Origin of the sequence: Photobacterium sp. TLY01, assembly GCF_021432065.1 — a bacterium.
GTDB classification, from domain to species: Bacteria; Pseudomonadota; Gammaproteobacteria; order Enterobacterales; family Vibrionaceae; genus Photobacterium; species Photobacterium halotolerans_A.
Window position 1 is genome coordinate 3,165,514 of record NZ_CP090364.1, and the last position, 57,671, is coordinate 3,223,184.

Annotated in this window: 43 protein-coding genes, 11 tRNA genes, 6 rRNA genes, 1 pseudogene and 1 riboswitch (1 of these 62 running past the window's edge); of the genes and pseudogenes, 15 read left to right on the forward strand and 46 right to left on the reverse strand. The window is 52.5% G+C overall.

Features of this window, described 5'->3' with window-relative positions; translation table 11 throughout:
* Window positions 1–15: 15 nt before the first annotated feature.
* The 7 genes from nusG to LN341_RS14695 form a co-directional block, all read right to left on the reverse strand.
* Window positions 16–561, reverse strand: a complete 546-nt coding sequence (gene nusG / locus LN341_RS14665) for a transcription termination/antitermination protein NusG (protein WP_027254132.1) — start codon at window positions 559–561, stop codon at window positions 16–18.
* A 12-nt stretch (window positions 562–573) separates the two neighbouring features.
* Entirely contained in the window at window positions 574–951 is a 378-nt protein-coding gene (gene secE, locus LN341_RS14670; protein WP_046222136.1) for a preprotein translocase subunit SecE, read from the reverse strand.
* A 210-nt stretch (window positions 952–1,161) separates the two neighbouring features.
* A complete protein-coding gene (gene tuf, locus LN341_RS14675; RefSeq protein WP_234203694.1) occupies window positions 1,162–2,346 on the reverse strand; it encodes an elongation factor Tu in 1,185 nt (394 codons plus the stop codon).
* Window positions 2,347–2,452: 106 nt separating this feature from the next.
* A tRNA-Thr gene (locus LN341_RS14680) sits at window positions 2,453–2,528 on the reverse strand.
* Between the two features lie 12 nt (window positions 2,529–2,540).
* Window positions 2,541–2,615: transfer RNA gene (locus tag LN341_RS14685), tRNA-Gly, on the reverse strand.
* A gap of 38 nt (window positions 2,616–2,653) precedes the next feature.
* A tRNA-Tyr gene (locus LN341_RS14690) sits at window positions 2,654–2,738 on the reverse strand.
* Window positions 2,739–2,744: 6 nt separating this feature from the next.
* Window positions 2,745–2,820, reverse strand: a tRNA-Thr gene (locus LN341_RS14695).
* A gap of 208 nt (window positions 2,821–3,028) precedes the next feature.
* On the opposite strand from LN341_RS14695, the gene coaA reads away from it, so the two are divergent.
* Window positions 3,029–3,967: a type I pantothenate kinase gene (coaA, locus tag LN341_RS14700; RefSeq protein ID WP_046222616.1), complete on the forward strand. Its 939-nt coding sequence runs from the start codon at window positions 3,029–3,031 to the stop codon at window positions 3,965–3,967.
* Between the two features lie 20 nt (window positions 3,968–3,987).
* Here the strand turns inward: coaA and birA are convergent, their stop codons facing one another.
* Window positions 3,988–4,959 (reverse strand): bifunctional biotin--[acetyl-CoA-carboxylase] ligase/biotin operon repressor BirA, encoded by a 972-nt coding sequence (birA, locus tag LN341_RS14705; protein ID WP_234203695.1) that lies wholly within the window; start codon window positions 4,957–4,959, stop codon window positions 3,988–3,990.
* On the reverse strand, window positions 4,956–5,996 hold the full coding sequence (gene murB / locus LN341_RS14710) for a UDP-N-acetylmuramate dehydrogenase (RefSeq protein WP_234203696.1): 1,041 nt from the start codon (window positions 5,994–5,996) through the stop codon (window positions 4,956–4,958). The genes birA and murB overlap by 4 nt, the downstream gene beginning before the upstream one ends.
* 73 nt (window positions 5,997–6,069) lie before the next feature.
* Between murB and LN341_RS14715 the strand changes: the two genes are divergently transcribed.
* From LN341_RS14715 to LN341_RS14725, 3 genes and pseudogenes are all read left to right on the forward strand, one after another.
* Complete coding sequence (locus tag LN341_RS14715; protein ID WP_046222619.1) at window positions 6,070–6,513, forward strand: N-acetyltransferase; 444 nt, start codon at window positions 6,070–6,072, stop codon at window positions 6,511–6,513.
* A 121-nt stretch (window positions 6,514–6,634) separates the two neighbouring features.
* Entirely contained in the window at window positions 6,635–7,984 is a 1,350-nt protein-coding gene (gene pssA, locus LN341_RS14720) for a CDP-diacylglycerol--serine O-phosphatidyltransferase (RefSeq protein WP_234203697.1), read from the forward strand.
* Between the two features lie 10 nt (window positions 7,985–7,994).
* Window positions 7,995–8,647, forward strand: a pseudogene (locus tag LN341_RS14725) (isochorismatase family protein).
* 269 nt (window positions 8,648–8,916) lie between these two features.
* Here the strand turns inward: LN341_RS14725 and LN341_RS14730 are convergent.
* The 13 genes from LN341_RS14730 to LN341_RS14790 form a co-directional block, all read right to left on the reverse strand.
* Window positions 8,917–8,993 (reverse strand) — tRNA-Asp (locus tag LN341_RS14730).
* A gap of 41 nt (window positions 8,994–9,034) precedes the next feature.
* Window positions 9,035–9,150, reverse strand: a 5S ribosomal RNA gene (rrf, locus tag LN341_RS14735).
* A 95-nt stretch (window positions 9,151–9,245) separates the two neighbouring features.
* Window positions 9,246–12,135 (reverse strand): 23S ribosomal RNA (locus LN341_RS14740).
* Between the two features lie 255 nt (window positions 12,136–12,390).
* A tRNA-Ala gene (locus tag LN341_RS14745) sits at window positions 12,391–12,466 on the reverse strand.
* A gap of 45 nt (window positions 12,467–12,511) precedes the next feature.
* Window positions 12,512–12,588 (reverse strand) — tRNA-Ile (locus tag LN341_RS14750).
* A gap of 71 nt (window positions 12,589–12,659) precedes the next feature.
* A 16S ribosomal RNA gene (locus tag LN341_RS14755) occupies window positions 12,660–14,211 on the reverse strand.
* A 397-nt stretch (window positions 14,212–14,608) separates the two neighbouring features.
* Window positions 14,609–14,724 (reverse strand): 5S ribosomal RNA (gene rrf / locus LN341_RS14760).
* A 94-nt stretch (window positions 14,725–14,818) separates the two neighbouring features.
* A 23S ribosomal RNA gene (locus LN341_RS14765) occupies window positions 14,819–17,708 on the reverse strand.
* A 267-nt stretch (window positions 17,709–17,975) separates the two neighbouring features.
* Window positions 17,976–18,051: transfer RNA gene (locus tag LN341_RS14770), tRNA-Ala, on the reverse strand.
* A 31-nt stretch (window positions 18,052–18,082) separates the two neighbouring features.
* Window positions 18,083–18,158 (reverse strand) — tRNA-Val (locus LN341_RS14775).
* 29 nt (window positions 18,159–18,187) lie between these two features.
* Window positions 18,188–18,263: transfer RNA gene (locus LN341_RS14780), tRNA-Lys, on the reverse strand.
* Between the two features lies 1 nt (window position 18,264).
* Window positions 18,265–18,340: transfer RNA gene (locus LN341_RS14785), tRNA-Glu, on the reverse strand.
* A gap of 124 nt (window positions 18,341–18,464) precedes the next feature.
* Window positions 18,465–20,016: ribosomal RNA gene (locus LN341_RS14790) — 16S ribosomal RNA — on the reverse strand.
* The 16S, 23S and 5S rRNA genes sit together here with 7 tRNA genes alongside, the layout of an rRNA operon.
* A 572-nt stretch (window positions 20,017–20,588) precedes the next feature.
* Between LN341_RS14790 and LN341_RS14795 the strand changes: the two genes are divergently transcribed.
* Window positions 20,589–21,038: an RNA-binding protein gene (locus LN341_RS14795; protein ID WP_046221888.1), complete on the forward strand. Its 450-nt coding sequence runs from the start codon at window positions 20,589–20,591 to the stop codon at window positions 21,036–21,038.
* On the opposite strand, the gene murI is transcribed toward LN341_RS14795, so the two are convergent.
* From murI to LN341_RS14810, 3 genes are all read right to left on the reverse strand, one after another.
* Window positions 21,013–21,807 (reverse strand): glutamate racemase, encoded by a 795-nt coding sequence (murI, locus tag LN341_RS14800; RefSeq protein WP_234203698.1) that lies wholly within the window; start codon window positions 21,805–21,807, stop codon window positions 21,013–21,015. The genes LN341_RS14795 and murI overlap by 26 nt on opposite strands.
* A gap of 84 nt (window positions 21,808–21,891) precedes the next feature.
* The gene (locus tag LN341_RS14805) at window positions 21,892–22,563 is read right to left on the reverse strand and encodes an adenine nucleotide alpha hydrolase (protein WP_234203699.1); all 672 of its coding nucleotides are present in this window, start codon (window positions 22,561–22,563) and stop codon (window positions 21,892–21,894) included.
* Window positions 22,564–22,602: 39 nt separating this feature from the next.
* Window positions 22,603–24,417, reverse strand: coding sequence for a TonB-dependent receptor domain-containing protein (locus LN341_RS14810; RefSeq protein ID WP_234203700.1), 1,815 nt, complete (start codon window positions 24,415–24,417; stop codon window positions 22,603–22,605).
* Between the two features lie 42 nt (window positions 24,418–24,459).
* A riboswitch (cobalamin riboswitch) is annotated at window positions 24,460–24,686 on the reverse strand.
* A gap of 147 nt (window positions 24,687–24,833) precedes the next feature.
* On the opposite strand from LN341_RS14810, the gene trmA reads away from it, so the two are divergent.
* A complete protein-coding gene (gene trmA, locus LN341_RS14815) occupies window positions 24,834–25,940 on the forward strand; it encodes a tRNA (uridine(54)-C5)-methyltransferase TrmA (protein WP_234203701.1) in 1,107 nt (368 codons plus the stop codon).
* Window positions 25,941–26,008: 68 nt separating this feature from the next.
* Here the strand turns inward: trmA and LN341_RS14820 are convergent, their stop codons facing one another.
* Together LN341_RS14820 and fabR are read right to left on the reverse strand one after the other, a co-directional pair.
* Window positions 26,009–26,386, reverse strand: coding sequence for a YijD family membrane protein (locus LN341_RS14820; RefSeq protein ID WP_046221884.1), 378 nt, complete (start codon window positions 26,384–26,386; stop codon window positions 26,009–26,011).
* A gap of 20 nt (window positions 26,387–26,406) precedes the next feature.
* Window positions 26,407–27,039 (reverse strand): HTH-type transcriptional repressor FabR, encoded by a 633-nt coding sequence (gene fabR, locus LN341_RS14825; RefSeq protein WP_234205067.1) that lies wholly within the window; start codon window positions 27,037–27,039, stop codon window positions 26,407–26,409.
* A 299-nt stretch (window positions 27,040–27,338) separates the two neighbouring features.
* Between fabR and sthA the strand changes: the two genes are divergently transcribed.
* Window positions 27,339–28,754, forward strand: coding sequence for a Si-specific NAD(P)(+) transhydrogenase (sthA, locus tag LN341_RS14830; RefSeq protein WP_046221883.1), 1,416 nt, complete (start codon window positions 27,339–27,341; stop codon window positions 28,752–28,754).
* Window positions 28,755–28,858: 104 nt separating this feature from the next.
* Here sthA and LN341_RS14835 read toward each other — a convergent pair whose 3' ends face one another.
* On the reverse strand, window positions 28,859–29,710 hold the full coding sequence (locus LN341_RS14835; protein WP_046221882.1) for a bifunctional allantoicase/(S)-ureidoglycine aminohydrolase: 852 nt from the start codon (window positions 29,708–29,710) through the stop codon (window positions 28,859–28,861).
* 168 nt (window positions 29,711–29,878) lie between these two features.
* Between LN341_RS14835 and LN341_RS14840 the strand changes: the two genes are divergently transcribed.
* Window positions 29,879–30,754 carry a LysR substrate-binding domain-containing protein gene (locus tag LN341_RS14840; protein ID WP_046221881.1) on the forward strand — a complete coding sequence of 292 codons (876 nt, stop codon included), beginning with the start codon at window positions 29,879–29,881 and terminating at the stop codon, window positions 30,752–30,754.
* 72 nt (window positions 30,755–30,826) lie between these two features.
* Here the strand turns inward: LN341_RS14840 and cysQ are convergent, their stop codons facing one another.
* From cysQ to gspC, 14 genes are all read right to left on the reverse strand, one after another.
* Complete coding sequence (cysQ, locus tag LN341_RS14845; protein WP_046221880.1) at window positions 30,827–31,660, reverse strand: 3'(2'),5'-bisphosphate nucleotidase CysQ; 834 nt, start codon at window positions 31,658–31,660, stop codon at window positions 30,827–30,829.
* A 12-nt stretch (window positions 31,661–31,672) separates the two neighbouring features.
* The gene (gene nudE / locus LN341_RS14850) at window positions 31,673–32,221 is read right to left on the reverse strand and encodes an ADP compounds hydrolase NudE (RefSeq protein ID WP_046221879.1); all 549 of its coding nucleotides are present in this window, start codon (window positions 32,219–32,221) and stop codon (window positions 31,673–31,675) included.
* Window positions 32,222–32,353: 132 nt separating this feature from the next.
* The gene (locus LN341_RS14855; RefSeq protein WP_370643662.1) at window positions 32,354–33,112 is read right to left on the reverse strand and encodes a type II secretion system protein N; all 759 of its coding nucleotides are present in this window, start codon (window positions 33,110–33,112) and stop codon (window positions 32,354–32,356) included.
* Between the two features lie 2 nt (window positions 33,113–33,114).
* The gene (locus LN341_RS14860) at window positions 33,115–33,591 is read right to left on the reverse strand and encodes a type II secretion system protein M (protein ID WP_234203702.1); all 477 of its coding nucleotides are present in this window, start codon (window positions 33,589–33,591) and stop codon (window positions 33,115–33,117) included.
* A complete protein-coding gene (gene gspL, locus LN341_RS14865) occupies window positions 33,588–34,886 on the reverse strand; it encodes a type II secretion system protein GspL (protein ID WP_234203703.1) in 1,299 nt (432 codons plus the stop codon). The genes LN341_RS14860 and gspL overlap by 4 nt, the downstream gene beginning before the upstream one ends.
* Window positions 34,855–35,874 carry a type II secretion system minor pseudopilin GspK gene (gspK, locus tag LN341_RS14870; protein WP_234203704.1) on the reverse strand — a complete coding sequence of 340 codons (1,020 nt, stop codon included), beginning with the start codon at window positions 35,872–35,874 and terminating at the stop codon, window positions 34,855–34,857. Before gspK ends, gspL begins: the two co-directional genes overlap by 32 nt.
* Window positions 35,871–36,536, reverse strand: a complete 666-nt coding sequence (gene gspJ / locus LN341_RS14875) for a type II secretion system minor pseudopilin GspJ (RefSeq protein ID WP_046221875.1) — start codon at window positions 36,534–36,536, stop codon at window positions 35,871–35,873. The genes gspK and gspJ overlap by 4 nt, the downstream gene beginning before the upstream one ends.
* Window positions 36,526–36,903 carry a type II secretion system minor pseudopilin GspI gene (gene gspI / locus LN341_RS14880; protein ID WP_234203705.1) on the reverse strand — a complete coding sequence of 126 codons (378 nt, stop codon included), beginning with the start codon at window positions 36,901–36,903 and terminating at the stop codon, window positions 36,526–36,528. The genes gspJ and gspI overlap by 11 nt, the downstream gene beginning before the upstream one ends.
* The gene (gene gspH / locus LN341_RS14885; RefSeq protein WP_234203706.1) at window positions 36,900–37,475 is read right to left on the reverse strand and encodes a type II secretion system minor pseudopilin GspH; all 576 of its coding nucleotides are present in this window, start codon (window positions 37,473–37,475) and stop codon (window positions 36,900–36,902) included. The genes gspI and gspH overlap by 4 nt, the downstream gene beginning before the upstream one ends.
* 8 nt (window positions 37,476–37,483) lie before the next feature.
* The gene (gene gspG / locus LN341_RS14890) at window positions 37,484–37,921 is read right to left on the reverse strand and encodes a type II secretion system major pseudopilin GspG (RefSeq protein ID WP_027251528.1); all 438 of its coding nucleotides are present in this window, start codon (window positions 37,919–37,921) and stop codon (window positions 37,484–37,486) included.
* Between the two features lie 23 nt (window positions 37,922–37,944).
* Complete coding sequence (gene gspF / locus LN341_RS14895) at window positions 37,945–39,165, reverse strand: type II secretion system inner membrane protein GspF (protein ID WP_046221872.1); 1,221 nt, start codon at window positions 39,163–39,165, stop codon at window positions 37,945–37,947.
* Window positions 39,165–40,661 carry a type II secretion system ATPase GspE gene (gspE, locus tag LN341_RS14900; RefSeq protein WP_234203707.1) on the reverse strand — a complete coding sequence of 499 codons (1,497 nt, stop codon included), beginning with the start codon at window positions 40,659–40,661 and terminating at the stop codon, window positions 39,165–39,167. Before gspE ends, gspF begins: the two co-directional genes overlap by 1 nt.
* Entirely contained in the window at window positions 40,661–42,679 is a 2,019-nt protein-coding gene (gene gspD / locus LN341_RS14905) for a type II secretion system secretin GspD (protein WP_046221870.1), read from the reverse strand. Before gspD ends, gspE begins: the two co-directional genes overlap by 1 nt.
* 38 nt (window positions 42,680–42,717) lie before the next feature.
* On the reverse strand, window positions 42,718–43,608 hold the full coding sequence (gspC, locus tag LN341_RS14910) for a type II secretion system protein GspC (protein WP_234203708.1): 891 nt from the start codon (window positions 43,606–43,608) through the stop codon (window positions 42,718–42,720).
* Window positions 43,609–44,200: 592 nt separating this feature from the next.
* Here gspC and hslR point away from each other — a divergent pair.
* The 4 genes from hslR to LN341_RS14930 all read left to right on the forward strand — a co-directional run bounded on the left by hslR (window position 44,201) and on the right by LN341_RS14930 (window position 49,724).
* On the forward strand, window positions 44,201–44,605 hold the full coding sequence (gene hslR, locus LN341_RS14915; protein ID WP_046221868.1) for a ribosome-associated heat shock protein Hsp15: 405 nt from the start codon (window positions 44,201–44,203) through the stop codon (window positions 44,603–44,605).
* Window positions 44,606–44,631: 26 nt separating this feature from the next.
* Entirely contained in the window at window positions 44,632–45,510 is an 879-nt protein-coding gene (hslO, locus tag LN341_RS14920) for an Hsp33 family molecular chaperone HslO (protein WP_046221894.1), read from the forward strand.
* Window positions 45,511–45,819: 309 nt separating this feature from the next.
* Window positions 45,820–47,454 (forward strand): phosphoenolpyruvate carboxykinase (ATP), encoded by a 1,635-nt coding sequence (pckA, locus tag LN341_RS14925; RefSeq protein ID WP_046221867.1) that lies wholly within the window; start codon window positions 45,820–45,822, stop codon window positions 47,452–47,454.
* A gap of 167 nt (window positions 47,455–47,621) precedes the next feature.
* The gene (locus LN341_RS14930) at window positions 47,622–49,724 is read left to right on the forward strand and encodes an AsmA family protein (protein WP_234203709.1); all 2,103 of its coding nucleotides are present in this window, start codon (window positions 47,622–47,624) and stop codon (window positions 49,722–49,724) included.
* Here the strand turns inward: LN341_RS14930 and LN341_RS14935 are convergent.
* From LN341_RS14935 to LN341_RS14945, 3 genes are all read right to left on the reverse strand, one after another.
* Window positions 49,679–50,599, reverse strand: a complete 921-nt coding sequence (locus LN341_RS14935; RefSeq protein ID WP_234203710.1) for a bifunctional GNAT family N-acetyltransferase/hotdog fold thioesterase — start codon at window positions 50,597–50,599, stop codon at window positions 49,679–49,681. The two genes, LN341_RS14930 and LN341_RS14935, sit on opposite strands and share 46 nt — an antisense overlap.
* Before the next feature lie 122 nt (window positions 50,600–50,721).
* A complete protein-coding gene (gene dtd / locus LN341_RS14940; RefSeq protein WP_234203711.1) occupies window positions 50,722–51,159 on the reverse strand; it encodes a D-aminoacyl-tRNA deacylase in 438 nt (145 codons plus the stop codon).
* A complete protein-coding gene (locus tag LN341_RS14945; protein ID WP_082095843.1) occupies window positions 51,156–52,148 on the reverse strand; it encodes a virulence factor BrkB family protein in 993 nt (330 codons plus the stop codon). The genes dtd and LN341_RS14945 overlap by 4 nt, the downstream gene beginning before the upstream one ends.
* Before the next feature lie 199 nt (window positions 52,149–52,347).
* On the opposite strand from LN341_RS14945, the gene LN341_RS14950 reads away from it, so the two are divergent.
* Window positions 52,348–52,989: a DUF2959 domain-containing protein gene (locus LN341_RS14950; protein ID WP_234203712.1), complete on the forward strand. Its 642-nt coding sequence runs from the start codon at window positions 52,348–52,350 to the stop codon at window positions 52,987–52,989.
* A 93-nt stretch (window positions 52,990–53,082) separates the two neighbouring features.
* Here LN341_RS14950 and typA read toward each other — a convergent pair whose 3' ends face one another.
* A complete protein-coding gene (typA, locus tag LN341_RS14955) occupies window positions 53,083–54,912 on the reverse strand; it encodes a translational GTPase TypA (protein ID WP_234203713.1) in 1,830 nt (609 codons plus the stop codon).
* A 555-nt stretch (window positions 54,913–55,467) separates the two neighbouring features.
* On the opposite strand from typA, the gene glnA reads away from it, so the two are divergent.
* Together glnA and glnL are read left to right on the forward strand one after the other, a co-directional pair.
* A complete protein-coding gene (gene glnA / locus LN341_RS14960) occupies window positions 55,468–56,877 on the forward strand; it encodes a glutamate--ammonia ligase (protein WP_046221862.1) in 1,410 nt (469 codons plus the stop codon).
* Between the two features lie 423 nt (window positions 56,878–57,300).
* A protein-coding gene (gene glnL, locus LN341_RS14965; protein ID WP_046221861.1) for a nitrogen regulation protein NR(II) crosses the window boundary here: on the forward strand, window positions 57,301–57,671 show its 5' end (the start). Its footprint extends 694 nt past the window's final position; the window shows 371 of its 1,065 coding nt (coding positions 1–371); it begins with the start codon at window positions 57,301–57,303; its stop codon lies beyond the right edge, outside the window.

Below are 57,671 nucleotides of genomic sequence, written 5' to 3' on the forward strand. Positions count from 1 at the left end.
TTGATTACTTATTGATCAGTTTTTCTCAACCTGACCAAACTCCAGTTCTACCGGAGTTGCACGGCCGAAGATAGAAACCGAGACTTTCACACGGCTCTTGTCATAGTCGACTTCTTCAACCACACCATTAAAGTCAGCAAACGGACCATCCGTCACGCGAACCACTTCACCCGGCTCAAACACAGTTTTGTGAACAGGCGACTCGCTCGCCTGCTGCAGACGATTCAAAATCGCTGCGGCTTCTTTGTCTGAAATCGGCGCCGGGCGGTCAGATGTTCCGCCAATGAACCCCATCACACGAGGAATACTACGTACCAGATGCCAGGTTTCATCATTCATCACCATTTGTACGAGAACGTAACCAGGGAAGAACTTACGCTCGCTTTTGCGGCGCTGGCCAGCACGCATTTCCACCACTTCTTCTGTTGGTACCAGGACCTCGTCGAAGTAGTCTTCCATGCCATGCATCTTGATATGTTCACGTAGTGACTGTGCAACTCGTCCTTCAAAACCAGAGAAGGCCTGCACAACATACCATCGTTTTTTTGGAGCTTCGCTCATGAACTCTTACCTCTATACACCGGTAACCAGGCGGACCAAACGGACCATAATGCCGTCGATGCCCCACAGGGCTAACGCCATAATGACAGTGACAGCTAAAACGATAAAGGTTGTCTGCGTAGCTTCCTGACGAGTTGGCCACACTACCTTGCGGACTTCCATGCGCGATTCACGGGCAAAAGTGATCGCTGTTTTACCTTTTGCTGTAAGCGCTGCAACACCACCAGCAGCGGCAACCAGGACCACTACAGCTGCGGCACGCAACACGACAGATACATCACTGTACAGGTAATTACCAACCACCGCGGCTGCCAGCAGGGCAAAAACAACAACCCATTTCAGGCTATCCATGCTACTAGAGCTGCTTTGGTTTTCGGCATTCGCTTTCATACAACCAACCTGTAACTTGTCTCAATATAGACGAAAATAACCTCGCCGGTAGCGAGGCTTTCTAAGGATTAAGTGAATCCCTTTCGAAACGCTCTGTACACCTTAACGCATTTTTTACTCGGCACACTGACCAAAAAATACGCTAATCTGAGGTGGAGCGTAGAAAAAGGGCATCAAATGATGCCCTTTTTCGTGCCTTGTCGTCAAATATTATTCAACGATCTTAGCAACAACACCAGCACCAACGGTACGGCCACCTTCACGGATTGCGAAGCGCAGACCTTCGTCCATTGCGATAGGTGCGATCAGAGTAACAACCATCTTGATGTTGTCACCTGGCATAACCATCTCAACGCCTTCTGGCAGTTCGATAGTACCGGTCACGTCAGTTGTACGGAAGTAGAACTGTGGACGGTAGCCTTTGAAGAACGGAGTATGACGGCCGCCTTCATCTTTAGACAGAACGTATACTTCAGACTCGAAAGTTGTGTGTGGAGTGATTGAACCAGGCTTAGCCAGTACTTGACCACGCTCAACTTCGTCACGCTTAGTACCACGCAGCAGAACACCAACGTTCTCACCAGCACGGCCTTCGTCCAGAAGCTTACGGAACATCTCAACACCAGTACAAGTCGTGGTGATGGTGTCTTTGATACCAACGATAGCAACTTCGTCACCTACGCGAACGATACCTTGCTCAACACGACCAGTAACTACAGTACCACGGCCTTGGATTGAGAATACGTCTTCGATTGGCAGGATGAACGGCTTGTCGATCGCACGCTCTGGCTCTGGGATGTAAGAATCCAGGGCTTCAGCCAGCTCAACAATTTTCGCTTCCCACTGAGCTTCGCCATTCAGCGCACCCAGAGCAGAACCTTGGATAACTGGGCAGTCGTCGCCTGGGAAGTCGTACTCAGACAGAAGTTCACGCACTTCCATCTCAACCAGCTCCAGCAGCTCTTCGTCATCAACCATGTCACACTTGTTCATGAAAACAAGAATGTAAGGGATACCAACCTGACGACCCAGCAGGATGTGCTCACGAGTCTGAGGCATAGGGCCATCAGTCGCAGCAACAACCAGGATACCACCGTCCATCTGAGCAGCACCGGTGATCATGTTCTTAACGTAGTCAGCGTGTCCTGGGCAGTCAACGTGCGCGTAGTGGCGAGTCGGAGTATCGTACTCTACGTGAGAAGTAGAGATAGTGATACCACGCTCACGCTCTTCTGGCGCATTATCGATCGATGCGAAGTCACGCGCTGCACCGCCGTAAGTTTTGGCCAGTACAGTACAGATAGCAGCAGTCAGAGTAGTTTTACCGTGGTCAACGTGGCCGATAGTACCAACGTTAACGTGCGGTTTCGTACGTTCAAATTTTTCTTTAGACATGGGTAGTCCCTCTAGGCACGGTATTTAGGTGGTATAACGACCACACAACCAATCATGGGTTTTGTAGAGTATATATCAAAAGGATTGAAGTGCTTCGGAGAGAGAGTGGTGCTGATAGGCGGATTTGAACCGCCGACCTCACCCTTACCAAGGGTGCGCTCTACCAACTGAGCTATATCAGCACACGAGAAATGTGGAGCGGGCAGCGGGAATCGAACCCGCATCATCAGCTTGGAAGGCTGAGGTAATAGCCATTATACGATGCCCGCAAACTCGTAACTCGTAGAGCTATTCAACCATTTGAATATGGTGGAGGGAGAAGGATTCGAACCTTCGAAGGCGGAGCCGTCAGATTTACAGTCTGATCCCTTTGGCCACTCGGGAATCCCTCCAAATTTTGGTGCCGACTACCGGAATCGAACTGGTGACCTACTGATTACAAGTCAGTTGCTCTACCTACTGAGCTAAGTCGGCTTAAGTGCTGCGCATTCTATGCGATGGTTTTTGGGGTTGCAATAGGTAAATACAAAAAAAATCATAATGGCGGCTTTAATGTACATTTCTTAATCAAACAAGGGGCTGCGCAGACATTATTCAGTAAAAGGAGAAATCACGGCCTCTTTTACTTCCGCGACTGATCCTGTATTGTCCCAATCCCTGTAAATGAGATTTTGGTTACAAGATGAACGAGATCCTAACCCCCTATCTGAGTTTTGACCGGCAATCCTGGGCTGATTTACGCAAGTCAGTACCCATGACGCTGGATGAAGCCGATCTCGAACGTCTGCGCGGTATTAATGAACATCTGTCGATGGATGAAGTCCGCGATATTTATTTACCTTTGTCGCGCTTACTCAACCTCTATGTTGGTGCGCGCAAAGGACGCAAACGCGTACTGGATGAATTTCTGTCTCAGCCCAAGCCAAGTACAGTCCCTTATATCATTGGTATTGCCGGCAGTGTTGCTGTTGGTAAAAGTACGACCGCTCGTCTGCTGAAAGCCTTGCTCACCCGATGGCCGGAACACCCTAAGGTAGAATTAATCACCACGGATGGCTTCCTGTATCCAAATAAAGTACTGCTGGAAAAAAACCTGATGAAAAAGAAAGGGTTTCCGCAGTCTTATGATATTCGGCGTTTGGTGGAGTTTTTGACTGATGTCAAGTCAGGCAAGCCACAGGTCGATGCCCCTGTGTACTCTCATTTATATTACGATATTACTGATGAAATTAAGACGGTAGAGCAGCCGGACATTCTGATCATTGAAGGGCTGAATGTGTTACAGAGCGGTATGGATTATCCTCATGAGCCGCATCGGGTGTTTATTTCTGATTTGCTCGACTTTTCAATTTATGTCGATGCCGAACCCGATTTACTGCAGACCTGGTATATCGAACGCTTCCTGAAATTCCGCCAGGGTGCCTTTAAAGATCCTTCTTCGTATTTTAATCATTACACCAAGCTAACCGAGTCAGAGGCCGTAAAAACGGCGACTAATATCTGGCAGGAAATTAACGGTAAAAACTTACTGGAAAATATTCTGCCAACACGCGAACGAGCCAGCCTGATTCTGCAAAAAGGGTCTAACCATGCGGTGCAGACCGTCAAACTGAGAAAATAACAGGCCAGCGCGTCCTTGTTTTATCGCGAATCATCTTTTCGCAAAGAGATTTCTCCGCCCAGATACGGAATTTTCCCCTGTTCGGTATCCAGCATCAGTGCGCCCTGAGCGTTAATACCGCGGGCAATACCACGGACCACTTTGTCCCCGATCAACAGCTTCACCGGCCGGCCAAGAAAATTATCATACTGGTCCCATTCATCGACAAAACCTGCCATGCCCACCTCTTCATAGCGCTGCAGGGTTTCTGTCACACCGTCGATAATTGCGGCAGCCAGCTGATTTCGGTCAGGCATAAGCTCACAAGCTTCAGCCAGATTCGACCAGGGCTGCCCCACCGTGTCGGTATCAGTATTCGCCATCGTTAAGTTCAGCCCCATCCCTATCACCAGGTGCGCAGCATCTCCGGCTTTACCGCTCATTTCAACGAGAATACCCGCTAACTTTTTGTCCTGAAAATAGAGGTCATTGGGCCATTTCACCTTTATCTCTGCCGCGCCCAGTTTCTGCAAGGTTTTTGCCACCGCCAGACCAACAACCAAGCTCAGTCCCATCGCAGCCGCAACACCAGCATCTAACCGCCAGTACATTGACAAATACAGGTTGCTGCCAAACGGAGAGAGCCATTGCCGCCCACGACGGCCTCGACCGGCCTGCTGGTATTCCGCCACGCAGACCGCGCCTTTCGGTAACTGACCGATGCGATCCAGCATATATTGATTGGTTGAATCAATCACCGGAATCAACGTCAGTGACGGACAATCGACCTGGGCCAGGATCATGGACTCATCTAATAAATCAAACCCGGCTGCCAGGCAGTAACCTTTGCCCTGGACCCGATGAATATCAAGGCCCCACTCCTGAATCCCTTTGATATGTTTGCTGATCGCTGCCCGGGATATCCCCAGCGCCTCGCCCAGCGCTTCGCCGGAATGAAACTGACCATCCGCCAGAAACCGGATCAACGCCAGCTTGGTTGTATGTTCTTTCATGGCATCACCTTATCCAGGGTGGTTTCTCCGCCAGACGCCATAAAGCGCACCTCATGCTCTAATGTGACACCAAAGCGCGCATTGACAGTGTCGACAATATAGCGCGCCAATCGCAGTATATCAGTAGGGACAGCTGAACCGAGGTTCACAATGACTAACGCCTGTTGTTGATGTATCGCCGCACCGCCAATCTGATGCCCTTTCAATCCACATTGATCGATCAGCCACCCGGCGGCCAATTTAAACTGGCCTTCTGCCACGGGATAGCAAGGGACAGACGGAAATTCAGCCGCCAGCTTCTGATAAGTACTTTCAGAGACCACTGGATTTTTAAAGAAGCTGCCAGCATTCCCAAGCACAGCCGGATCCGGCAACTTAGCTTGACGGGTCGCACACACCTGGGCCAGGATGTCGTGCGCTGTAACCGTGGCAGGATCCAGGTTCGCCAGTGGTCCATAGCTCGTGTTTGGCTGCCAGTCCTTACTCAGACGCAAGCCGACAGCCACTATGATATGGCTGTCTTTGAATTCGTGCTTAAAAATGGAATCACGATAACCAAAGCGGCACGCGTCTGCCGTTAAGCGAACGACATCACCGCTTTTTCGCTCCAGCACATCAACATATTCGCAGATATCCTGAAGCTCAACGCCATAGGCTCCTATATTCTGTATGGGCGCGGATCCTGTACAACCAGGGATCAGGGCCAGGTTTTCCAGGCCAGGCATCTCTTGCTCAACCGTCCAGCACACCAGCTGATGCCAGTTTTCACCCGCACCAATATGGAGATGATAAGCAACATCGGTTTCATAAACCTCAACCCCCATGATCCGATTCAGTATGACAGTTCCGTCATAGTCTTCACAAAACAGCAAGTTACTTCCTTGCCCCATCACAAGGGCAGGAGTAGTCCCTGTCACATCACTGGATAACAGCGTTTTCAGCTCGTCCACCGATCTAATGGTCACCACCTGAGAGGCTGTGACATTCAAACCAAATGTGTGCAATGAAGCCAGTGAATGGCGATGCAAAACTTCCATACCAAATTCAAACCGTCGCTTTATACTGGAGGCCGCATTCTAACTGATCACACATAGCGACGCAGTTAATTCCATGACAGATTTAACGAAAACAACACTTAGCTTCCATCCTTTGGAACCTCTTCGCCTTCCTCTGGTCAATCGTCTGTACAAAGCACATTACCCAGCGGGTAAAGCCAAGAAGGACGAAATCATCTGGATCGGAGAAACAGTGACCTCCATCGCGGCCGCTGTCCGTTTCCAAGAGTATGACGATTTTCAATTCATGACAGGCATGCTGGTTGTGCCGCAATTGAGGCAACAGGGACTTGGCCTCGCGTTATTAAACGCTTGCCATTCGCAGCTGATCACTAAGCCGTGTTACTGTTTTGCGTTCAGCCACCTTGAACCGCTGTACTTGAAAGCGCAGTTTTCGATGATTGGAGATAATCAGCTGCCACTGCCACTGGCGCATCGAATTGCCCGTTACAGACTTGGTGGAAAAGCACTCACCCCCATGCAATATCAGGCAAAGTGACCCAATTTGCCTCCCAAGGTTATAAATTGGATCAGTCTGCTCGCTTTACCAGCACTAAAATCTGGTATAATTGGCTCCCTAATTTTTAGATTTATCATATAAATCGCGGAACGAGGCGATAATGGATTCAGCTACTGCAAATCGGCAGCTCATCGATCAGCTCCCACGTATTGCACATCAGCCGGAAGATATAGAAACACTGCTTGAGGCAGGTGCCTTTCGTGAACGTTTACATCAGGAAATAGCCAACGCAACCAAACGTATTTATCTGGTTGCCTTGTACCTGCAGGACGACGATGCGGGTCGCAGTATTCTTCAAGCATTGTATGATGCAAAACAGCGACGTCCCGAACTGGACATAAAGGTTCTCGTTGATTGGCACCGAGCCCAACGTGGACTGATCGGTGCAGAAAAGTCGGAGGGGAATGCAGCGCTCTACCGTGAGTTTGCCCAGTCCTACCAACATAAGATTGAAGTGTTGGGAGTGCCCGTTCGCAATCGTGAAGTCTTTGGCGTGCTCCACCTCAAAGGCTTTATCATTGACAATACTGTCATATATAGCGGCGCCAGCCTGAATGATGTTTACCTGGCTCAACATCAACGTTACCGCTATGACAGATATCATGTCTTGAAAAACACCAAACTGGCTGACAGCATGGTCCACTTTATCCAGCGGACACTGGTCGACAGTGAAGCGGTGAACTGCCTCAATCAGCAGACCCGACCAGAAACGAAAGTCTTACGCAATGCGATTAAGCAATTGCGCCTGGAATTACAGCGCGCAAGCTATTATTTTGATCCTGAGCCTATCGCTGATGATCAGGTTGGCCTTACCCCCATTGTTGGTCTTGGCCGTCGTAAGAACAATCTGAATAAGTACATTTGTACCCTGATCGCCAGTGCTAAACATGAGCTGACGATCTGCACCCCTTATTTCAACTTTCCCCGCAGCGTGAGCCGGGAAGTAAAACGGGCTTTGCGTCGCGGTGTAAAGATCACTCTGATTGTCGGCGATAAAACCGCGAATGATTTTTACATCCCACCCAGCGAACCGTTCAAAACAATCGCCGGATTACCTTATTTATATGAGGTGAACTTACGTAGTTTTGCCAAACACAACGAGGCCGCTATCGCCCGCCGCCAACTGGCTATTCATATTTGGAAACATGACGATAACAGCTTCCACCTGAAAGGAATCTGGGTTGATCGCCAGTACATGCTGATTACGGGTAATAACCTGAATCCGCGTGCATGGAAACTGGATTTAGAGAACGCCATTCTGGTGCATGACAAACATGAACTGTTAGCAGAGCAAAAGCAGCAGGAACTCAACGCCATTTTGCGACATACTCAACTCATGGGAAGCTATAAATTCATCGATAAAGTTGATAGCTACCCGTTGCCGGTAAGACGCTTGATCAAGCGTATACGGCGTCTGAAAGCAGATCATATTCTGAATCAGATTCTGTAAGGAGACAGTCATGGTTATTGCAGCAATCGATGTGGATGCCCAGCAAACCTTCACGCCACTTTGTCCTGATGAACTCCCCGTTCCGGAAGGGCACCATATTGCTCTGGCTTTAAATCAACAGGCAGAGCTAGCGACCTGGCGTATTTTAACCAAAGATGCGCACCCACAGAACGCTGTGTGGGTTGTTGATAGCCATGACAAAATGTTCCAACCATTGCCCACACGAATGCCGATATGACCTGGGTCAAACACGCCGTGCCGGGGAGCAAAGGCTTTGAAGTAATACCAGGGCTTCCCAAAGTAACTGAGTATGATCACGTCATCTGGAAAGGGATCGAGCCAGATCTTCATCCTTACGGCGCTTGTTTTCACGATCTTGAAGAAAAGCTCAGTACCGGACTGATCGAGTGGTTACATCACAAAGGTGTCACCACTGTCATTATTGGCGGTCTCGCAACGGATTATTGTGTCAAAACAACCGCCCTGCAGCTTCAGTCAACGAAGCGCTTTAAGGTGATTGTCAATTTATCTGCATGTCGTGGTATTTCGTCTGACACTATTGCCGAGAGCTGTGATCGAATGCGATCCGCGGGAATTCTGTTGGCAAGCAATTTAGACGAAGTAAAACAATTGTGCACTGCTGACAGCCATATCCACCCCTGATGTACTGCTCTCTGTGTTTCGTTGACCGCAGAGAGTCCTTTCCTCTTGATCGACTCTTATCAAAGTTGACAACAAGTAGCTATCAGCGAATATAGATAGTCAGCCATATACACCAGCCAACCATCCTGTAATCTGACTATTTGTTACCTACAGTACTGATCCAGCTCAGACTTTCGCAGGCACAGAGCCTAAGGTCTTCACAGGTGGAATAAATACCAAAGAACAGAGAACAAAAACCCAGCCATTGCTGACTGGGTTTATCTAAGAAGTGGCGGAGCGGACGGGACTCGAACCCGCGACCCCCGGCGTGACAGGCCGGTATTCTAACCAACTGAACTACCGCTCCACACGGCCGAAACCAGATTGACTCTGATTTCTAAATAGGGAGCCTGGCGATGTCCTACTCTCACATGGGGAGACCCCACACTACCATCGGCGCTGCTGCGTTTCACGTCTGAGTTCGGCATGGGATCAGGTGGGTCCGCAACGCTATGGTCGCCAAGCAAAATTTGTTCAACAATCTTGGAAAATCTGACTTAAGTTCTCAGCACATCATTCAAGTGCTTATGGAGTCCGCTAAAAACCCCTTGGGTGTTGTATGGTTAAGCCTCACGGGCAATTAGTACAGGTTAGCTGAGCGCCTCACAACGCTTACACACCCTGCCTATCAACGTTCTAGTCTCGAACAGCCCTTCAGGAGGCTTGAAGCCTCAGGGATGACTCATCTCAGGGCTCGCTTCCCGCTTAGATGCTTTCAGCGGTTATCGATGCCGAACTTAGCTACCGGGCAATGCGTCTGGCGACACAACCCGAACACCAGCGGTTCGTTCACTCCGGTCCTCTCGTACTAGGAGCAACTCCCTTCAATCATCCAGCGCCCACGGCAGATAGGGACCGAACTGTCTCACGACGTTCTAAACCCAGCTCGCGTACCACTTTAAATGGCGAACAGCCATACCCTTGGGACCGACTTCAGCCCCAGGATGTGATGAGCCGACATCGAGGTGCCAAACACCGCCGTCGATATGAACTCTTGGGCGGTATCAGCCTGTTATCCCCGGAGTACCTTTTATCCGTTGAGCGATGGCCCTTCCATTCAGAACCACCGGATCACTATGACCTGCTTTCGCACCTGCTCGAACCGTCATTCTCGCAGTTAAGCGGGCTTATGCCATTGCACTAACCTCACGATGTCCGACCGTGATTAGCCCACCTTCGTGCTCCTCCGTTACGCTTTGGGAGGAGACCGCCCCAGTCAAACTACCCACCAGGCACTGTCCGCACCCCGGATAACGGGGCGACGTTAGAACATCAACACGACAAGGGTGGTATTTCAAGGACGGCTCCACAGATACTGGCGTACCTGCTTCGAAGCCTCCCACCTATCCTACACATGTAGGGTCAATGTTCAGTGCCAAGCTGTAGTAAAGGTTCACGGGGTCTTTCCGTCTAGCCGCGGGTACGCAGCATCTTCACTGCGATTTCAATTTCACTGAGTCTCGGGTGGAGACAGCGTGGCCATCATTACGCCATTCGTGCAGGTCGGAACTTACCCGACAAGGAATTTCGCTACCTTAGGACCGTTATAGTTACGGCCGCCGTTTACCGGGGCTTCGATCAAGAGCTTCTCCGAAGATAACCCCATCAATTAACCTTCCGGCACCGGGCAGGCGTCACACCGTATACGTCATCTTTCGATTTTGCACAGTGCTGTGTTTTTAATAAACAGTTGCAGCCACCTGGTATCTGCGACTCTCAGTAGCTCCATCCGCGAGGGACTTCACCGCCAAGAGCGTACCTTCTCCCGAAGTTACGGTACCATTTTGCCTAGTTCCTTCACCCGAGTTCTCTCAAGCGCCTTGGTATTCTCTACCCGACCACCTGTGTCGGTTTGGGGTACGATTGCTTATTATCTGAAGCTTAGAGGCTTTTCCCGGAAGCATGGCATCAATGACTTCATCACCGTAGTGACTCGACATCGGGTCTCAGCCTTAGTGCAGAACCGGATTTGCCTAATTCTGCAGCCTACACCCTTAAACCAGGACAACCGTCGCCTGGCCCACCTAGCCTTCTCCGTCCCCCCATCGCAATAATAAGCAGTACGGGAATATTAACCCGTTTCCCATCGACTACGCCTTTCGGCCTCGCCTTAGGGGTCGACTTACCCTGCCCCGATTAACGTTGGACAGGAACCCTTGGTCTTCCGGCGAGGGGGTTTTTCACCCCCTTTGTCGTTACTCATGTCAGCATTCGCACTTCTGATACGTCCAGCATGCCTTACAGCACACCTTCAACCGCTTACAGAACGCTCCCCTACCCAATACAATAAATTGCATTGCCGCAGCTTCGGTGTATCACTTAGCCCCGTTAAATCTTCCGCGCAGGCCGACTCGACCAGTGAGCTATTACGCTTTCTTTAAATGATGGCTGCTTCTAAGCCAACATCCTGGCTGTCTGAGCCTTCCCACATCGTTTCCCACTTAGTGATACTTTGGGACCTTAGCTGGCGGTCTGGGTTGTTTCCCTCTCCACGACGGACGTTAGCACCCGCCGTGTGTCTCCCGGATAGTACTTACTGGTATTCGGAGTTTGCAAAGGGTTGGTAAGTCGGGATGACCCCCTAGCCTTAACAGTGCTCTACCCCCAGTAGTATTCGTCCGAGGCGCTACCTAAATAGCTTTCGGGGAGAACCAGCTATCTCCAGGTTTGATTGGCCTTTCACCCCTAGCCACAAGTCATCCGCTAATTTTTCAACATTAGTCGGTTCGGTCCTCCAGTAAGTGTTACCTCACCTTCAACCTGCCCATGGCTAGATCACCTGGTTTCGGGTCTAATCCCAGCAACTGCACGCCCAGTTAAGACTCGGTTTCCCTACGGCTCCCCTATACGGTTAACCTTGCTACTGAAATTAAGTCGCTGACCCATTATACAAAAGGTACGCAGTCACAGGACAAGCCTGCTCCTACTGCTTGTACGTACACGGTTTCAGGTTCTGTTTCACTCCCCTCACAGGGGTTCTTTTCGCCTTTCCCTCACGGTACTGGTTCACTATCGGTCAGTCAGGAGTATTTAGCCTTGGAGGATGGTCCCCCCATGTTCAGACAGGATAACACGTGTCCCGTCCTACTCGTTTTCACGTGTAAAGCATCGTCGGTTACGGGGCTGTCACCCTGTATCGCGGCCCTTTCCAGGGACCTTCACCTGACACTAAACACGCTTAAGGGCTAATCCGGTTTCGCTCGCCGCTACTGCCGGAATCTCGGTTGATTTCTCTTCCTCGGGGTACTTAGATGTTTCAGTTCCCCCGGTTCGCCTCATCAGGCTATGTATTCACCTGATGATAACTGCTTATGCAGCTGGGTTTCCCCATTCGGAAATCGGTGACTCAAGTGGCTCTTACTGCCTCATCACCGCTTATCGCAAGTTAGTACGTCCTTCATCGCCTCTGACTGCCCAGGCATCCACCGTGTACGCTTAGTCACTTAACCATACAACCCCAAGAGGTTTCGTATGTTCAAACAACCAAGGTTGTGTCTCTGACAAAGAGACAATTGGTTTATTCGCCGGACTCTTACACAAGACACTTGAATGTGTATTGCTTGAGAACTCTGTTTCTTTCGAAACAGTTTTATTCAATCTCAAAGATTGAATTTACTAGTCAGCTTTCCAGATTGTTAAAGAGCATTGTGAATTATCGACAGATAACCACTTTCTAAAGATTCTCGGGGAAAACCCTTAAAGAGTGGTGGAGCTAAGCAGGATCGAACTGCTGACCTCCTGCGTGCAAGGCAGGCGCTCTCCCAGCTGAGCTATAGCCCCATCGAGTATTGCAAGAGTGTTGAACCACTGTATTTGGGAAGACAGTGGTGGGTCTGAGTGGACTTGAACCACCGACCTCACCCTTATCAGGGGTGCGCTCTAACCACCTGAGCTACAGACCCTTCTCTTGCGCTCTTAACTATTTCGACCAAGCAATCTGTGTGGACACTGCGTCAACGACACAGTCTTTAGGTAAGGAGGTGATCCAGCCCCAGGTTCCCCTAGGGCTACCTTGTTACGACTTCACCCCAGTCATGAACCACACCGTGGTAAACGCCCTCCCGAAGGTTAAGCTATCTACTTCTGGTGCAGCCCACTCCCATGGTGTGACGGGCGGTGTGTACAAGGCCCGGGAACGTATTCACCGTGGCATTCTGATCCACGATTACTAGCGATTCCGACTTCATGGAGTCGAGTTGCAGACTCCAATCCGGACTACGACGTACTTTGTGGGATTCGCTCACTATCGCTAGCTCGCAGCCCTCTGTATACGCCATTGTAGCACGTGTGTAGCCCTACTCGTAAGGGCCATGATGACTTGACGTCGTCCCCACCTTCCTCCGGTTTATCACCGGCAGTCTCCCTGGAGTTCCCACCCGAAGTGCTGGCAAACAAGGATAAGGGTTGCGCTCGTTGCGGGACTTAACCCAACATTTCACAACACGAGCTGACGACAGCCATGCAGCACCTGTCTCAGAGTTCCCGAAGGCACCAATCCATCTCTGGAAAGTTCTCTGGATGTCAAGAGTAGGTAAGGTTCTTCGCGTTGCATCGAATTAAACCACATGCTCCACCGCTTGTGCGGGCCCCCGTCAATTCATTTGAGTTTTAATCTTGCGACCGTACTCCCCAGGCGGTCTACTTAACGCGTTAGCTCCGAAAGCCAGTGTTCAAGACACCAACCTCCAAGTAGACATCGTTTACGGCGTGGACTACCAGGGTATCTAATCCTGTTTGCTCCCCACGCTTTCGCATCTGAGCGTCAGTCTTTGTCCAGGGGGCCGCCTTCGCCACCGGTATTCCTTCAGATCTCTACGCATTTCACCGCTACACCTGAAATTCTACCCCCCTCTACAAGACTCTAGCATGCCAGTTCCAAATGCGATTCCGAGGTTGAGCCCCGGGCTTTCACATCTGGCTTAACACGCCGCCTGCATGCGCTTTACGCCCAGTAATTCCGATTAACGCTCGCACCCTCCGTATTACCGCGGCTGCTGGCACGGAGTTAGCCGGTGCTTCTTCTGCAGCTAACGTCAAAGATGGCATCTATTAAACACCACCTCTTCCTCACTGCTGAAAGTGCTTTACAACCCGAAGGCCTTCTTCACACACGCGGCATGGCTGCATCAGGGTTTCCCCCATTGTGCAATATTCCCCACTGCTGCCTCCCGTAGGAGTCTGGACCGTGTCTCAGTTCCAGTGTGGCTGATCATCCTCTCAGACCAGCTAGGGATCGTCGCCTAGGTGAGCCCTTACCCCACCTACTAGCTAATCCCACCTGGGCCAATCTTAGCGCGCGAGGCCCGAAGGTCCCCCGCTTTGGTCCGAAGACATTATGCGGTATTAGCCATCGTTTCCAATGGTTATCCCCCACACTAAGGCATGTTCCCAGGCATTACTCACCCGTCCGCCGCTCGCCGCCCATCAACGCACCCGAAGGATTGTTGATGTCGCTGCCGCTCGACTTGCATGTGTTAGGCCTGCCGCCAGCGTTCAATCTGAGCCATGATCAAACTCTTCAATTAAAGTTTTGTTGCCTCTCTAAAGAGAAGCGGCTCAGTGATTACTGATGTTCCAACCGAAGTTGAAACGAATTGACTGTGCCGATACCTAAGTATCGATTTGGTCACTCAGTTCACTGATAAAATCTTTGATGACTGTATCATTGTCGAGTGCCCACACAGATTGCATGGTCAAATTGTTAAAGAACGTTGACTTTCAAGGCTTTAGCGCATTTCGCTTCAGCAAGTCAGGACGCGTATAATACGCTTCCCTCATTTCAAGTCAAGACAAAATTTTCATCTTTTTTCATCCCGGTTTATACCCGGTCAAAAGCAAAAAACTCTGTCTTGACTCCGCTCCTACCCGCAGGTCGGGAGCGAAGAAAAAGCCCGTCGCCGGACGGGCTTTTCTGAATAAGGAGCCTGGCGATGTCCTACTCTCACATGGGGAGACCCCACACTACCATCGGCGCTGCTGCGTTTCACGTCTGAGTTCGGCATGGGATCAGGTGGGTCCGCAACGCTATGGTCGCCAAGCAAAATTTGTTCAACAATCTTGGAAAATCTGACTTAAGTTCTCAGCACATCATTCAAGTGCTTATGGAGTCCGCTAAAACCCCTTGGGTGTTGTATGGTTAAGCCTCACGGGCAATTAGTACAGGTTAGCTGAGCGCCTCACAACGCTTACACACCCTGCCTATCAACGTTCTAGTCTCGAACAGCCCTTCAGGAGGCTTGAAGCCTCAGGGATGACTCATCTCAGGGCTCGCTTCCCGCTTAGATGCTTTCAGCGGTTATCGATGCCGAACTTAGCTACCGGGCAATGCGTCTGGCGACACAACCCGAACACCAGCGGTTCGTTCACTCCGGTCCTCTCGTACTAGGAGCAACTCCCTTCAATCATCCAGCGCCCACGGCAGATAGGGACCGAACTGTCTCACGACGTTCTAAACCCAGCTCGCGTACCACTTTAAATGGCGAACAGCCATACCCTTGGGACCGACTTCAGCCCCAGGATGTGATGAGCCGACATCGAGGTGCCAAACACCGCCGTCGATATGAACTCTTGGGCGGTATCAGCCTGTTATCCCCGGAGTACCTTTTATCCGTTGAGCGATGGCCCTTCCATTCAGAACCACCGGATCACTATGACCTGCTTTCGCACCTGCTCGAACCGTCATTCTCGCAGTTAAGCGGGCTTATGCCATTGCACTAACCTCACGATGTCCGACCGTGATTAGCCCACCTTCGTGCTCCTCCGTTACGCTTTGGGAGGAGACCGCCCCAGTCAAACTACCCACCAGGCACTGTCCGCACCCCGGATAACGGGGCGACGTTAGAACATCAACACGACAAGGGTGGTATTTCAAGGACGGCTCCACAGATACTGGCGTACCTGCTTCGAAGCCTCCCACCTATCCTACACATGTAGGGTCAATGTTCAGTGCCAAGCTGTAGTAAAGGTTCACGGGGTCTTTCCGTCTAGCCGCGGGTACGCAGCATCTTCACTGCGATTTCAATTTCACTGAGTCTCGGGTGGAGACAGCGTGGCCATCATTACGCCATTCGTGCAGGTCGGAACTTACCCGACAAGGAATTTCGCTACCTTAGGACCGTTATAGTTACGGCCGCCGTTTACCGGGGCTTCGATCAAGAGCTTCTCCGAAGATAACCCCATCAATTAACCTTCCGGCACCGGGCAGGCGTCACACCGTATACGTCATCTTTCGATTTTGCACAGTGCTGTGTTTTTAATAAACAGTTGCAGCCACCTGGTATCTGCGACTCTCAGCAGCTCCATCCGCGAGGGACTTCACCGCCAAGAGCGTACCTTCTCCCGAAGTTACGGTACCATTTTGCCTAGTTCCTTCACCCGAGTTCTCTCAAGCGCCTTGGTATTCTCTACCCGACCACCTGTGTCGGTTTGGGGTACGATTGCTTATTATCTGAAGCTTAGAGGCTTTTCCCGGAAGCATGGCATCAATGACTTCATCACCGTAGTGACTCGACATCGGGTCTCAGCCTTAGTGCAGAACCGGATTTGCCTAATTCTGCAGCCTACACCCTTAAACCAGGACAACCGTCGCCTGGCCCACCTAGCCTTCTCCGTCCCCCCATCGCAATAATAAGCAGTACGGGAATATTAACCCGTTTCCCATCGACTACGCCTTTCGGCCTCGCCTTAGGGGTCGACTTACCCTGCCCCGATTAACGTTGGACAGGAACCCTTGGTCTTCCGGCGAGGGGGTTTTTCACCCCCTTTGTCGTTACTCATGTCAGCATTCGCACTTCTGATACGTCCAGCATGCCTTACAGCACACCTTCAACCGCTTACAGAACGCTCCCCTACCCAATACAATAAATTGCATTGCCGCAGCTTCGGTGTATCACTTAGCCCCGTTAAATCTTCCGCGCAGGCCGACTCGACCAGTGAGCTATTACGCTTTCTTTAAATGATGGCTGCTTCTAAGCCAACATCCTGGCTGTCTGAGCCTTCCCACATCGTTTCCCACTTAGTGATACTTTGGGACCTTAGCTGGCGGTCTGGGTTGTTTCCCTCTCCACGACGGACGTTAGCACCCGCCGTGTGTCTCCCGGATAGTACTTACTGGTATTCGGAGTTTGCAAAGGGTTGGTAAGTCGGGATGACCCCCTAGCCTTAACAGTGCTCTACCCCCAGTAGTATTCGTCCGAGGCGCTACCTAAATAGCTTTCGGGGAGAACCAGCTATCTCCAGGTTTGATTGGCCTTTCACCCCTAGCCACAAGTCATCCGCTAATTTTTCAACATTAGTCGGTTCGGTCCTCCAGTAAGTGTTACCTCACCTTCAACCTGCCCATGGCTAGATCACCTGGTTTCGGGTCTAATCCCAGCAACTGTACGCCCAGTTAAGACTCGGTTTCCCTACGGCTCCCCTATACGGTTAACCTTGCTACTGAAATTAAGTCGCTGACCCATTATACAAAAGGTACGCAGTCACAGGACAAGCCTGCTCCTACTGCTTGTACGTACACGGTTTCAGGTTCTGTTTCACTCCCCTCACAGGGGTTCTTTTCGCCTTTCCCTCACGGTACTGGTTCACTATCGGTCAGTCAGGAGTATTTAGCCTTGGAGGATGGTCCCCCCATGTTCAGACAGGATAACACGTGTCCCGTCCTACTCGTTTTCACGTCTAAAGCATCGTCGGTTACGGGGCTGTCACCCTGTATCGCGGCCCTTTCCAGGGACCTTCACCTGACACTAAACACGCTTAAGGGCTAATCCGGTTTCGCTCGCCGCTACTGCCGGAATCTCGGTTGATTTCTCTTCCTCGGGGTACTTAGATGTTTCAGTTCCCCCGGTTCGCCTCATCAGGCTATGTATTCACCTGATGATAACTGCTTATGCAGCTGGGTTTCCCCATTCGGAAATCGGTGACTCAAGTGGCTCTTACTGCCTCATCACCGCTTATCGCAAGTTAGTACGTCCTTCATCGCCTCTGACTGCCCAGGCATCCACCGTGTACGCTTAGTCACTTAACCATACAACCCCAAGAGGTTTCGTATGTTCAAACAACCAAGGTTGTGTCTCTGACAAAGAGACAATTGGTTTATTCGCCGGACTCTTACACAAGACACTTGAATGTGTATTGCTTGAGAACTCTGTTTCTCTCGAAACAGTTTTTGATTCAATCTTTAAGATTGAATTACTAGTCAGCTTTCCAGATTGTTAAAGAGCATTGTGAATTATCGACAGATAACCACTTTCTAACCACATTCACCGCGTATCACGAAAATGCATTTAAAGAGTGGTGGAGCTAGGCGGGATCGAACCGCCGACCTCTTGCATGCCATGCAAGCGCTCTCCCAGCTGAGCTATAGCCCCGACGTTCTGGGTGTCTTTCTCAAAGAAAGAATGGTGGGCGATACCGGGCTCGAACCAGTGACCCCCTCCTTGTAAGGGAGGTGCTCTCCCAACTGAGCTAATCGCCCACTGTATTTTTACATTCCTGTGGCAGGAATGGTGGGTCGTGCAGGATTCGAACCTGCGACCAATTGATTAAAAGTCAACTGCTCTACCAACTGAGCTAACGACCCGTGGCGTCCCATAGGGGAGTCGAACCCCTGTTACCGCCGTGAAAGGGCGGTGTCCTAGGCCTCTAGACGAATGGGACTCTAATTCTGTCAGCGAAACATGTTTCGCTAATTCGTACCCATGCTGTTGGGCAGCATGAGTGGCTCTCTACATTTCGACCAAGCAATCTGTGTGGACACTGCGTCAACGACACAGTCTTTAGGTAAGGAGGTGATCCAGCCCCAGGTTCCCCTAGGGCTACCTTGTTACGACTTCACCCCAGTCATGAACCACACCGTGGTAAACGCCCTCCCGAAGGTTAAGCTATCTACTTCTGGTGCAGCCCACTCCCATGGTGTGACGGGCGGTGTGTACAAGGCCCGGGAACGTATTCACCGTGGCATTCTGATCCACGATTACTAGCGATTCCGACTTCATGGAGTCGAGTTGCAGACTCCAATCCGGACTACGACGTACTTTGTGGGATTCGCTCACTATCGCTAGCTTGCTGCCCTCTGTATACGCCATTGTAGCACGTGTGTAGCCCTACTCGTAAGGGCCATGATGACTTGACGTCGTCCCCACCTTCCTCCGGTTTATCACCGGCAGTCTCCCTGGAGTTCCCACCCGAAGTGCTGGCAAACAAGGATAAGGGTTGCGCTCGTTGCGGGACTTAACCCAACATTTCACAACACGAGCTGACGACAGCCATGCAGCACCTGTCTCAGAGTTCCCGAAGGCACCAATCCATCTCTGGAAAGTTCTCTGGATGTCAAGAGTAGGTAAGGTTCTTCGCGTTGCATCGAATTAAACCACATGCTCCACCGCTTGTGCGGGCCCCCGTCAATTCATTTGAGTTTTAATCTTGCGACCGTACTCCCCAGGCGGTCTACTTAACGCGTTAGCTCCGAAAGCCAGTGTTCAAGACACCAACCTCCAAGTAGACATCGTTTACGGCGTGGACTACCAGGGTATCTAATCCTGTTTGCTCCCCACGCTTTCGCATCTGAGCGTCAGTCTTTGTCCAGGGGGCCGCCTTCGCCACCGGTATTCCTTCAGATCTCTACGCATTTCACCGCTACACCTGAAATTCTACCCCCCTCTACAAGACTCTAGCATGCCAGTTCCAAATGCGATTCCGAGGTTGAGCCCCGGGCTTTCACATCTGGCTTAACACGCCGCCTGCATGCGCTTTACGCCCAGTAATTCCGATTAACGCTCGCACCCTCCGTATTACCGCGGCTGCTGGCACGGAGTTAGCCGGTGCTTCTTCTGCAGCTAACGTCAAAGATGGCATCTATTAAACACCACCTCTTCCTCACTGCTGAAAGTGCTTTACAACCCGAAGGCCTTCTTCACACACGCGGCATGGCTGCATCAGGGTTTCCCCCATTGTGCAATATTCCCCACTGCTGCCTCCCGTAGGAGTCTGGACCGTGTCTCAGTTCCAGTGTGGCTGATCATCCTCTCAGACCAGCTAGGGATCGTCGCCTAGGTGAGCCGTTACCCCACCTACTAGCTAATCCCACCTGGGCCAATCTTAGCGCGCGAGGCCCGAAGGTCCCCCGCTTTGGTCCGAAGACATTATGCGGTATTAGCCATCGTTTCCAATGGTTATCCCCCACACTAAGGCATGTTCCCAGGCATTACTCACCCGTCCGCCGCTCGCCGCCCATCAACGCACCCGAAGGATTGTTGATGTCGCTGCCGCTCGACTTGCATGTGTTAGGCCTGCCGCCAGCGTTCAATCTGAGCCATGATCAAACTCTTCAATTAAAGTTTTGTTGCTTCTCCAAAGAGAAGCGGCTCAGTGATTACTGATGTTCCAACCGAAGTTGAAACGAATTGACTGTGCCGGTAACTCTTTTATAAAAAGTGCTACCAATTGGTCACTCAGTTCACTGATAAAATCTTTGATGACTGTATCATTGTCGAGTGCCCACACAGATTGCATGGTCAAATTGTTAAAGAGCTTTTCCAGACTTACCGCTTGGGTTGTCGTGGACAGGGCGGCCATTCTAACGAATCAAACAAAGTAGTCAAACAATTTTTTATTTGCTTTCTTTGTGCCGCCTTTCATCAAAACCGAACCGATATTTTCATTCGTTCCCGTCTTGGTGAGGCGGCATTATAGAGACTTGGAAAAGACTGACAACCCTTTTCTTCATAAAAATTGTTTAACCGGTCATAATTTCAACTAATGTAAAAATATGCGCCTTAAGTCAACATTATACGATCAATACATTCACTTTCTGGTAATCGTAAAACTATGCACGTACTATTAATGTGATTAATTTGTTAAATAAATCGCCTTCTAACTTTTCAATCGATGACACTGTAGCTTGCCTATGAAATTTTCCAACTCACACACAATGATCATTGCGCTGATAACTCTTATTGGCGCCATCATATTTAGCTTCATCTCTTCTACCGCTGCGATAGCCTTTGCATTGGGATCTATCTTGTCTGGATTTGCTAGTCATTACCTGAGTACTAACCGGGATAACAGTATGACAGGTGAGGATAACCAGAGTAGTAAAACACTCTATGTCGGAAATCTTCCCTATCGTGCGAACGAAAGTGAAGTCAAAGATCTATTCTCAGAATATGGAGAAGTCTTTGCTGTTCGCCTGATGAAAGATAAGCGAACAGGAAAAAGGCGTGGGTTCGGCTTTGTCGTCATGAGTAGTAAAGATGCCGACTACGCCGTCAGCAAACTGAATGAAAAGGAGTTTGGTCAGCGTACATTAAAAGTACGTGAGGCCAATGATCCTAAAAATGAGGATAGTCAAGACTGATTACCTGACCCAGGTTCATGGCCAGTAAGCTGTGATTTAATGTCACAACATTGGCGCTTGCATCAGTATGGTAGGTAAAATTCTGCCGTTGCAGTGCCCTTTGATTGACCGTGACACCTAACAGTGAATTGACCCGGCTAGCGATCGCGCTACCGGAGTCAATCACATTCGTGGCCTGGACAAACACCTGACTGATTTCATCTTTGATCAACGGAAAGTGAGTGCATCCGAGTACAACCGTATCAATTGCCGTGTGGAACCAAGGCTGCAATATCCCGGTCAACTCATCCAGATCGACCTGAGCTCCCCGTAATTTCATCTCTGCCATTTCAACCAGGCGCGTGTTGCCCAGCAAATGAACCTCGCAATCTGAAGCGAACTCCTGAATCAACGCCTGAGTATACTGGCGTTTAACCGTAGCCGGTGTGGCTAACACGCCAAGGCATTTCGTTTGACTCAGTAACGCCGCCGGCTTAATAGCAGGCACCACCCCGACTACAGGCAAACTCAATGCAGCCCGCAGAGGAGGCAAGACAATCGTACTGGCGGTATTGCAAGCTATCACCACCAGATCAGCCTTATGTTTAGTGGCCAGAGACGACACAATGTGCAGGGTACGCTCAACCAATACCGCCTCGTCCAACTCCCCATAAGGGAAAGCCGCATCATCAAATGCGTAGATATATTGATAATGCGGCAGCTGGCGATATATCTCCTGATAGACGGAAAGGCCGCCCACACCAGAATCAAAAATAAGGATGGTTTTCACAACGTCTTTCTGACTGCTCCAAAATAGAAGCTCTCATCATACTGGCTGAGAGACAAAAGCCAACTATCGCCCGTCAGTTTACTGTCAGTCTGGTACTGAGATCCGATAGCGAAGATGATGAAACCGGCCTTGATTGTCTATATGCAGCGGTTCAATCGCCAATTGCCCTGAAAAACACGGGGCATCAACCACCAGAGTATGAAATTCGCCGTCTTCGCCGCAAGGGTCCACCTCGTCAGGCAACCGGGCGAGTAGTGAGTGATTAAACCATTGACCGCAGAACTCACCGCTGAGTTGGCTGGTATCCACAGTGGTCAGAATCGTTTTTATCCCCCGTTGCAAAATTTCCTCAGCCAGCAGCTGGCTGTTCTCGCCCAGCAAAGGAAAGACACATTGCCAGCCGGCCGGCTCGATATAACTGCGCCGATAGGTTTCAATACCATTACAAAACATATCGCCAAATGCCACGGCTTCAACGGCCAATCCGCTGTTGCGAATCCCCTCCACCACCAGCGTTAGGTACACCTCATTGGGAGGAAATACCTCAGGAAGTGGTATTTCAACCAAAGGCAGGCCTGTCAGCCTGGCTTGCGACCGAACCACATCAATGGGTGTTGCCTGAAACGGCACCTCGGTACCCACGTAGGTCGTAAACAGGCCGACCACGTCATAGTCAGCGTTTTCTAATAAACGTAGTAACGTCAGGGTTGAGTCTTTACCGGATGACCAACTGACGATCACTTTCTTCGGTTTCATTGTCGCCTCACGAAAAAGCCGCCCGGAGGCGGCTGAGAGTTAGAACTGGTAAGTCACAGAAGCGTAATAACTTCTTTCCTGAGTATTGTAGTTCTGAACCAATTCGTACTCTTTATCAAACAGGTTCGCAACACGGCCGCTCAACGTCACTTGCTCGGTCAAATAATAACTGGCCGCGACATCAAACAGCGAGTAGCCACCCATTTCGTAGACACCGCCACCATAAAGGTTTTCTTGGCGTTCACCTTGATAGAGATAGTTCAATGAAGCCTGCCAATCTGCCGCGTTATAAACAATGTTCCACTTGGCATTTTGTTTTGCCACACGGGACAAGGGTTGATTCAAGTTCTTATCTTTGGGATCCAGGTATTCAAGGGAAAGATGATGATCAAACGCGCCTGTTTCAAAAGCGGCCACCAGCTCAATCCCTTTGATAAGTGCATCATCATTCTGACAGCTTCCTGACTGGCAGGTAATGCGGTTATCAATGTCATTCTGATACGCAGCTAGTCGCCAATAAACCGCATTAAGCTGACCATCGAATGCGACTTCGACGGTTTTCGATTCCTCAGGCTCCAGAGTCGGATTACCGAAATTCGGCCAATATAAATCGTTAAACGTTGGGGCACGAAAACCTGTCCCGGCATTACCCGTCAGACGCAATGCATCACTGAAGCGCCAACCGGCACCCAACTGCCAGGTAAACTCAGTGCCGTACTGCTCGTTATCATCAACACGGACGCTGGCCTCGGCCTGAGCCTGCTGACCATCATGATTGACAGTGACATAAGCCGCTTTATTATCACGATCTCCTTTGTCATAACTGTTGAACACTTGATTCCAGCTATCCCAAAGGTTCGAATCTTTAACTTGCTCATCGGTATACTCCAGGCCCGCCCCCAGCCAGGTTTGCGCCTGAACCAGGGCTGCATTTCGCCAGCTGATAACATTCCTGTCCGTCACAATCTTGCTACCGGTCACTGAAGGATCTGCATTTTCAGCTTCATCCCGATTCATGGCGAGGATCAACTCAGAGCTGAATTGATCGTTGTCATACACCAGACGGCCAGAGACGTTGTACAGCAAATTATCGGTTTCTTCCGAGCCACCAAAAGAGTCATCAAACTCGATGTTGCCCTCGTGATAGTAGGCATTGCCCGCAAGGGTCCAGTGATCATTCAGATGAATCCCGGCATCAATCAGGCCATCCCGGTTACGAAAGCCATCGTCATCGTTGCTACCAAAAGAGGCAACATCCTGGCCATCTGCCTGTTCAAAATTCGCAGCGACCTTCATCCATCCCCGCTCCCCAAGGCGATTGGCGACACTGCCGGTTAATTGCTGATATTTCTCTGAGCCAAATTCGGCTTTCACTTCACCTGACATCTGCTGAGGCTGCGAGTCGGTAATGATGTTAATGACACCAGCGGTTGCGTCGGCACCATACACAGCTGCACGATTACCACGCACGAATTCGATGCGCTCAATGCCCGTTAACGGGAGTTGTCCAACATTCGTGAAACCTGTCGTGGCGCTGCCAATACGCACACCATTTAGCAGAAACAAGACATTGTCACTGCCGCGAACATAAGTGCGGCCAAGATGGCCGTAAGTACCATTGGTACTAATCTGCACACCCGGTAAGGTGCGTAATACTTCCGTTAAACTGTTCGCCTGCATCGCATCAATATCAGCTTTAGTCACCACTGAAACCGGTGCAATGAGATTTTTTGTAGACTGCTCAAAACGGTTGGCGGTCACCACCATGGTCTCATCGGTAGTGGTCTGGGCGGAAACGAGCGAGGATTGCAGACACAAAGGTGCCAACGCCACGGCTAAAAGCGTTTTTTTCATTGTCATGGATACCTTAAATCGCGTTGAAATCTGGGCAGTCTCCATACTGCCTGTCTCGCTGGTCGGTCTTCGGACTTGAGAGCATGGTTGAACAACCGCCTAGGACACGACTTCCCATTTCATCTGGCCCACATTGCGCTTGCCGATTGAAACAGTGTCTGGCTATCTGCCTTGTGTCTTTCGTTCTCTCTTACCGCTGCGCGTCAGTTACGGATTCTCACCGTATTCCCCCGCCTGCGAACAGGCAAACCAGCGCAGCAGAATGCTAGTTTTACCGGTCGGGATTGTCTAGTTTAGTTTGCTATTAGTCATGACAAATCTATCAGGCCGGCATTTTTCTCCCCCCTTTCACTGGACATCAGTCAGCAATGCAATAAAATCTGCGCTCTTATTTTGAGCAGTTTTGAGGCAACACCATGGCAGCAACCCCTATCAACCCCGCCACCTACCAAGCACAACTGGACGAAAAGGCCGAGCGTATGCAAGCGCTGTTTGCTGACGTAGAAACCCCGGAGTTGGAGGTGTTCGCTTCTCCTGCTCAACACTACCGTATGCGCGCTGAGTTCCGTGTCTGGCATGAAGGGGAAGACCTGTATTACATCATGTTCAATCAGGAAACCCGCGAGAAATACCGGGTTGATCAGTTCCCGCAAGCCAGCCGTTTGATCAATGATTTGATGCCGCTGCTGATCGACGCCATGAAGCCAAACCGGGCACTGCGCCATAAACTGTTTCAGGTCGATTTCCTCTCCACCCTGAGCGGCGAAATTCTGGTTTCCCTGCTTTATCACCGTCAGCTAAATGATGAGTGGGTCGCAGAAGCCAAAGCCCTGAAGCAAAGGCTGAATGATGAAGGGTTCAATCTCAACCTGATCGGTCGTGCACGTAAACAGAAAATCGTGCTGGATCAGGACTATGTGATTGAGAAGCTGACGGTTCACGACCAAACACTGACCTATCAGCAGGTAGAAAACAGTTTTACTCAGCCGAACGGTGAAGTGGCGCAAAAGATGCTGGCGTGGGCAGTCGACTGTACCCAGGACAGCGAAGGTGATCTGCTGGAGCTGTATTGCGGCAACGGGAACTTCTCGCTGGCACTGGCAAAGAATTTTGACCGCGTGCTGGCCACCGAACTGGCCAAGCCTTCGGTAGAATCAGCGCAATACAACATTGCAGCGAACAAAATCGATAATGTTCAGATCATCCGTATGTCTGCTGAAGAATTTACTCAGGCAATGGAAGGGCAACGCGAGTTCCGACGCCTGAAAGACAACAACATTGATCTCAGCAGCTACAACTGCAACACCATTTTTGTTGACCCGCCCCGTTCCGGTATGGACGAGGACACCTGTCGCATGGTTCAGGGCTATGAGCGTATTGTCTATATCTCCTGTAACCCGGACACCCTAAAAGCCAACCTGGAGATTCTGGGTCACACCCATCGCATGACCCGGTTTGCGTTGTTTGATCAGTTTCCTTACACCCACCATATGGAAGCGGGTGTGATGCTGGAGCGCAAATAATCCCGAGCGAAAACGGCAAAAACGAAAAAGGCGCCTGAGGCGCCTTTTCTGTATTCAGTGACCACACATTACGCGTCATCTTGAGATTTTGACTTTGGCTTCATCACGCCCATGCGGTAAGCGACCCACAACAGCAGTGCCAAACAAATCATCAGTGGCAGGAAGTTAGAGCCCATATCCGGTGCCTGCGCGCGCAGAAAGGCAGAATAGCCAAAAGCGCCGACCAGAAACAGAGCAAAAGCAATGGCCGGGGTCCCTTCTGCCATCGGGCGGGTCAGGTAATCCTGATACATGCAATACACAGTCATCACAAAAGCAATCACCGGAAAAATAGAAAAAGCGACAGCACTGGAGGTAAATACTGCCAGCGTGGCGTTACCGCACAGTCCTGCGAACAATGACAGGATTAAGGTCTTGCGTTCTGCTTTCACTTGTTGCTTGTCCATATCTTCACCAACATACTCAATTAAGGTTTATGCGCCAGCGTGTTGCGCTCACGCTCTTTACGATACCAGTAAGCTCCCTTGGCTATCATCCGCAGCTGCATGATTAAGCGCTCTGCATGTTCTGCCCGCGACTGACTGCCCAGATCCAGAGCATCAGCTCCTGAACTGAACACCAAAGTGACTAACGCTTCAGCCTGGATATAAGCTTCTTCGTGCCGGCTCCCGCCTTTGGCCTCCAGATACTCAGTCAGTTCCGCCACGAAGTGCTGAATTTCTCGCGCCACAGCAGCACGGAAAGCCGGCGAGGTGCCGGAGCGTTCCCGTAACAGCAAACGGAATACGTTCGGGCTGCTTTCAATAAATTCCATGAAGGTTTCAACAGAAGTGCGGATCACACTGCCCTCTTCAGCAATTCGCTGGCGCGCCTGACGCATCAGCTGGCGAAGCAGTAAGCCACCTTCATCCACCAATGTTAGTCCAAGTTCATCCATATCTTTGAAGTGACGATAAAAAGATGTGGGTGCGATACCAGCTTCACGCGCAACTTCGCGCAAACTGAGATTGGAAAAACTGCGCTCAGCACTGAGCTGGTTAAAGGCTGCGTTAATCAGTGAACGCCGGGTTTTTTCTTTTTGTTGGGCCCTGATCCCCATGGGTTCCTGCTTCTGTTCAGTTGCCAGTTTGAGTCTCACTATACCCGCTTTCAGCCACTTGATCAGCGTCAATCCACACTTTGCCGCTGGGAATACTAACGGCCCTGTACGATGGAAGCAAAATCACAAACGTCATTTTCCCTGTCGGCTCACAAACTGCTGCCTGCCAGCGAGAAAAATGGGGGTTTCTTCTGCCACAACGTGATCCTACGCGCTCTATCGGGGAGTCGCGATTTTCCCTGCGATTGGAAAACGTTACACTCCGCACCACAGAAACAATCGGATAAATAAGGCGGCCCATGAGCACTCAACACCCCACGACTCCTTCTCACTATGATGTGATTATTATCGGCAGCGGACCCGGAGGCGAAGGGGCCGCCATGGGACTGACCAAAGCGGGTTTCAGCGTCGCTATCATTGAACGCGAAAGCCGTGTCGGCGGCGGCTGTACCCATTGGGGCACAATTCCCTCGAAAGCGCTGCGCCATGCGGTCAGCCGGATTATCGAATTCAATAAAAACCCGCTCTACAGCAAGAACACCACCACACTGCACAGCACCTTCAGCCAAATTCTGGGTCACGCGCAAACCGTGGTCAGCAAGCAAACGAGAATGCGTCAGGGTTTTTATGATCGCAACAGTTGCCCCATCATTGCCGGCGAAGCCAGTTTTGTCGACCAACACACCATACGTGTGCGTAACCACGACGGCAGCCATGACACTTATACCGCCGATAAATTTGTGATTGCCACCGGTTCCCGGCCTTATCAGCCCAAAGATGTCGACTTCACCCACCAGCGCATCTACGACAGTGACTCCGTGCTGCGCCTGCAGCACGACCCGCGCCACATCATTATTTATGGGGCCGGGGTGATCGGCAGTGAGTATGCCTCGATCTTCCGTGGTCTGGGGGTCAAAGTTGACCTGATCAACACCCGTCAGCGCCTGCTGGAATTTCTTGATAACGAAATTTCCGATTCGCTGTCTTACCACCTGTGGAACAACGGTGTGATGATCCGCAGTGGTGAAGCCTACAGCAAAATTGAAGGCACTGAAGATGGTGTGATCCTGCATCTGGAATCGGGCAAGAAAATGAAAGCCGACTGCCTGCTGTACGCCAATGGCCGGACAGGGAACACAGATCGCCTCAACCTGGAGGTGGTCGGACTGACACCGGACTCACGCGGCCAGCTCTCCGTCGACCAGAACTACTGCACCGAGATTGATAACATTTATGCAGTGGGGGATGTGATTGGCTATCCTAGCCTGGCAAGTGCCGCCTATGATCAGGGACGTTTCGTTGCCCAGGCCATTGCAACCGGTCAGGCTCAGGGGCAATTGATCGATCATATCCCAACCGGCATCTACACCATTCCTGAAATCAGCTCTGTGGGGAAAACCGAGCAGCAGCTAACAGCAGAGAAAGTGCCGTATGAGGTGGGACGGGCCCAATTCAAACACCTGGCACGGGCACAAATAGCCGGTACCGATGTTGGCAGCCTGAAGATACTGTTCCACCGCGAAACCAAAGAAATTTTAGGCATCCACTGCTTTGGTGAACGGGCCTCAGAGATCATTCACATCGGTCAGGCGATCATGGAGCAGAAAAACGGCGGTAACAGCATCGATTACTTCGTCAATACCACCTTTAACTACCCGACCATGGCTGAAGCCTACCGGGTGGCAGCACTGAACGGGCTGAACCGTCTGTTTTGAAAGCACCACTCCACAGCCGATACTGTGGAGCGGTACACACCCTAAAGAAAACGGCGCTCTCGGCGCCGTTTTTGCGATAGGGGCTTTTGCGATAAGGACCTTGCTTAGCGGCGGTTCCCGCGATAAGCCGGTGATGGGTTGAGGACCATATGACGGTTGATGTCCTTAAACAGCAGGTAGCGGAAGCGACCCGGACCACCGGCATAACATGCCTGCGGGCAGAAGGCGCGCAGCCACATATAGTCGCCGGCTTCCACTTCCACCCAGTCCTGGTTTAAGTGGTAAACCGCTTTCCCTTCCAGAACATACAGTCCGTGCTCCATCACATGCGTTTCATCAAACGGAATGATCCCGCCGGGTTGGAAAGTCACGATGTTCACTTGCATGTCATGACGCATATCTGCCGAATCAACAAAGCGGGTTGTCGCCCAGGCATCATTGGTGTCAGGCATCGGCGTTGGCTCGATGTCATTCTCGTTGGTCACAAAGGCGTCGGGCACCTCAATGCCTTCAACAAATTCATAGGCCTTGCGAATCCAGTGGAAACGCACCGGCGCATCGCCATTGTTCTTCAGGCTCCACTTGGCTGATGGTGGCAGATAAGCGTAACCGCCCGTTTCCATCTGATATTGCTCGCCTTCCAGCGTCAGGGTCATTTCACCTTCAACCACAAACAGCACGCCTTCTGCACCTGCATCCAGTTCGGGTTTGTCGCTGCCGCCTTGTGGGGAGACTTCCATGATGTAGTGGGAAAATGTTTCAGAAAAACCGCTCATGGGCCGGGCAATCACCCACAGCCGGGTATTGTCCCAGAACGGCAGAAAGCTGGTCACGATATCACTCATCACCCCTTTAGGGATGATGGCATAGGCTTCGGTAAACACCGCACGGTCAGAGAGAATCTGGGTTTGCGGTGGCAGACCACCTGTGGGGGCATAATAAGTATTCTTGGCCATTACATATGTCCTTTCATGTATCGCAGTCTGACTGCGCCAATGGATAAGCAGCGTCTTGACCAGGCTGCTGTTTCAATTCTGAATTGTGTTGATTGTAGATCAGGGCAATTTGATTTATAAATTAAATAACTCAATGCCAAGTAGTGGAATTTCCACTGACAGGAGATTATGAATCAGAACAAGACCTTAGACCCGGTGCTGCTGCGCAGCTTTGTCGCCGTGGTCGACTCCGGCAGCTTTACCCGGGCCGCCGACAGCACTCACCTCACTCAGTCGACGGTCAGCCAGCAGGTCCGCAAACTGGAATCCCAGCTCGGCTGCGAACTGTTGCACCGCAAAGGCCGCTACGTCACGGCTACGCTGGAAGGTGAGCGGGTACTCAATTATGCCCGCCGCATTCTGCAGTTAATGAGTGAAGCGGTGGTGCAGACCAGTGTCAGTGCCGAACAGCAAAAAATTCGACTTGGGGTGCCGGAGGACTTTGCAACCCACGCCATCATGCCCACGCTGCATGCGTTCTCAACCGAGTTTCCGGGCATCCGGCTGGAAGTCAAAAGTGGTTTATGTAGCGATATCTGGCGGAAATTTCAGAGTAACGAGCTGGATCTGGCACTGGTCAAACAACGTCAGGGCAGTCTGCCGGGTTTAGCCAGCTGGCCGGAACCCCTGTGCTGGATTGATAGCTTACACAGCAATAACCTCGACAGGCAGCCAGTGCCTCTGGTGTCTTTTCCGATTGGCGGCCTGTACCGCAATGAAATGGCCCACACATTTGACAGTCTGGGCAGAAGCTGGCGGTTGGCCTACGTGAGCACCAGTCTGTCGGGAGTGTGCTGCGCCGTCGAGGCCGGTCTGGGGATTTCACTGCTGCCCAGAAGGCTGGTGACTGAGCAGCACAGAATTCTGGATGAAAATGACGGGCTGCCACCGGTGCAGGATATGGAAGTCACCCTGCATACCCAGGAGAAGGTGTCTGCACTGAGCAAAATCCTGGCAGAGCGACTCATCAACACCTGCGATCGCATCTTTGAACATGACGTCTGATACCGGATTGCGACGTGCGGCCAGATCCAGTTACGGCCTCTGACAGTCAGAGGCCAGACGCAAGACAACGCCTTAACTGGCTTCCATCATCCGGTTATCCGGGGTCAGGATCTCTGCCCAGGGCAGGCTTTCATCACCCAGCGTAATAAAGTTCGGATTCTCCAGGGTATGACGCTCATTGTAAGACAGGGGAGTCAGGTGGGTATTGAGAATGCGTCCGCCAGCCTCTTCCACAATGCACTGTGTCGCCGCTGTGTCCCATTCACCGGTCGGGCCCAAACGCAGGTAACAATCGACCGCCCCTTCCGCCACCAGACAGGATTTCAGAGCCGCTGAGCCCAGCGGCACCAAGTCGTAATTCAGTGCCGGATCCAGCCGGTTGGTGATCGCCCGGATATCCTGGCGACGACTAATCGCCACTGCTATCGATCGTGTCGGTCCTTCGTGCTTGTGGGTCGAGATGGCGACCGTTTCACCCTCAGGGGTAATTTTCCAGGCGCCCTGCTGGCGGCAGGCATAGTAAACAACGCCTGACACAGGCGCATAGACCACGCCCATCACAGGGTGATTGTTCTCCACCAGGGCGATGATTGTGGCAAAGTCGCCACTGCCGGCGATGAATTCTTGCGTCCCGTCGAGCGGATCGACTAACCAGTAACGATCCCACTGCTGGCGCTCTTCCAGCGGAATGGCAGCATCTTCTTCAGACAACACAGGAATATCCGGTGTCAGCTCGGTTAATCTTTCCAGCACCAGTTTATGCGCGGCAAGATCCGCACTGGTCACGGGCGTATTGTCAGTCTTGATCTGTTTTTCAAACTGACCGCGCTGATAAATATCAAGGATCACCTGCCCAGATTCCCGGGCAATCTCTATCACGGATGGAATTAGCGTCGACAGCTCCATCTCACACTCCTGCTAAGATAAGTACTTCAAGGCCAGGAACAAAGCAGTGATGCTTCTGGCTTCAGCAAAATCAAGATGGGTCAGTAATTCTTCGGCCTGCGACAATGGCCAGCGCACGATATCCAGCGGTTCAGGTTCATCGCCGATCAATTTTTCGGGAAATAAATCCTGCGCGAGAAACAGCGTCATCCTGCTGGAAAAATAAGACGGCGCCAGCACGACCTCTTTCAGTGGCACTAACTCTCTGGCACCAAAACCAATTTCTTCTTTCATTTCCCGGTTTGCTGCCTGGTCGGCTGTTTCACCGTGGTCGATCAACCCTTTGGGAAAGCCGAGTTCGTAACGATCCGTACCCGCTGAGTACTCACGTACCAGCAACAGATCCCCCTCGGCCGTGACAGGCACCACCATCACGGCATGCCGACCGCTGGGTTTCATACGTTCATAGGTCCGGGTCTCCCCGTTACTGAAACGGAGATCAAGAGATTCAATCTTAAACAGGCGAGATTGTGCCACTACTTCTGTGGCCAGAATTGTCGGTTTTTTATTTTCTGCCGCCATCATGTGTTCCTGTCACTTGGTCTGTCTGTTATTAAATGGCATGGCGGCCATGAAATAAAGGAAAAATGCCCATTCAGTGCGATTTGATTTTCCTCATGGCGCCAAACCACGGCTGATAGTGCAGTCACTGATTTAGAGCCGGCCTGAATAACGAATCGGATAACGGCCATTCGCATCCGGATTGCCCAGCCATTTCAGCTGTTCCTGTAACCCGGATGGCAGCTCAGCCCCCGGCTTAAACCAGCCATTCAGGTTATAGCGCCGATCTGTCGTTAAGCCCGCTTGCCATTCGCTGCTGACCTGAGCTGAGGCCTGATTCGCTGTCGCTGCCAGCTGCCCGTCATTACAGCTCAGTTCCGCGAGGACCTGACCGGGATCCACATCACCCAGCGGGGTACCTATACTGGCTCCGCTCCACACCAGTCCGCCGTCCAACGACTGGCAGTATGGCATCGCAAACCGGTAGTCACGAACCGTCAGTTCCAGGTTACCGCCCAGATTCAGGGGCACCGGCAGACGCGCATACTGAATTGCCTGCTGAGCAGGCAGAGAAAGCAGCAAGTTCTGCGCATACAGGCCGCTGAGATCCGCGCCCACCAAACCTCGCCCTCTCAGCCCCAGATCACTGCCCTGACCGAGCCGCACCGAAAATTCTGCATTGGCGGTCAGCAACTTCCACGGACTGAGCTCCCAATACACCTGGCCCAGATTCCACTGCTGCCAGCGCACCTGGCTCGCTCTCCCCTGCCAGGGGGTGCCGCTGATACCGGTCACCGACAGGCCGGGCACCGTGGGGACCTGTTGCCACACCCAGCTCGCTGGCAAATGCACCAGCAAGCTGACCATCAGGGCCAGCGCAAAACTCAACCCTAAGAATATTTTGTACCTCACGCTTAGCCTCGTCCCAGCTGTAAACGGTTCACTTCGACCAGCCCCGCCTGATTCGTTTTCGATACATCCAGAAACTGTGCTTCAATACCGTGTTCCTCACGCAAAAAAGCCAGCCAGTTCACTAACGTATTAAACGGCAAAGGCTGTACCCACACCTGAACGGCGTCTTCACGGGGCTGCATTCGGATCAGTTCAATCCGAAAGCGGCGCGTGGTTTCATTGACGACCTGATTCAGCCCCTGCGGGCTGACACTGCCGGTGGCACCGGTTTTCGCCCGCAAAGTGGTAATATCGTCAGCCTTCTCGCTGACCCAGCTCAATAGCTGACGCTCAGTCTGCAGGTTTTGTTCGGCCGATGCCGCTCTCTGTGCCATCGGCTGCCAGATCCCCCAGTACAGCACCGCAATCACCAAGGCGATGGCGCCACCGATGACCAGACGTTGCTCTCGCGCGCTTAATGTTTTAAACCACTGATTCACGAACGTCTCCTCAGCACCAGTGCACCACTGACCTGTTGGCCATCACGGTTCAGCTGGCCCTGTTCCACTTCAAACCCTTCTACCAGCAAGACCCTGAGCTGTTCAAAATGCTGGAATTCCCCGGCCACCGCCTGGAGTCTCAGTTCATGCCGGTTGTGATCGTATTTCAGATTCTGTACTGAGATTTGCGGTACTTTCGTTAATGCCGGACGCAGCTCAATCAGCCAGGGCAAGATCCCCTGTCCCGATTCCGCACCGCCCAGACGGGACAGTTCCTGATTCATCTGGCGTTTCAGGTAACTGCTGGTGGGTATATTGTTAAATTGCGGCAGTACCTGACGAAAGATACGCTCACTCTCAGTTTTATAGGCCAGCGCCTGATTTTCCATGCCCTGCACACGCACCACATATTCAGCCACCAGCACGCCCAGTACCAGCACGGCGGCAATGCCCACTTTTCGCCAGGGCTTGAGCGCCTTGTGCCAGGTCGGCTGCAGTTTATAGGGGCCGGACAGTAAATTGACTTTGGTGGCATCAGCCCCTTTTGCCAACAAAGCCATGACCAGCTCAGGCGCTTCAGCCTGCCAGTGTCCCGGCATCCCGGATGGCGCTGGGGTAAAATGACGAATTCGGTGCTGGCTGACCGAGTCTTCCGCGTCATCCGTCAAGGTCTCAGCAGCCGTTTGCGCATCGGCGCTTTGCGCTTCAGGGGATTCCTCTTCCATCACCTGACTGATTAATGGCACCTGCTGTGCCAGCATCCAGCTCGCCAGCCATTCAGCGTCAGCGCAAATGCCCTGGGTTGCCGACTGGCGCAATAGCCATTGACCATCAATTTCGGCGGCACTGTAGCTATTGTCAAAGGCCGGTAAACACAAGCAGTCTGGAATGATTTTTCGGACGGCCAGCCCGGCTTCGTCACATAACGACAACCAGTGCTGCATCCGCTGATGTCCGACAACAGCAACATCCGCCTTATCGGCTTCCCGCTTCAGCAAATGAATATGCAGGTCATCAACATCCTGAGCCAGCTCTTCTTCCAGCAGATACGGCAGTACCTGTGCCAGTTGACGCCCGGACCCGGATGGAATCGATACCTGGCTCAACAACACATCGCTGCCTGGTACCAGCAGATACACAGGCCTGTTTTCCCCGTATGCCGCCAGATCGCTCAGCTGACCACTGTCAGCCAGCTCACCCGAGGCAATCACTTCCTGTTGCTGTGGCGACCAGACCAGCCAGTGTACCGGCCCGTCAGGACGGCTACTCAGCCTTATCGTCAGAAACTCGCTCACTCATTCCTCCATAACGGCGACGTACCACAGTCACCTTGTTCTCCCCGTCTCGTTTGAGCAGGGCTAATATTCGCAATCGCGCACGATCCACTGTCACTTCAGCATCGAGCTCAAAAAAATCACTTTTTACGGCCAGGTAAGATTTCGCCTGCTTGCGCGCCGCTTCAGTCAACCGATTTATGGCCCCTTCTGCCAAAAAGGCATCCACATCCTGCCAGCCGTCATAAGGGCGGTTCTCAATCAGCTGACGGGCATCTTCCAGACTCAGTTCCGGGCTAAACACGCCGACCAGCAACGCGGCCTGTGCAGGCTGGATCGTATTAACATTGATCAGCAGATCGGTCGACGGCAACGCACAGAGCAATGGACGAGCCTGCTGGTACATGGTGGCACTCACGCCATTCACCGCACGAAATTCGGTCACATCGGCCATCAGGTTTCTCGGCGGCAGGTAGGCCGGCGAAAAACCTTCATAACTGCTGTCGCCTGCACCGTAGGCACTGTACACCGCTTCGTCGGGATCGACGTATTCCCACACCGAATCCGCCGCCACTTCCGCTTCATAGCTTTCCGCGCCCGCTTCTTCTAACAGAGCCTGCAGAAAACGGACCCGGAACGGCTTCTGACTGCGATCCTGCTCAGGGGCCTGGCCCGACAAGGCATTCAGGTTATAGCACGCCTGCAGATCGTAGATATTTCCCTGCACTTCGCCATTATCCAGCGGATAGCTCTGGCCTTCGGTTGCCCAGACCTGGCTTAAGTTCACCGTGTCACTGTCCGCCAGGCTCTGCTCTATCGCCACTTTGGCCAGTTGCTCCATCCCCTGGCTGTACCAATAGGCCTGTTGGTTAAACACCTGATTCTCAACCCGGTAGAAATTCAGCTGCAGCCGATCTGTCATCTGAACCGCCAGCAAGGTCATCATGGCTAACAGCAGCAGGGCGACAATCAGGGCAACCCCTTTCTGTCTGGCGCGGGACTGTCTCATGAGGTGGTGTCCTCATCCTGCTTTTCTGTGTTGGGTAACACCGCTTCCGGCAGCATATACACACGCTCTATCTTGCCCAGATCTTCCAGTGTCAGGGTAACCGCAATGCCCTTGGGCAATCGCGTGTTATCTGACCAGGCTTCCTGCCAGCCTTGCGCACCGTAGTAGCTGAATGACAAAGCAGTCACCCCCTCCAACACCTGACGTACCAGAGGCTCAGTCCCCACCACAGTGTCGGGATAGCGAAACCACACCCGTTCCAGTTTTTCATCAATAATGCGGTAGCCCACCCGCAGGATTTCACTACGTGGAAACATTTGCTGCGGGTTCTGCCAGCCATCTCGGGTGAAAATAATGCCGTCGCTGGCAGAGTCGAGCAGGTATTCGCCACTCTGCAACAACGGGCCACTCTCGTTATTGCCCTGCTGCCTGACCTGACGCCCGATAATCTGACGGAAATCGTTGTCCAGCATCAGGATGGCCCGCTGAATTTCCTGTAACCGCTGGTTATGCTCCCGCGACTGTTCATCGCTTCGCTGCACCCCATTCATGACCTGGTAGGCCGACAGGCTGAACATCGCAAACACGGCAATCGCCACCAGCACTTCAAGCAGTGTAAATCCCGCATGTCGTGATAATGGCTGACGTTGTTCAGTTCTCAATGTAAGTCCTTAAGGTCGCGACCCTGTCTTTCAATGCTTCATCGGTCGCAACAACGATATCCAGCGCCCTGAGGTAGCCATCGGCTGTGGCAGTACTTTTGATTGACCAATACCACTCCCGCCCGGCGAGCTCAGATTTGCCTTTTTTCTCAGCAGTCAGCCGCTCACCGGCAATGCGGATACGGGCCAGCTCATTATCCGCCACCATAGTGGCAAAGGTTTTCTGCTCCAGATAGCCCATGGCGTTGATGTGCTGACCAACAGCTCTCATCACCCCCAGCGCGGCTGTCGCGAAAATGGCCATGGCCACCAGCACTTCCAGTAACGTGAAGCCCGTTTGAGAAGGTAGTTTCCGCCGTGATCTCATTGGCCGGAATCCTCACGCGTTTCTCCCGGTTCCAGCAGGTGAAGCTGGCCGACTTCATCAGCCTCAACGGTCCAGACATCACCTTCGCCACTGGCATCGAACGACACCGAAAAAGGCGTATACTCGCCACTGGACATGACGATAATCTGCGGAGGTTTGGCTTTGTTATCTTCTTCGCTGGCAAACAGATCCTCGTCAAACAGCGAACCGGGTTCGAACAATCGATCCTCGTCCTGCCAGGCGTTACTGCCCACTTTGACTTCCATGCCGAGCGTATCGGGCAGCGTCACCTCGCTGAAGTACCGTGAATCCTTGAGGGGCTGCCAGCCTTTCGGGTCCAGCTCAAAAAACTGGTAGCCCTGCCGGTTAATCCGGACACCGTAATCACGGCCATTGAGCATGGCATCTTCACCCAGCAGCTGCACCAGATAATAAAATCGCTGAGATTCTTCTTTCAGCACCTCATTTTTAGGCGCTGGCAGCGTCATCACAACAGCAACAGCGCTGGTGGCTAACAGCACCAGCACCAGCATCAGTTCAATCAGCGTAAATCCGGCTTCGGCACGTTTCATCGGCTGAATTAACGGTAATCCAGCATATTCCAGTTCCCGATATCGGTATTGACCTCTTCACCGCCTTCCTGGCCGTCAGCACCCAGGCTGAAGACATCCACCGGGCCATGCTCGCCAGGCATCACGTAGTTATAGTCATTACCCCAAGGGTCTTTCGGCAGACGCTTGATATAACCACCATTACGATAATTACGGGGCTCAGGACTTGACGAAGGCGCAGTCACCAGTGCATCCAGGCCTTGATCTGTGGTTGGATAAACACTGTTATCTAGCTTATACATATCCAATGCCTGCTCCAGCGCACCAATATCGGTCACGACTTTCTGCTGATCGGCTTTTTCTTTATTACCCAGCAAGTTCGGGACGACCAGACTGGCCAGTACGCCCAGAATCACGATAACCACCATGACTTCCAGTAGGGTAAAACCGCGTTGTTGACGTTGCATTGAAACACCTCCAAAAGGGAAAACTACATGCCCACCATGTTATTCAGGGCAATGATTGGCATCAGGGTCGCGATGACAATAAACATCACCACCCCCGCCATAACTACAATCAACAGGGGTTCAAACACCCCCAGTGCCATATTGACCAGAGATTCGAAATCTCTGTCCTGATTATCGGCCGCCCGGGTCAGCATCTGCTCCAGCTCGCCACTGCGCTCACCACTGGCGATCATATGGAGCATCATGGGTGGAAAGAGCTTCGTCTGTTCCAGTGAGACGCGAAGACTGGCGCCTTCCCTGACCTTATCGGCCGCCTCCAGAATTTCCTGATTCACCCAGGTATTGGTCATGACCTGAGAGGCGACCTTCATACCATCCAGCAAAGGGATGGCACTGGAGGTACAAATTGACAGCGTGCGGGCAAAGCGGGATGTGTTCAGGCCACGCGCCACTTTGCCAATCACGGGAACCCCCATCATCCGCCTGTCCCAGCGCAGCCGCAAATCCGGACGGCGCAACGCCATCCGGATCCCCGTAATCAACAGTAAGATGGCCAGCACGACGGCCAGTCCCCAGTGCTGGACAAAATTACTGGCGGCCAGCAATACCTGGGTGATCTGCGGCAATTCCTGCCCCATGTGGACAAATTGATCGACAATTTTCGGCACCACAGTGGCCAGCAAAAAGGCCACCACAGACACGGCGACCAGCGTCAGCATGGTCGGGTAAATCAGCGCCTGCTGCAGCTTACTGCGCATTTTCTGGCGGTTTTCGGTGTAGTCGGCCAGACGGTTGAGCACAGTATCCAGATGGCCGGATTTTTCCCCGGCCGAGACCATGGCCCGAAACAGCTGATCAAAGATATGCGGAAATTCTGCCATGCTGTCTGCCAGCGTATAGCCTTCGACCACTCTTGAGCGCACCGCCAGCATCATGTTTTTCAGGCGGACTTTTTCACTCTGCTCTGCCACCGCGCGCAGGCATTCTTCTAACGGCATACCCGCCTGCACCAAGGTGGCCAGCTGACGGGTCAGCAGGGACAACTCGTTGGTGCTGATCCCGCGGCGAAACGCAATCCGCCCGCCGGCCTTGCGCTTTTCACGCTCATGGCTCTGGCTGACTTCAACCGGGATCAATCCCTGCTCACGCAGTTGCTGGCGGATCTGGCGGGCGGTGTCGGCCTCCATGACGCCTTTTTTCTGACGTCCTTTGGTATCCAGCGCCTTATATTCAAATGCTGCCATCAGCCCTCCCTGGTCACTCGCATCACTTCTTCAAGCGTGGTGATCCCCTGGCGGACTTTGGCCAGACCATCATCGCGGATACTCGGGGTGTGCTGACGGATCACTTTCTCTATCGCCTGCTCACCGGCATCAGCATGGATCAACTCCTGTACCTGTTCGTCCACCAGCAGCAGTTCGTGAATCCCGGTCCGGCCACGATAGCCTTTGTGATTACAATGCTCACAACCCACCGCATGGTAGAGGGTCAATGACTCATATTCAGGCACATCAAACAGCTTTTTCTGTTCACTGTCGGCCTGATAGGGATCGCGGCAATGCAGGCACAGCGTCCGAACCAGACGTTGCGCCAGTACCCCCAGCAAAGAAGAAGACACCAGGAAAGGCTCGATGCCCATATCACGCAAACGCGTCACCGCACCAATCGCAGTGTTAGTATGCAGGGTCGACATCACCATATGACCAGTCAGAGAGGCCTGCACCGCAATGGAGGCGGTTTCCAGATCGCGGATCTCACCGACCATCACCACATCCGGGTCCTGACGCAGAATCGCCCGCAGCCCCCGGGCAAAGGTCATGTCGACTTTGGTATTCACCTGTGTCTGACCGATCCCATCGATATCAAATTCAATCGGATCTTCAACCGTCAGGATATTGCGCTCATGGCTGTTCAGCTCCTGCAGGCCGGCATATAAGGTGGTCGATTTACCCGAACCGGTCGGACCGGTCACCAGTATGATGCCGTGCGGACGAGCAATCAGATACTGGAAGCTTTCATGAATACGGGGCGTCATACCCAGGCTGTGTAAATCCAGCCGGGTTGCATTTTTATCCAGCAGACGCAAGACGACACGCTCGCCGTGCGAGGACGGCATGGTCGACACCCGCACGTCCACCGCCCGGCCGCCGATACGCAGAGAAATCCGGCCATCCTGAGGCACACGTTTCTCGGCAATATCCAGCCGGGCCATGACTTTAATCCGCGAGACCAGCAGCGGCGCCAGCTTACGGCTCGGCGTCAGCACCTCACGCAGCACGCCATCGACGCGAAAGCGAATCGATAAAGTCTTCTCGAAGGTTTCGATATGGATATCCGAAGCCCCTTCCTTGATCGCTTCGGCCAGCATGGCGTTGATCAGCTTGATGATGGGCGCGTCATCTTCCGATTCCAGCAGATCTTCGGTTTGCGGTAATTCTTCGGCTAGCGAGAAAAAGTCATCGCTGTCAGAACCCAGATCTTCCATCAGCTGACGCGCTTCCGACGAATCACGCTGATAGGCATCCGTCAGTCTTTGTTCAAAGGCATGAGGCTCCAGCGCTTCCACGCGGAAACTGCGGCCGGACACCCGGCGCACTTCCGCCAGCACCACAGCTTTTAACGGACCTTCATGGTAGAGCACCCTGCCGTGTTCACCCGTCTCAAGCACCACTTTATGGCGCTTGGCGAAAGAAAACGGCAAACGGAACTGCACCAGATCCGCCGGGCGCAGCGTGTCCATCACTTCTCCTCCAGACGGGAGACAAATGCCCGTACTTCAGGGGGCAGAGAAATATCTTCGCCATATCTCGGCAATACCGGGGTTTTAGTCTCCGGCATCAAACGCAGGCCTTCATCAGCCTTATACAGCTGCTCTGCCCGGATATAGTTGTACTTACGCTGGGTAATCCCATCGGCCGTGACGCCATCCCGAATAATGGTCGGCTTGATAAAGACCATCAGATTGGTTCTGCCCTTGCTGGTATTGTTGGATTTAAAAAGGTGGCCCAGGATAGGAATATCGCCAAGAATCGGGATCTTGGATTCATTTTCGTTAGTCTCATCCTGGATCAGACCACCCAGAGCAATCATCTGGCCGTCCTGGATCAGCACTGAGGTCGTAAGCTGTCGCTTGGAGAAACGCACGTCAACCGCGCCATTGGCGCCCAGTACGTTCGACACTTCCTGTTCAATCTTGAGCTGGACAGAATCCCCTTCGTTAATTTGCGGGGTCACTTTGAGCTTGATACCCACTTCTTTACGTTCCACGGTCTGGAAGGGGTTGTCGTTATTGGAACTTGCCGTTGAGCCGGTGACGACCGGCACTTCCTCACCGACAATAAAGGAGGCTTCGCCATTGTCCATCACGGTAATGCTGGGCGAAGACAGGATATTCGATTCACGGTCTGTGGCCACCGCATTGACCAGCATGGTCCAGTCACCCATGATCAAGCCCAGTACCGCGCCATTGGCACCAGAGAGTACCTGGCCCAGTGTCGAGAAATCGCCGCTTTCGGTGACTTCCACATCAACCAGGTTGTTATTGTTGTCAAAACGCTGCTCGGTCCGGGTGGTATCTTTTGCTTCTTCCAGACCAATCAGATACTGTCCGACCGGTACATTGGAGTTATTAAACTGCACGATCCCGTTTTCTTTCGAACCGTACTGGATACCAAAGTTAATACCGGCCCCTTCAGACAGTTCCACGATCATGGCTTCAATCAGCACCTGAGCGCGGCGGATATCCAACTGGGCAATAATGTTTTCCAGCGCGCGCATGATATCCGGCGGCGCCGTCAGGATCAGGGCATTGGTGTCGGCATGCGCGGCTATCATCACATCGTTGCTCTTTGCGACAGCCGCGGCCTGACCATTGCCCTGCTTTTCGGCCTGCAGGTTATCGGATACCCCTTTGAGGACATCAACCAGCTCTTCGGCATTGGCATATTTGAGATAAACAACACGGTTATTACCTGAACTGGCCATTTCTTTATCCAACTGGCGGATCAGGCGTTTCAGGCGTTCACGCACTTTCGGATCGCCGGACAGCAGCACAGAGTTGGTGCGCTCATCCGCGACTAATTTCGGCTGCAGAAATTCAGGCGTCGACTTGGCATCGGCTGACTTATTCAGGGCATCGACAATCCGCACCATCTCAGCGGCAGAAGCATTGTTGAGCTCGACCACGTCGATTTCTTTATCACCGGCGCGGTCAACCCGCTCAATGATATCCGCCAGGCGGTTCACCACAGCAGCACGACCGGTAATCATGATGATGTTGGCCGGATCATAGTGCACCACGTTCCCCGCGCCTGCGTTATCATTCAGCTGACGTAATAAAGGAGACAGCTCTCTGACGGAAACATTGCGGACCGCCACCACCCGGGTCACCACTTCATCCCCCTGGGCCTGGCTTTTACTGTCCACGACAGGGATCGAGGAAATTTTCGCGTCTTTGTCACGAATCACTTTCAGGACGCCGTTTTCCATCTCGACAACCGCAAACCCGTAGACTTCCAGCACATTGAGGAAAAACTGGTAGTACTGCTCGTCGTTCAGCAGATCATAGCTGCGCACATTGACCTGTCCTCTGACCGAGGGATCAACAATAATTGTCTTTTGCAGATTGCGTCCAACTATGTTGATAAACTCTTGAATATCAGTTCCTTTGAAACTGGCACTGAACTCACTTGCCATCAGAGACGTCGACAACAAGCTGGCCGCCAGCCACAGGGTGCCCTTACCCATCCATTTTTTCACAAAAAACTCCTGCGTACAGACGCAATGTATTCATGCTGCTATTGCAGCTCTATCAATATGTCATGTAACTGCCCATCCCGCTCGACGGTTAATGTCAGCTCAGTGGCAGAGGACAGCTCAGTCCACAACCGTGCCATCACGGCCGGGTCTTTCAAATCATTGCCGTTCAGACTCACAGCCAGATCTTCCGGCTGCAGCCCCACGGCATCAAAAAGCACACGGTTTTTACCCGGATTCACCCGGTAACCTATCAGCTCATCATCCTGCTTTACCTGGGATAAACGAATGTATGAAAAGAGGTTTTGCGGTTTCTCCATGATCTCTTGTTTGATCTGTGCCAGATCGTCACCGGCACCCTCAGCCTCGGCAGGCTCGGGTTGCACGGTCGGCTCAGGTGCCTGTCGGGCAACCGGCGCAGTCGAAGGCGTTGAACTCTGAGTTCCGTTCTGGCCAAACTTCAGCCCATCCAGCATCAGGGTCTCATCACGTCCGTTATTACGGATAATCACCCGATCGACAAACACGCCCTGCAATGTCGCGCGTGTGCCGTCAATGGCTTCATTCAAACCATAGGTGTTCTGCTTCCCCCGGTTGGTGATCACCGCCAGACTGGTTTGCGGATTATTACTCGCGACCACCCCAACCAGGGTCAGATTCAGTTTGGTCTCAGGCGCGTCCTGTTTCACTGGCTGCTGGGGAATGACCTTCGGGGCATCCGCCTGATAGCGGCCAAACAACTCCAAAGTCAGCAGTTCTGACACTTGCAGCCCCTGCTGATTCGCCCCGCCAGATTGAATACTGGGTGCCTGCCAGGCCGGTGGCGCTTCCACCGGCTGCAATGCCGACCACACAAGACGCCCCAGCATCCAGGCCAGAACAACCACCAGACACCAAGTCACGATTCGGGTCAGAGACTGCATTGAGGGCATACGTTTTCCCGTCACTGCCTGACGCCAGTGCATTGTTACCCTAGCTACATCCATTTGCTGTTTTCTGCCTCATGACGCTTTGTAATCAATAATATGACAAGAAAAGTCCGGATTGAGTTCCAGTTATTTCAAGCGGATTTTCGCTTACTGTAATCCCGACGCTCATCCTGTTGCATGACAGGTTAATATAGCAAACCCACTCACTGAAAAAATACTACTCATTTAGCCGTGTGTTATTTCGTGTGAGGAAATTCCCATTCATTGTTGAATTTGCGATCCGGCATCACCATTTAATAGCTACTGTGTACCTGTTGTGCTGACTTTTTGTGCAATAAAACAAGGCCTGAGACTCACATTGCATTCCGGCAAAACCACTTGCGCTGAATACAGGGTGTCAAACCAAGCCCAAATCCAGGGTATTTTCCCTGACTTTTCTGGGTGTTACTCAGTCTGTGCAACAGCTTATCTCCGGCTTGCTCCGATAAGCAAAATGCCAGAACCAAAACAGTCCGGCAGGTAAACACCCCATGCAGCTGACGCAGCATGCCCATTGTGATATTTTTAGCGCCCGTTTGGGTAAGGAGCCTATTTTATGAGTCGGCAACCCTCCGAATCCGAGACAACAGAAGTGCGTTTGGACAAATGGTTGTGGGCTGCCCGCTTTTACAAAACCCGCTCGATCGCCCGCAACATGATCGACGGCGGAAAAGTGCACTACAACGGCCAGCGCTCCAAACCCAGTAAACTTGTCGAGCTGGGAGCCGAAATCAAACTTCGGCAAGGGAATGAGGAAAAAACAGTCACTGTCCTCAAAGTCTCTGGTACCCGTCGTGGCGCACCAGAGGCCCAGACCCTTTATCAGGAAACTGCCGCCAGCCTGACTCAACGCGAGCAACAGGCGCAGCTGCGTAAACTCAATTCGCACAATCCGCACCCGGACAAGCGCCCGGATAAAAAGCAGCGACGCGATATACTTAAGTTTAAAAGCAATCACTGACAGTGAGTGCCGGAGAAAACCAAATCATGACCAGCGATAATCTTTACCGTTACCTGTTTGACGATGTGTCTGTTCGTGGTGAACTCGTACAGCTCACCGATACCTATCAGCACATTATTGCCAGCAAGGACTACCCTGCGCCTTTGCAAACACTCCTGGGCGAATTGCTGGTTGCAACCAGCCTGCTGACAGCTACGCTGAAATTCGAAGGCTCGATCACGGTACAGTTGCAAGGTGACGGTCCTGTGAAACTGGCTGTCATTAATGGCGATCACAACCAACAGATGCGCGGTGTCGCACGTTGGGATGGTGATCTGGCTGCAGAGGGCAACATTCACGATCTGATGGGCAAAGGCCATATGATCATTACCATCACGCCAAATCAGGGTGAACGCTATCAGGGTGTAGTCGGCCTGGAAGGCGACACGTTAGCTGCATGTCTGGAGAGCTACTTTGCCAATTCGGAGCAATTAGCGACCCGGATCTGGCTGCGCACCGGTGAGGCCGACGGCCAGGCGAAAGCCGCAGGCATGCTGCTGCAGATCCTGCCAGATGGTAAAGGCGATGCCAGTGATTTTGAGCACCTGGAGCAGCTGACAGAGACAGTGAAGAATGAAGAACTGTTCAGCCTGCCTGCTCAGGACGTCCTGTACCGACTGTACCATCAGGAAAAAGTGAAACTCTTCGATCCGCAACCAGTGATTTTCCACTGCGGCTGCTCCCGCGAGCGCAGCGCCGGTGCGATTAAACTGCTGGATCGTCATGAAGTCGAACGTATTTTACATGAAGAAGGCAAAGTCTCTCTGCATTGTGACTACTGTGGTACCAGCTACGATTTCGACAGTTTTGATATCACCAGCCTGTTCGAAAGCGGCTCTGAAGCCGACGATTCGCAGCTTCATTAATTTTCAGCCATTATTAAGACTGAAAGTAAATTACATAAGCCAGCTACATGCTGGCTTTTTTTTTAACTTCCCCACACTTTTATGCTGTTTTCTGAAACGCAGGCACAGCTTATTCGCGCTTAATTGGCAAGGAATATTAATCACTTACACTGGCATAAACCTTTCCAGACAGGGTAAAATTAGGCTAGGTACAGATAAAAACACTAGAAAGTAACCCTATTTTGTAAGTGGTTACTAAAAAAGTTACCTCCCTGTACGCAGGGTAAAAAAAGACAGCCTAACTACCTCTTACCCCCCAAGGAGTCGCGAATGACAGTCATGCACGCCGAAGATGAAAAGGTCCACCAACAGCTGAATTTGTCTCAGTATGGTATCCATCACGTAAAAGAAGTTCTTCGTAATCCTTCCTACGAAGTGCTTTTTGAAGAAGAAACCAGACCTGGTCTGGAAGGTTATGAAAAAGGCGTAGTGACGGAGCTGGGCGCTGTCTCTGTGGACACAGGCATCTTTACCGGTCGTTCTCCGAAAGATAAGTACATCGTCAAAGACGACACCACACGCGATACCCTGTGGTGGTCAGATCAGGGCAGCAATGACAACAAGCCGCTCAGCCCTGAAGTCTGGAGCGATCTGAAAGCGCTGGTCGCCAATCAGCTCTCCGGCAAACGCCTGTTCGTGGTCGACGGTTACTGCGGTGCGAACCCGGATACCCGCTTGTGTATCCGCGTCATCACGGAAGTGGCCTGGCAGGCACACTTTGTGAAGAACATGTTCATCCGCCCGAGTGACGAAGAGCTGGCCACGTTTGAACCCGACTTTGTGGTGATGAATGGTGCGAAGTGCACCAACGACCAGTGGCAGCAGCATGGCATGCACTCAGAAAACTTCACCGTGTTCAACCTGACTGAACGCATGCAGTTGATCGGCGGTACCTGGTACGGCGGCGAGATGAAGAAAGGCATGTTCTCCATGATGAACTACTTCCTGCCGCTGCAGGACATCGCCTCGATGCACTGCTCGGCGAATCAGGGTGAAAACGGTGATGTCGCTGTGTTCTTTGGCCTGTCCGGCACTGGTAAAACCACGCTGTCGACCGATCCAAAACGCAAACTGATTGGCGACGACGAGCACGGCTGGGACGACAACGGTGTCTTCAACTTCGAAGGTGGCTGTTATGCCAAAACCATCAAGCTGTCGAAAGAAGCCGAACCGGATATCTACAATGCAATCCGTCGTGACGCCCTGCTGGAAAACGTGACCGTTCGTCCTGACGGCACCATCGATTTTGACGATGGCTCTAAAACCGAAAACACCCGGGTATCCTACCCGCTGTACCACATTGATAACATTGTGAAGCCGGTCTCCCGCGGTGGCCATGCCAACAAGGTGATTTTCCTGTCAGCCGACGCCTTCGGTGTCCTGCCGCCTGTCTCCAAACTGACGCCTGAGCAGACCAAGTACCACTTTTTGTCCGGCTTTACCGCGAAGCTGGCCGGCACTGAGCGTGGCATCACAGAGCCAACACCGACCTTCTCGGCCTGTTTTGGCAATGCTTTCCTGAGTCTGCACCCGACCAAATATGCGGAAGTGCTGGTCAAACGCATGGAAGCGGCAGGCGCTGAGGCCTATCTGGTCAACACAGGCTGGAACGGCACAGGCAAGCGTATCTCTATCCAGGATACCCGTGCCATTATTGATGCTATTCTCGACGGTTCGATTGAAAACGCTGAGACCAAGCAAGTGCCGATTTTCAATCTGACAGTACCGACGGCATTGCCGGGTGTAAATCCTGCGATTTTGGATCCGCGCGATACTTATGACAGCGAAGCGGCATGGGAAGCGAAAGCCAACGATCTGGCCAAACTCTTCATCAACAACTTCGAGAAGTACACAGACAACGAACAAGGCGCGGCGCTGGTCGCTGCTGGTCCACAACTGGACTAATCGACACCCTGAAAGATCAAAGCCCTGCGCTGCAGGGCTTTTTTGTCTCTGAAGCAAGCGCACACCCGCACGACTTCTTTCATGAAACGCTAAATCAGCAACAAAATTCAGCCGCATTCCTTGCCAAGTAACCGTATTTCCTTCACTCTTTTTACACCGGCCTGACCATGCCTTTTTCTCAAGACTTTCATCACCGCCCGATTGCCCGGCAGCGGCCTAAACATGGTTGGGCGGCTGATATGGAGTTCGGCATGCGTTTCTTCGCTAAAATACTGGCTACCCTGATGATTTTGCTGCTGATGGCGACGACTATCATTGTCATCCTGCTGCATACCCGCCACAGCGCCGCGCTGGTGAACACACTCTTAAAAGGCGCCGGCTATGAAGGGATTGTGGTGGCCGGCGTGCAATATTCACTGCACAGCGATCCGCTGCATGTACGGCTGATCCAGCCTGACTGGCAGCGAGCAGATGCCCCTGCACTGAGGGCGGAGCAGATTGATCTCTGGCTGTCCCCGGCGACTTTCTACCAGCGGGGCTGGCATTTTAACAGCCTGCTGATCCAAGGCGTCAATCTCGAGCAGTTACCGACGATTGAACTGGAAAGCGGCCAGCTCAGTGCACGCCGTCTGGCTGTGACCAAACTGACCCTGTCTGTCCCCGGGTTGCAGCTGGCCAACGCCCGCCTCGAACTCGATAACTGGCAAAACAGCCCCCAAAGCTGGGGAGACTTCAGCGGAGACTTTCGCCTGTCGGCCGAGCAGATCATCTGGCACAATCAGACACTGCAGCAGGTACTCCTGGACGGAGAACACAAGGCCCAGGCCTGGACTCTGTACGGCTTATCATTGAACTGGCAAGGTGCCAGATTCCACGGCCAGGCGGAATATCAGACCGAACAGCAGACTTTGGTCATCCACCAGCTCACCGCCAATGGCCTGAAGATCGACAAAGATTTCCCGATCCAACCTTTATCAGAGCTGAGCGCACAGGCCCGCGAGTCCGGGCTGAGCGTCGATTTACGCCGCCTGGATATCCTCGACAGCAGCCTGGAGCATGAAGAATACAGCGCGAATCATGCCAATCTGGCGCTTGAAAATTGGCACTGGCCCGGCACGCTGTGGCAACAACAGGATGCCCGTTTGTCGCTGGGAGCCGATACGCTACGCTGGCATGACCTGCTGCTGGACTCCCCCCTGACTGAGCTGCACTTCAGCCCTGAGCAGATCAGCCTGAACGGCTTTTCGGCCCGGATGCTTGAAGGCTACCTCCGCGCTGAGGCCACCCTGACGCCTGAAGCCATGTTGCTGCATCAGCTGGAACTCAAAGGGATTCGCTGGGTGATGCCAGAAGCCATCCAGGCCTGGCTGATGCACGACAGCGCCCCGCAAACACCGTTGCAGGCTCACGTCGATCAGTGGTGGCGCCAGCTGGCTACCCTGACCGTGGATCAGCTCTCTGTCGGCTACAGTCAGCTGACCGGCACCTATGCGCCGCTGCCTTTTCAGATCAGTGATATCAATCTGGACGGCACCGGGCTGGTCCTGCTGCGACAGGGACAACCCGGGCTGTGGCAAGGTGAACTCAATGCCGGTGCCGGTTTCACCCATATCCGTCAAATCACCCTGCACGATCCGCTGCTGACCATGAGCAGCCAGGCCGGGCACTGGCAAATCACGCGGCTCAACCTGCCGATTGAAGAAGGTCTGTTAGAAGGCAGCGCCGATATCCGGCTCAGCGAAGCGGGCTGGCCCTGGGCACTGTCTCTGACCGGCGACAGCCTGCCGTCGCAGATGCTGAGTCACTGGCTGGGACTGCCGCTCCCGCTGCAGGGAAAAATGGATATCAGCGCCCAGGCAAGTGGCCTGGGGCAATTTCACCGCGGCCTGGCTTACAGTTTGGATGGCCAACTTAATGCAGCCTTCCGCCAGCAGTCCCTGACCCAAAGCGAAGCCTCACTGCTGCAGGGGTGGCAGAATGAGACAACACTGGCCGTGACGCCACTCAGCACAGGTCAGCCCCCAGCCAAGTTGCCAGTCACGCTGAGTCCGCTCAAGCTGCAGGCAGATCGGGGACGCATCACCATGCAACCGCTGACCCTGCAGGGCCAGCAGCTAAAGGCGGAACTGAAGGGAGAGTGGGATCTGGCGACCCCATCCGGACGTGACATCGAGCTCAAGGCAAGCGATGGCTGCCAGCAGCTCACCAAACGCTGGCACAAGCATCAGCAGGACACGGCCTTACTGCCCTGCGAGCGAAACAGCATATAGGTTCCGGTGAAGGTCGCCGCATGGGATTCATCGCTGAACACCTGCACTTCCACCACCATGCGCCCTTTACGGCCATTGGCGATCCGATCCAGATCGCCGGTAAGGGTTTCCACGCCAGCAACAGCACGAGGACGTGATTTGACCGGGGCAGAATAACGAATATGACTGTCAACCAGCATGATATCGGCCTCTAGCTGGCGCTCTTTCAGCAGCATCCAGAGAAATCCCCAGCCGGCCAGCGTCGCCATGGTAAAAATACTGCCGGCAAACATGGTCGCCCTCGGGTTGAGATTCGCATTCAGTACCGCGCTGACTTCAAACCGATACCCGGTGTACTGACTGATTTTGACGCCCATTTTTTCACTGATCGGAATATGGGACTGCCAGACATCCTGCAGTTCCTGACACCAGTCCGGATGTCGCACCACTTCTGTTAACGGATCCAGGTATTTCAGCATCTGCTGATGACGAACCGGGCCGCGTTCCTCGCTCAGTTCACCCTGATTGGCAAAGCCGTTGATCTGATAAAAGCGAATCGCTTCTTCGCGGGCATTACAGACCAGCCGCTTGGCCCCTTCCTGTCGGGCCAGTGATTCCAGCGCCATCAGCAGCAGACCGCCCATCCCTTTATTGCGGTAATTGGGATCAACCGCCATATACCGGATTTGGCCGTCATTTTCCGGCGTCATATACAAGCGACCAATCGCCACTGGCTGACCGTCATCATCCACGATCATCCGATGGCTGCTCAGGGCGTCATAGGCATCGCGCTCAGACCCCACCGGCATATGCCAGGGCTGGCGCAACATCCGCCAGCGAAAGTCAAAATAGCGGGCCAGTTCCGCCTCTGTTTGCGGGGTGATCAATCGAAACATCGCGTCCTTCTCCAGTCATTCAATTCCATTTGGGCGCTCGTACGCTCCACCTGTGGGTGCTTTGCTGCGCAAACGGCCACGGTTTTCAGCAAACGATCTTGGTCACAGCTCTAGGATGAAGGCTAGCACTGCAGCCAGAAAGTGACAGGACCATCATTAAGAAGCGCCACTTTCATATCAGCGGCAAAGATACCCGTTTCGGTGCGGACCGTGCTTTCCTGGCAAGCCGCCACAAAATAGTCGTACAAGCGCTCGGCGTCCGCCGGACTTGCCCCGGTTGAAAAGCTCGGGCGCATCCCGCTGTTGGTATCGGCAGCCAGCGTGAACTGCGAAACCACCAGCACACTGCCCCCCGCCTGCTGCACATTGAGATTCATTTTACCGGCATCATCTTCAAACACCCGGTAGCCCAGCACTTTATCGCGCAACCGGCGGGCTTTGGCTTCATCGTCACCTTTTTCGACCCCGAGTAAAACCAGTAACCCTTTGCCAATGGCGCCGGTCACTTTGCCATCAACGGTAACACTGGCTTCACTCACGCGTTGTATCAGCGCAATCATTTTGTATCCTTGTACGTCTTCGCGGTTTTTTGTTGTTCTGCTGTGTGATCAGTCCGGGCCGCCTTTACCTTTTGATGATCGCCGTCCACGGAAGCCAAAGGCTGTTTTTCATCCTCACTTGAGCCGTGCGGTGTTTCCCCCCGCTGGCGCCAATGCTGTTCTTCACACAAGCTGGCGGTGATTTCTGCGCCCAGCAACACAATACACCAACACAGGTACACCCACACAAACAAAATCGGCACCACAGCCAGTGCGCCGTAGATCAGCTGGTAAGACGGAAAATTGGTAATATAGAGTGCAAAAGCTTTCTTGCTCAGCTCAAACAAGGCACTGGCAATCAGAGCACCAATCAGTGCATTACGCAACCGGACTTTGGTGTTAGGTACCAGCATGTACAGGCCCAGAAAGGCCAGGGTCGACATCAGCACAGGCAGGCCGCGCAACAGCTGCTGTACAAAACCGTTCACGGTTTCGCTGCCCAGAACATTCAGTGACGCCAGGTAAGAGCTGATCGCCAGGCTGGAGCCGACCAGAATCGGCCCCAGTGTCAGCACCATCCAGTAAATTGAAAACGAGATCACCACGCGGCGGTGCTGACGCACCCGGAAAATGTAATTCAGTGATTTATCGATGGTGGAGATCAGCAAGATGGCAACCACAAACAAGGCCCCGATCCCCACAGCCGTCATTTTGCCGGCATTTGCAACAAACTGATTGAGATAGCTCTGCACCACATCCCCGGCTGTCGGCACAAAATTTTCAAACACAAAAGCCTGCAGCTGCTCGCCCAGCGAGGCAAACACAGGGAAACTCGACAGCGCTGACAGCACTACAGTGATCATCGGCACCAGCGACAGCAGTGTCACATAGGCCATAGAGCCGGCCGTCACCGTCAGACGGTCATGATCAATGCGGCGGTACAAATACTGCGCAAATTGCCAGAGTTCTGTGACCGTCTGGCGCAAACCCGGCCCGGACGTTATTTTCATATCAGCCATATTGAATTAATCTTTGTTGTTTATCGTTTAACGACCAAACGACCCGACTCGCGACAGAGTTCACTTCAGCCCTTTCAAAGATGCCGCATTCTGGTTCTGAACAGCCGTGTCATGGATATTGGGGTATATCAACAACATAGTGCGTCCGGATGGGAATAACAACCAGCCCGAGCGCCAGCCAGGAGCTTTTATGCCATATGCTTTTGCCCTGATCCTGAGCCTGACACTGCTGTCGGGTTGCCAGAGCGCCTACTATTCTGCCATGGAATCCGTCGGTGTTCATAAACGCGATATTATGGTCGACCGTGTCGAAGACGCCACTGAGGCGCAAAAAGACGCCCAGGAACAGTTTACCTCAGCGCTGGCCGCTTTACAGTCACTCACCCGCTTTGAGGGGGGCACGCTGGAAGAGACCTATCACCGGGTGAACGCGCAGTATGAAGCCAGTGCCGATGCCGCCGAAAAGGTCAGCGACCGCATCGCGGCGATTGAAAATGTCTCAGAGGCCCTGTTCGATGAATGGCAGGAAGAACTGAGCCTGTATTCCAGCGCGGCCCTGCGCCGCGACAGCGAAGCCAAACTCAAAGCCACCCGCGCCTCTTACAGCAAGATGATTGCTGCCATGCACAGAGCAGAAGGCAAAATGGCACCTGTGCTGGATACGCTGCGGGATAACAGCCTGTACCTGAAACACAACCTCAATGCGGCAGCGATTGGCTCGCTGCAGGGCGAGTTCCGCTCGCTTGAACGCGATATCCAGCGTGCGATCAGCGATATGCGCGCCGCGATCAGTGAGTCTGAGCGCTTTGTGGCCCAGCTAAGCCGCAGCTAATCTGGTTTCGGCCTGAATAAAAAAATCCCCCGCCGGCTGAACCGGAACGGGGGATTTTTAACTGTGCACCCAAAGAGTGCACAAGTTCAGTTGTTACTTCGCACCACGGCTCGCGCGCTTACGATCCGTTTCCGTCAGCAGTTTCTTACGGATACGGATGCTTTCCGGCGTCACTTCCACCAGCTCATCGTCATCGATGAATTCCAGTGCCTGCTCCAGGGTATATTTAATTGGCGTGGTCAGCACCTGCGCATCATCGGTGCCTGATGCACGGACGTTGGTCAGCTGCTTGCCTTTCAGGGCGTTGACCGTCAGGTCATTGTCACGGCTGTGAATACCGATCACCATACCTTCGTACACTTCCACACCGTGACCGATAAACAGACGACCACGCTCCTGCAGGTTGAACAGGGCGTTGGTCAGCGCTTTACCTGCGGCGTTTGCAATCAGTACACCGTTGACGCGCTGACCGATCTCACCGCCTTTGTGCGGACCGTAATGGTCGAACGTGTGGTAAATCAGGCCAGAGCCTGAAGTCAGGGTCATGAACTCAGTCTGGAAACCGATCAGACCACGAGAAGGCATGACGAAATCCATACGCACCCGGCCTTTACCGTCTGGTGCCATGTCTTTCAGCTCACCTTTACGCAGGCCGATTTTCTCCATGATGCCGCCCTGGTGCTCTTCCATCACGTCAATGGTCACCGTTTCAAACGGTTCCATCAGCTGGCCGTTTTCTTCTTTGATGATTACTTCAGGACGAGATACCGCCAGCTCGAAGCCTTCGCGGCGCATGTTTTCGATCAGAATCGACAGGTGCAGTTCACCACGGCCTGACACGCGGAATTTGTCCGGGTCTTCCGTTTCTTCAACGCGCAGCGCAACGTTGTGGACCAGTTCTTTCTGCAGACGCTCCAGAATGTTACGGGAGGTCACGAACTTACCTTCTTTACCGGCAAACGGCGAAGTGTTCACCTGGAAGGTCATGGTTACAGTTGGCTCATCCACGCTCAGGGCTGGCAGTGCTTCAACCGCGTTCTGGTCACAAATAGTGTCAGAGATTTTCAGCTCACCCAGACCTGTGATGGCGATGATGTCACCGGCAGTGGCACGCTCGATGTCGTGACGCTCCAGACCCAGGTAGCCCATGACAGTGCCGACTTTACCGTTACGGGTTTTACCGTCTGCACCAATAATGGTCACTTGCTGGTTTGGCTTCACCGAACCACGGGTGACACGGGCAACACCGATCACGCCAACATAAGAGCTGTAGTCCAGCTGAGAGATTTGCATTTGCAGCGGGCCGTCAACGTCAACCGCTGGTGGCGCTACGTTATCAACGATGGCCTGGAACAGCGGTTCCATGTTTTCGCCGGTTTCGCCTTCTTCACGGGTTGCCCAGCCATTCAGTGCTGAGGCGTAAACCACCTGGAAGTCCAGCTGGTCATCAGACGCACCCAGATTGTCAAACAGATCGAATACCTGATCCATCACCCAGTCAGGACGCGCGCCCGGACGGTCGATTTTGTTGATAACAACAATTGGCTTCAAACCGTGAGCGAACGCTTTCTGGGTCACGAAGCGAGTTTGCGGCATCGGGCCGTCAACTGCGTCAACGATCAGCAGAACAGAATCCACCATCGACATAATACGCTCTACTTCGCCACCGAAGTCGGCGTGCCCTGGGGTGTCCACGATATTGATGCGGTAATCATTCCAGTTGATGGCGGTGTTTTTCGCCAGGATGGTAATGCCACGCTCTTTCTCGATATCGTTGGAGTCCATCACGCGTTCTTCAACGCCGCCACGGGAGTCCAAGGTACCTGATTGCTGCAGCAGTTTATCAACCAGGGTGGTTTTACCGTGGTCTACGTGCGCAATGATTGCGATATTACGTAATTTATCGATCTGTGGATTAGACATGGATTTGGCATTCACTCAGATGTTGCGACCCCCTGAAAACAGGCAGTCACTGATTAAAAAAACGGCTCATAATCTACCAGATTTTACGTCAAAACCCAGCAAATATGTGATTTATATCATCACGCCGGAACGAAACTGACAGCAGCCGCAGGAACACAAGGTAAAAAACCAATAAAAACAGTCAATTAAAATCAACGCCCAGCGCCATGCTTTTTTTGGTGCAATAAAGTGAACACAAGCCGCCGCGCAGACGATTGACAATTCACCAGCGTGGGCTAAATATAGCCGATGTCTTTGCATTCGGGTGAAACGGAGTGACAAAGAGGGAGATAATCCCCACTCGCACCATTATGGTGCACGAAATCACCATATCAGTGCAATGGAGCCCATGATTTTTTGCACTGAGCGCCATAACAGGGCGTAAATATGGCAATTTTGGGGATTTAAAAAGTTGGCATGGATTTCGCAAACTTCTATGTATCGGAACAAATCACTGTTCCTTTCCAAAATTTTTTGCGGCCAGTTGCCCAAATCTAACACCGGAGGTTACTTAAGATGTCAGTAGAAAACGTACTCGCGTTGATCCAGGAAAACGAAGTTAAATTTGTTGACCTACGCTTTACCGATACCAAAGGTAAAGAGCAACACATCTCTATCCCCGCTCACCAGATTGACGCAGACTTCTTCGAAGACGGTAAAATGTTCGATGGTTCTTCGGTCGCTGGCTGGAAAGGAATTAACGAATCAGACATGGTGATGATGCCTGACGCATCAACTGCCGTGCTGGACCCATTTACTGAAGATGCCACGCTGAACATCCGCTGTGACATCCTTGAGCCTGCCACTATGCAAGGCTACGACCGTGACCCACGTTCAATTGCCAAGCGCGCCGAAGAATACATGCGCAGCACCGGCATCGCAGACACAGTGCTGGTCGGTCCTGAGCCAGAATTCTTCCTGTTCGACGACGTGAAGTTTGCTACCGATATGTCCGGTTCTTTCTTCAAAATTGACGACATCGAAGCGGCCTGGAACACAGGTTCTACCGTCGAAGGCGGTAACAAAGGTCACCGTCCTGGCGTCAAAGGCGGTTACTTCCCGGTTGCACCGGTTGACTCATCACAAGATATCCGTTCTGCCATGTGTCTGATCATGGAAGAAATGGGTCTGGTTGTTGAAGCACACCACCACGAAGTAGCAACTGCGGGTCAGAACGAAATCGCAACTCGTTTCAACACCCTGACTTCTAAAGCGGATGAAATCCAGATCTACAAATATGTGGTTCATAACGTAGCGCATGCTTTTGGCAAAACTGCCACTTTCATGCCGAAGCCACTGGTTGGCGACAACGGTTCTGGTATGCACGTGCACCAGTCTCTGGCTAAAGACGGTCAGAACCTGTTTGCAGGTGACAAATACGGCGGCCTGTCTGAGCTGGCTCTGTACTACATCGGCGGTATCATCAAGCACGCTCGCGCGATCAACGCCTTTGCGAACCCATCAACCAACTCGTACAAGCGTCTGGTTCCTGGATTCGAAGCCCCTGTGATGCTGGCTTACTCAGCGCGTAACCGCTCTGCGTCTATCCGTATCCCAGTGGTACCAAGCCCGAAAGCACGCCGTATCGAAGCGCGCTTCCCGGATCCAGCAGCAAACCCATACCTGGCATTTGCCTGCTTGCTGATGGCTGGTCTTGACGGTATCAAGAACAAGATCCACCCGGGCGAAGCAATGGATAAAGACCTGTACGATCTGCCTGCAGAAGAAGCAGCAGAGATTCCAAAAGTGGCAGAGTCTCTGGAAATCGCCCTGAAAGCACTGGATGAAGACCGTGAGTTCCTGACGGCTGGCGGCGTATTCTCTGACGATTTCATCGATTCTTACATCGCCCTGAAATCGAAAGATGTTGAGCGCATCAACATGGCGACTCACCCACTGGAATTCGACCTGTACTACTCAGTATAAGTCTGACCCCAGAGATTCACTGACAAGGGCCTGCGCATGCAGGCCTTTTCTTTATCTGTTTCACCAAGACAGGGCAAAGATAAGCTGCATTTCAGACGGACAGCCCCACCTCGGCGCACCTCGCTTCACCACATGCCGTCATCCCGTTTCCCCGGCTATCCGTCAGATCTTATCACTGTACCGAGCCGGAAAAGACGGCAAGGTTATTGCATTATTCTTGATGATTCACCGTCTTTACTGATGACCAGACGTCAGCTTCAAAGCCGTTGCCGTCACCAATCGCCGAAAAGGCTGGACGCACTCACTTTGTGCTGCACAAGAGAGAAAAGACGGGCTACACTGTAATGCACCAAAACAGTGCAACGCACCAGCGGTGTTTGCTCCGCAAGCGGGCACCCTGGCCATAACCACAAGGATGAGACTGTGACTGCTGCTTTTACGCCATTGATCCTGAGTAATCTGGTCACTGCAGTGATACTGCTCGATGAATCGCTCAAGATACGCTATGTCAACCCGGCAGCGGAGCAACTGATGTCCTGCAGTCAGCGACGATTGATCGGCTGCCGCTTTCCGGATCTGCTCCAGCACAGCTCGCTTGATCTGGGCCTGATTCAGTCAACCGTGCAAAGCGGACAGGGACTGACCGACGGTGAAGTCACCTTAGTCGTTGACGGCCGTCACCATACCTTAGAAATCAATGCCAGTCCGGTGAGCTGGCAGAAAGAGGTGCTGATCCTGCTGGAGCTGAAACCTATCGACCAGCAAAGACGTATCAGCCAGGAAATCAGCCAGCA

What these genes read in the sequence shown, in the direction of transcription:
- nusG (WP_027254132.1), bottom strand. Translation starts at nt 561, where the DNA reads ATGAGCGAAGCTCCAAAAAAACGATGGTATGTTGTGCAGGCCTTCTCT.
- birA (WP_234203695.1), bottom strand. Translation starts at nt 4,959, where the DNA reads ATGAAAGAACATACAACCAAGCTGGCGTTGATCCGGTTTCTGGCGGAT.
- hslR (WP_046221868.1), top strand. Translation starts at nt 44,201, where the DNA reads ATGAGTCGGCAACCCTCCGAATCCGAGACAACAGAAGTGCGTTTGGAC.
- glnA (WP_046221862.1), top strand. Translation starts at nt 55,468, where the DNA reads ATGTCAGTAGAAAACGTACTCGCGTTGATCCAGGAAAACGAAGTTAAA.
- LN341_RS14715 (WP_046222619.1), top strand. Translation starts at nt 6,070, where the DNA reads ATGACAGATTTAACGAAAACAACACTTAGCTTCCATCCTTTGGAACCT.
- hslO (WP_046221894.1), top strand. Translation starts at nt 44,632, where the DNA reads ATGACCAGCGATAATCTTTACCGTTACCTGTTTGACGATGTGTCTGTT.
- murB (WP_234203696.1), bottom strand. Translation starts at nt 5,996, where the DNA reads ATGGAAGTTTTGCATCGCCATTCACTGGCTTCATTGCACACATTTGGT.
- sthA (WP_046221883.1), top strand. Translation starts at nt 27,339, where the DNA reads ATGAGCACTCAACACCCCACGACTCCTTCTCACTATGATGTGATTATT.
- LN341_RS14840 (WP_046221881.1), top strand. Translation starts at nt 29,879, where the DNA reads ATGAATCAGAACAAGACCTTAGACCCGGTGCTGCTGCGCAGCTTTGTC.
- LN341_RS14820 (WP_046221884.1), bottom strand. Translation starts at nt 26,386, where the DNA reads ATGGACAAGCAACAAGTGAAAGCAGAACGCAAGACCTTAATCCTGTCA.
- secE (WP_046222136.1), bottom strand. Translation starts at nt 951, where the DNA reads ATGAAAGCGAATGCCGAAAACCAAAGCAGCTCTAGTAGCATGGATAGC.
- LN341_RS14810 (WP_234203700.1), bottom strand. Translation starts at nt 24,417, where the DNA reads ATGAAAAAAACGCTTTTAGCCGTGGCGTTGGCACCTTTGTGTCTGCAA.
- dtd (WP_234203711.1), bottom strand. Translation starts at nt 51,159, where the DNA reads ATGATTGCGCTGATACAACGCGTGAGTGAAGCCAGTGTTACCGTTGAT.
- pckA (WP_046221867.1), top strand. Translation starts at nt 45,820, where the DNA reads ATGACAGTCATGCACGCCGAAGATGAAAAGGTCCACCAACAGCTGAAT.
- gspG (WP_027251528.1), bottom strand. Translation starts at nt 37,921, where the DNA reads ATGCAACGTCAACAACGCGGTTTTACCCTACTGGAAGTCATGGTGGTT.
- gspH (WP_234203706.1), bottom strand. Translation starts at nt 37,475, where the DNA reads ATGAAACGTGCCGAAGCCGGATTTACGCTGATTGAACTGATGCTGGTG.
- typA (WP_234203713.1), bottom strand. Translation starts at nt 54,912, where the DNA reads ATGTCTAATCCACAGATCGATAAATTACGTAATATCGCAATCATTGCG.
- LN341_RS14805 (WP_234203699.1), bottom strand. Translation starts at nt 22,563, where the DNA reads ATGAAACCGAAGAAAGTGATCGTCAGTTGGTCATCCGGTAAAGACTCA.
- LN341_RS14795 (WP_046221888.1), top strand. Translation starts at nt 20,589, where the DNA reads ATGAAATTTTCCAACTCACACACAATGATCATTGCGCTGATAACTCTT.
- LN341_RS14930 (WP_234203709.1), top strand. Translation starts at nt 47,622, where the DNA reads ATGCCTTTTTCTCAAGACTTTCATCACCGCCCGATTGCCCGGCAGCGG.
- LN341_RS14945 (WP_082095843.1), bottom strand. Translation starts at nt 52,148, where the DNA reads ATGAAAATAACGTCCGGGCCGGGTTTGCGCCAGACGGTCACAGAACTC.
- coaA (WP_046222616.1), top strand. Translation starts at nt 3,029, where the DNA reads ATGAACGAGATCCTAACCCCCTATCTGAGTTTTGACCGGCAATCCTGG.
- trmA (WP_234203701.1), top strand. Translation starts at nt 24,834, where the DNA reads ATGGCAGCAACCCCTATCAACCCCGCCACCTACCAAGCACAACTGGAC.
- cysQ (WP_046221880.1), bottom strand. Translation starts at nt 31,660, where the DNA reads ATGGAGCTGTCGACGCTAATTCCATCCGTGATAGAGATTGCCCGGGAA.
- tuf (WP_234203694.1), bottom strand. Translation starts at nt 2,346, where the DNA reads ATGTCTAAAGAAAAATTTGAACGTACGAAACCGCACGTTAACGTTGGT.
- gspC (WP_234203708.1), bottom strand. Translation starts at nt 43,608, where the DNA reads ATGCCCTCAATGCAGTCTCTGACCCGAATCGTGACTTGGTGTCTGGTG.
- fabR (WP_234205067.1), bottom strand. Translation starts at nt 27,039, where the DNA reads ATGGGGATCAGGGCCCAACAAAAAGAAAAAACCCGGCGTTCACTGATT.
- nudE (WP_046221879.1), bottom strand. Translation starts at nt 32,221, where the DNA reads ATGGCGGCAGAAAATAAAAAACCGACAATTCTGGCCACAGAAGTAGTG.
- gspE (WP_234203707.1), bottom strand. Translation starts at nt 40,661, where the DNA reads ATGGACACGCTGCGCCCGGCGGATCTGGTGCAGTTCCGTTTGCCGTTT.
- gspF (WP_046221872.1), bottom strand. Translation starts at nt 39,165, where the DNA reads ATGGCAGCATTTGAATATAAGGCGCTGGATACCAAAGGACGTCAGAAA.
- LN341_RS14935 (WP_234203710.1), bottom strand. Translation starts at nt 50,599, where the DNA reads ATGTTTCGATTGATCACCCCGCAAACAGAGGCGGAACTGGCCCGCTAT.
- gspK (WP_234203704.1), bottom strand. Translation starts at nt 35,874, where the DNA reads ATGAGACAGTCCCGCGCCAGACAGAAAGGGGTTGCCCTGATTGTCGCC.
- LN341_RS14835 (WP_046221882.1), bottom strand. Translation starts at nt 29,710, where the DNA reads ATGGCCAAGAATACTTATTATGCCCCCACAGGTGGTCTGCCACCGCAA.
- gspI (WP_234203705.1), bottom strand. Translation starts at nt 36,903, where the DNA reads ATGAGATCACGGCGGAAACTACCTTCTCAAACGGGCTTCACGTTACTG.
- LN341_RS14950 (WP_234203712.1), top strand. Translation starts at nt 52,348, where the DNA reads ATGCCATATGCTTTTGCCCTGATCCTGAGCCTGACACTGCTGTCGGGT.
- pssA (WP_234203697.1), top strand. Translation starts at nt 6,635, where the DNA reads ATGGATTCAGCTACTGCAAATCGGCAGCTCATCGATCAGCTCCCACGT.